At 32.6% G+C, this 54,967-nt stretch carries 49 protein-coding genes; 18 read left to right on the plus strand and 31 right to left on the minus strand.

Annotated features, from left to right (window positions below):
- Positions 1-139 precede the first annotated feature (139 nt).
- Together E0F76_RS15380 and E0F76_RS15385 are read left to right on the plus strand one after the other, a co-directional pair.
- On the plus strand, positions 140-970 hold the full coding sequence (locus E0F76_RS15380; RefSeq protein WP_132008089.1) for a type 1 glutamine amidotransferase: 831 nt from the start codon (positions 140-142) through the stop codon (positions 968-970).
- Positions 971-1,108: 138 nt separating this feature from the next.
- Positions 1,109-2,299, plus strand: a complete 1,191-nt coding sequence (locus E0F76_RS15385) for a hypothetical protein (RefSeq protein ID WP_132008092.1) — start codon at positions 1,109-1,111, stop codon at positions 2,297-2,299.
- Between the two features lie 13 nt (positions 2,300-2,312).
- Here E0F76_RS15385 and E0F76_RS15390 read toward each other — a convergent pair whose 3' ends face one another.
- The 16 genes from E0F76_RS15390 to E0F76_RS15465 all read right to left on the minus strand — a co-directional run bounded on the left by E0F76_RS15390 (position 2,313) and on the right by E0F76_RS15465 (position 20,062).
- Complete coding sequence (locus E0F76_RS15390; RefSeq protein WP_132008095.1) at positions 2,313-3,965, minus strand: M1 family metallopeptidase; 1,653 nt, start codon at positions 3,963-3,965, stop codon at positions 2,313-2,315.
- A gap of 141 nt (positions 3,966-4,106) precedes the next feature.
- Positions 4,107-5,321: an ATP-grasp domain-containing protein gene (locus E0F76_RS15395; RefSeq protein WP_132008098.1), complete on the minus strand. Its 1,215-nt coding sequence runs from the start codon at positions 5,319-5,321 to the stop codon at positions 4,107-4,109.
- A gap of 3 nt (positions 5,322-5,324) precedes the next feature.
- Positions 5,325-6,758, minus strand: a complete 1,434-nt coding sequence (locus E0F76_RS15400; RefSeq protein WP_132008101.1) for a leucyl aminopeptidase family protein — start codon at positions 6,756-6,758, stop codon at positions 5,325-5,327.
- A gap of 82 nt (positions 6,759-6,840) precedes the next feature.
- Positions 6,841-7,974, minus strand: a complete 1,134-nt coding sequence (locus E0F76_RS15405) for an alpha/beta hydrolase (protein ID WP_132008104.1) — start codon at positions 7,972-7,974, stop codon at positions 6,841-6,843.
- A 130-nt stretch (positions 7,975-8,104) separates the two neighbouring features.
- Positions 8,105-8,704 carry a bifunctional phosphoribosyl-AMP cyclohydrolase/phosphoribosyl-ATP diphosphatase HisIE gene (gene hisIE, locus E0F76_RS15410; protein ID WP_132008107.1) on the minus strand — a complete coding sequence of 200 codons (600 nt, stop codon included), beginning with the start codon at positions 8,702-8,704 and terminating at the stop codon, positions 8,105-8,107.
- Positions 8,705-8,802: 98 nt separating this feature from the next.
- Positions 8,803-9,558: an imidazole glycerol phosphate synthase subunit HisF gene (gene hisF / locus E0F76_RS15415; protein WP_132008110.1), complete on the minus strand. Its 756-nt coding sequence runs from the start codon at positions 9,556-9,558 to the stop codon at positions 8,803-8,805.
- A gap of 34 nt (positions 9,559-9,592) precedes the next feature.
- Entirely contained in the window at positions 9,593-9,952 is a 360-nt protein-coding gene (locus E0F76_RS15420; protein WP_132008113.1) for a four helix bundle protein, read from the minus strand.
- 16 nt (positions 9,953-9,968) lie between these two features.
- Positions 9,969-10,700, minus strand: a complete 732-nt coding sequence (hisA, locus tag E0F76_RS15425) for a 1-(5-phosphoribosyl)-5-[(5-phosphoribosylamino)methylideneamino]imidazole-4-carboxamide isomerase (RefSeq protein ID WP_132008116.1) — start codon at positions 10,698-10,700, stop codon at positions 9,969-9,971.
- Between the two features lie 109 nt (positions 10,701-10,809).
- The gene (hisH, locus tag E0F76_RS15430; RefSeq protein ID WP_132008119.1) at positions 10,810-11,391 is read right to left on the minus strand and encodes an imidazole glycerol phosphate synthase subunit HisH; all 582 of its coding nucleotides are present in this window, start codon (positions 11,389-11,391) and stop codon (positions 10,810-10,812) included.
- A 97-nt stretch (positions 11,392-11,488) separates the two neighbouring features.
- The gene (hisB, locus tag E0F76_RS15435) at positions 11,489-12,625 is read right to left on the minus strand and encodes a bifunctional histidinol-phosphatase/imidazoleglycerol-phosphate dehydratase HisB (RefSeq protein WP_132008122.1); all 1,137 of its coding nucleotides are present in this window, start codon (positions 12,623-12,625) and stop codon (positions 11,489-11,491) included.
- Positions 12,626-12,648: 23 nt separating this feature from the next.
- On the minus strand, positions 12,649-13,698 hold the full coding sequence (hisC, locus tag E0F76_RS15440; protein ID WP_132008125.1) for a histidinol-phosphate transaminase: 1,050 nt from the start codon (positions 13,696-13,698) through the stop codon (positions 12,649-12,651).
- Positions 13,688-14,980, minus strand: a complete 1,293-nt coding sequence (hisD, locus tag E0F76_RS15445; protein ID WP_132008128.1) for a histidinol dehydrogenase — start codon at positions 14,978-14,980, stop codon at positions 13,688-13,690. The genes hisC and hisD overlap by 11 nt, the downstream gene beginning before the upstream one ends.
- Before the next feature lie 71 nt (positions 14,981-15,051).
- Positions 15,052-15,909, minus strand: a complete 858-nt coding sequence (hisG, locus tag E0F76_RS15450; RefSeq protein WP_132008131.1) for an ATP phosphoribosyltransferase — start codon at positions 15,907-15,909, stop codon at positions 15,052-15,054.
- A 356-nt stretch (positions 15,910-16,265) separates the two neighbouring features.
- The gene (pckA, locus tag E0F76_RS15455) at positions 16,266-17,906 is read right to left on the minus strand and encodes a phosphoenolpyruvate carboxykinase (ATP) (RefSeq protein WP_132008134.1); all 1,641 of its coding nucleotides are present in this window, start codon (positions 17,904-17,906) and stop codon (positions 16,266-16,268) included.
- A 457-nt stretch (positions 17,907-18,363) separates the two neighbouring features.
- Entirely contained in the window at positions 18,364-18,870 is a 507-nt protein-coding gene (locus E0F76_RS15460; protein ID WP_132008137.1) for a hypothetical protein, read from the minus strand.
- Between the two features lie 73 nt (positions 18,871-18,943).
- Positions 18,944-20,062: a VIT1/CCC1 transporter family protein gene (locus E0F76_RS15465; protein WP_132008140.1), complete on the minus strand. Its 1,119-nt coding sequence runs from the start codon at positions 20,060-20,062 to the stop codon at positions 18,944-18,946.
- 395 nt (positions 20,063-20,457) lie between these two features.
- On the opposite strand from E0F76_RS15465, the gene E0F76_RS15470 reads away from it, so the two are divergent.
- Positions 20,458-22,551, plus strand: coding sequence for an LTA synthase family protein (locus E0F76_RS15470; RefSeq protein ID WP_132008143.1), 2,094 nt, complete (start codon positions 20,458-20,460; stop codon positions 22,549-22,551).
- 99 nt (positions 22,552-22,650) lie between these two features.
- Complete coding sequence (locus E0F76_RS15475; protein ID WP_132008146.1) at positions 22,651-23,406, plus strand: YoaK family protein; 756 nt, start codon at positions 22,651-22,653, stop codon at positions 23,404-23,406.
- Here the strand turns inward: E0F76_RS15475 and E0F76_RS15480 are convergent.
- The 12 genes from E0F76_RS15480 to E0F76_RS15535 form a co-directional block, all read right to left on the minus strand.
- The gene (locus E0F76_RS15480; RefSeq protein ID WP_132008227.1) at positions 23,399-24,367 is read right to left on the minus strand and encodes a YeiH family protein; all 969 of its coding nucleotides are present in this window, start codon (positions 24,365-24,367) and stop codon (positions 23,399-23,401) included. The two genes, E0F76_RS15475 and E0F76_RS15480, sit on opposite strands and share 8 nt — an antisense overlap.
- Positions 24,368-24,406: 39 nt before the next feature.
- Positions 24,407-26,434, minus strand: coding sequence for a hypothetical protein (locus E0F76_RS15485; RefSeq protein WP_132008149.1), 2,028 nt, complete (start codon positions 26,432-26,434; stop codon positions 24,407-24,409).
- Positions 26,435-26,504: 70 nt separating this feature from the next.
- The gene (gene fabG, locus E0F76_RS15490) at positions 26,505-27,251 is read right to left on the minus strand and encodes a 3-oxoacyl-[acyl-carrier-protein] reductase (RefSeq protein ID WP_132008152.1); all 747 of its coding nucleotides are present in this window, start codon (positions 27,249-27,251) and stop codon (positions 26,505-26,507) included.
- A 112-nt stretch (positions 27,252-27,363) separates the two neighbouring features.
- Positions 27,364-27,792, minus strand: coding sequence for a hypothetical protein (locus E0F76_RS15495; RefSeq protein WP_132008155.1), 429 nt, complete (start codon positions 27,790-27,792; stop codon positions 27,364-27,366).
- Between the two features lie 153 nt (positions 27,793-27,945).
- Entirely contained in the window at positions 27,946-28,818 is an 873-nt protein-coding gene (gene sucD, locus E0F76_RS15500) for a succinate--CoA ligase subunit alpha (protein ID WP_132008158.1), read from the minus strand.
- Positions 28,819-28,894: 76 nt separating this feature from the next.
- The gene (locus E0F76_RS15505) at positions 28,895-29,257 is read right to left on the minus strand and encodes a nuclear transport factor 2 family protein (protein WP_132008161.1); all 363 of its coding nucleotides are present in this window, start codon (positions 29,255-29,257) and stop codon (positions 28,895-28,897) included.
- Positions 29,258-29,259: 2 nt separating this feature from the next.
- Complete coding sequence (locus E0F76_RS15510; protein ID WP_132008164.1) at positions 29,260-30,189, minus strand: UDP-3-O-(3-hydroxymyristoyl)glucosamine N-acyltransferase; 930 nt, start codon at positions 30,187-30,189, stop codon at positions 29,260-29,262.
- Between the two features lie 75 nt (positions 30,190-30,264).
- Positions 30,265-30,831, minus strand: a complete 567-nt coding sequence (efp, locus tag E0F76_RS15515) for an elongation factor P (RefSeq protein ID WP_132008167.1) — start codon at positions 30,829-30,831, stop codon at positions 30,265-30,267.
- A 93-nt stretch (positions 30,832-30,924) separates the two neighbouring features.
- A complete protein-coding gene (gene lpxA, locus E0F76_RS15520; RefSeq protein ID WP_132008170.1) occupies positions 30,925-31,710 on the minus strand; it encodes an acyl-ACP--UDP-N-acetylglucosamine O-acyltransferase in 786 nt (261 codons plus the stop codon).
- Between the two features lie 124 nt (positions 31,711-31,834).
- Positions 31,835-33,223, minus strand: a complete 1,389-nt coding sequence (locus tag E0F76_RS15525; protein WP_132008173.1) for a bifunctional UDP-3-O-[3-hydroxymyristoyl] N-acetylglucosamine deacetylase/3-hydroxyacyl-ACP dehydratase — start codon at positions 33,221-33,223, stop codon at positions 31,835-31,837.
- Positions 33,223-34,263, minus strand: coding sequence for a UDP-3-O-(3-hydroxymyristoyl)glucosamine N-acyltransferase (gene lpxD / locus E0F76_RS15530; RefSeq protein ID WP_132008176.1), 1,041 nt, complete (start codon positions 34,261-34,263; stop codon positions 33,223-33,225). The genes E0F76_RS15525 and lpxD overlap by 1 nt, the downstream gene beginning before the upstream one ends.
- 39 nt (positions 34,264-34,302) lie before the next feature.
- Entirely contained in the window at positions 34,303-35,532 is a 1,230-nt protein-coding gene (locus E0F76_RS15535; protein WP_132008179.1) for an HD domain-containing protein, read from the minus strand.
- A gap of 206 nt (positions 35,533-35,738) precedes the next feature.
- On the opposite strand from E0F76_RS15535, the gene E0F76_RS15540 reads away from it, so the two are divergent.
- From E0F76_RS15540 to E0F76_RS15585, 10 genes are all read left to right on the plus strand, one after another.
- Entirely contained in the window at positions 35,739-36,233 is a 495-nt protein-coding gene (locus tag E0F76_RS15540; protein WP_132008182.1) for a GbsR/MarR family transcriptional regulator, read from the plus strand.
- Between the two features lie 28 nt (positions 36,234-36,261).
- Entirely contained in the window at positions 36,262-37,368 is a 1,107-nt protein-coding gene (locus E0F76_RS15545) for an efflux RND transporter periplasmic adaptor subunit (protein ID WP_132008185.1), read from the plus strand.
- Between the two features lie 33 nt (positions 37,369-37,401).
- Positions 37,402-40,569 (plus strand): efflux RND transporter permease subunit, encoded by a 3,168-nt coding sequence (locus E0F76_RS15550; protein ID WP_132008188.1) that lies wholly within the window; start codon positions 37,402-37,404, stop codon positions 40,567-40,569.
- Positions 40,559-41,959 (plus strand): efflux transporter outer membrane subunit, encoded by a 1,401-nt coding sequence (locus E0F76_RS15555; RefSeq protein ID WP_132008191.1) that lies wholly within the window; start codon positions 40,559-40,561, stop codon positions 41,957-41,959. Before E0F76_RS15550 ends, E0F76_RS15555 begins: the two co-directional genes overlap by 11 nt.
- A 219-nt stretch (positions 41,960-42,178) precedes the next feature.
- Positions 42,179-43,126, plus strand: coding sequence for a hypothetical protein (locus E0F76_RS15560; protein ID WP_132008194.1), 948 nt, complete (start codon positions 42,179-42,181; stop codon positions 43,124-43,126).
- A 354-nt stretch (positions 43,127-43,480) separates the two neighbouring features.
- Positions 43,481-45,034, plus strand: a complete 1,554-nt coding sequence (gene porX / locus E0F76_RS15565) for a T9SS response regulator signal transducer PorX (RefSeq protein ID WP_132008197.1) — start codon at positions 43,481-43,483, stop codon at positions 45,032-45,034.
- A gap of 153 nt (positions 45,035-45,187) precedes the next feature.
- Positions 45,188-45,595 carry a tRNA (adenosine(37)-N6)-threonylcarbamoyltransferase complex ATPase subunit type 1 TsaE gene (gene tsaE / locus E0F76_RS15570; protein WP_132008200.1) on the plus strand — a complete coding sequence of 136 codons (408 nt, stop codon included), beginning with the start codon at positions 45,188-45,190 and terminating at the stop codon, positions 45,593-45,595.
- A gap of 78 nt (positions 45,596-45,673) precedes the next feature.
- Positions 45,674-46,867 carry an alanine dehydrogenase gene (locus E0F76_RS15575; protein WP_132008203.1) on the plus strand — a complete coding sequence of 398 codons (1,194 nt, stop codon included), beginning with the start codon at positions 45,674-45,676 and terminating at the stop codon, positions 46,865-46,867.
- 131 nt (positions 46,868-46,998) lie between these two features.
- Positions 46,999-47,376 (plus strand): DUF4258 domain-containing protein, encoded by a 378-nt coding sequence (locus E0F76_RS15580; protein ID WP_132008206.1) that lies wholly within the window; start codon positions 46,999-47,001, stop codon positions 47,374-47,376.
- A gap of 541 nt (positions 47,377-47,917) precedes the next feature.
- Positions 47,918-48,874, plus strand: a complete 957-nt coding sequence (locus tag E0F76_RS15585; protein ID WP_220398934.1) for an SRPBCC family protein — start codon at positions 47,918-47,920, stop codon at positions 48,872-48,874.
- Between the two features lie 56 nt (positions 48,875-48,930).
- Here E0F76_RS15585 and E0F76_RS15590 read toward each other — a convergent pair whose 3' ends face one another.
- Positions 48,931-49,128: a hypothetical protein gene (locus E0F76_RS15590; RefSeq protein WP_132008209.1), complete on the minus strand. Its 198-nt coding sequence runs from the start codon at positions 49,126-49,128 to the stop codon at positions 48,931-48,933.
- Positions 49,129-49,532: 404 nt separating this feature from the next.
- Here E0F76_RS15590 and E0F76_RS15595 point away from each other — a divergent pair, with 404 nt between their 5' ends.
- From E0F76_RS15595 to E0F76_RS15605, 3 genes are all read left to right on the plus strand, one after another.
- The gene (locus E0F76_RS15595; RefSeq protein ID WP_132008212.1) at positions 49,533-50,675 is read left to right on the plus strand and encodes a hypothetical protein; all 1,143 of its coding nucleotides are present in this window, start codon (positions 49,533-49,535) and stop codon (positions 50,673-50,675) included.
- Between the two features lie 8 nt (positions 50,676-50,683).
- Positions 50,684-51,457 (plus strand): T9SS type A sorting domain-containing protein, encoded by a 774-nt coding sequence (locus E0F76_RS15600; protein ID WP_132008215.1) that lies wholly within the window; start codon positions 50,684-50,686, stop codon positions 51,455-51,457.
- A 395-nt stretch (positions 51,458-51,852) separates the two neighbouring features.
- A complete protein-coding gene (locus E0F76_RS15605) occupies positions 51,853-52,311 on the plus strand; it encodes a DUF305 domain-containing protein (protein WP_132008218.1) in 459 nt (152 codons plus the stop codon).
- Between the two features lie 290 nt (positions 52,312-52,601).
- Here the strand turns inward: E0F76_RS15605 and E0F76_RS15610 are convergent, their stop codons facing one another.
- Entirely contained in the window at positions 52,602-53,363 is a 762-nt protein-coding gene (locus tag E0F76_RS15610; RefSeq protein ID WP_132008221.1) for a CHRD domain-containing protein, read from the minus strand.
- Positions 53,364-53,824: 461 nt separating this feature from the next.
- On the opposite strand from E0F76_RS15610, the gene E0F76_RS15615 reads away from it, so the two are divergent.
- Complete coding sequence (locus E0F76_RS15615) at positions 53,825-54,298, plus strand: DUF2059 domain-containing protein (protein WP_132008224.1); 474 nt, start codon at positions 53,825-53,827, stop codon at positions 54,296-54,298.
- A 406-nt stretch (positions 54,299-54,704) separates the two neighbouring features.
- Here the strand turns inward: E0F76_RS15615 and E0F76_RS15620 are convergent.
- Positions 54,705-54,967: transposase (locus E0F76_RS15620; RefSeq protein WP_165932686.1), on the minus strand; the 263-nt coding region annotated here is incomplete at its 5' end.

Raw genomic sequence — 54,967 nt, forward strand, 5'->3', positions numbered from 1 at the left:
GTATCAAATTGACTTTAAAATTTTCATTTAATTTATTATTATCATTCCTATTGACCTTGTTATTGTAATTGATATTTCTATTGTAATTGATATTGCCATTGAAAAAAAGTATCTTTGCAATACCAAATCGATTAGAAAAATGAATACAAATAACATAAAAATTGCAGTTTTAGATATGTACGATGGTACACCCAACCAAGGAATGCGTTGCATCATCGACATAATCAACCGTTTTAATCAATTAGTTACTTTTCAAGTATTTGATGTAAGATCTAAATCGGAATTGCCGGATATTAATGATTTTGATATTTACATTTCTACTGGTGGACCTGGAAATCCATTAGAAGGTAATGGAGATTGGGATTTGAAATATTATGATTTTATCAATGAATTGACTAATTGGAATAATGAAAATGTTATAAAAAAGCACGTTTTATTCATTTGTCACTCCTTTCAAATGGCTTGCAGTCATTTTGGTTTGGCAGAAATAACCAAACGAAACGACACTTCTTTTGGAGTTATGACGATTCATAAAACAAAAGAAGGACTAAACGATCCTATATTAGAAGGACTTGACGATCCTTATTATGCAATAGATTCCAGAGATTATCAAGTAGTACAACCTAAATTGAGTGTTTTTGCTAAAAAAGGAGCCAAAATTATTTCTTTAGAAAAAATTAGAGATCAAGTTCAATATGAAAGAGCTATTATGGCGGTTCGTTTCACTGATTATTTTGTGGGAACCCAATTTCATCCAGAAGCAGATCCAATAAGTTTTATTTCTCATTTAAGAAACTATGAAGCCAAAGAAAAAATCAAAGCAATGAAAGGTAAAAAGAAGTTTAGGATTATGCTTGAAAATCTATTGGACGATGATAAAATTTACAAAACCAATGAAACATTGATTCCTAATTTTCTTCGTATTGCCATCAACGATTTGATGAAAACTAAAAAAATGCTTTCGAATTAATATGAATTAACAATATTAGAATTAAGTAGTAAGAGAGTAAAATACTATTCAAATTCCTGTTTTTCTTACTACTTGATATTTAAAACTTAATTCTTCAATCTTAATTCTTAATACTATCATCTTAATACTTTTTTTGAAATGATTGACAAATACAGACAGCTTTTTAACGCTCAGTTTACAAATAAAAAGTATCAGGAATTAAAGCAAGAAATAGCTGATGATTTTGATTATAACCCTACTTTTCGAATAGGAGAAACTCCTTTTTTTATTTCCAAAAAATTAAAATCACAATTATTAGAAGGTTGTGATGATGTTATAAAATTGATTCAACATAAAGACTTTAAAATACTAACAGATAAATCCTTAGAATTAAATCATAAAGTTCCTAACGAAGACGATCACACCACTTTTTTAGCAATCGATTTTGGAATATGTGAAGAAAACGGCAACGTTATTCCAAAATTAATAGAGGTACAAGGGTTTCCATCTTTGTTCAATTACCAAAATAATTTATACGAAAAATTTAAAAATCAATATCCTTTTTTAGAGGAATTAACTCCTTTCAGTAATGGAATTTCAAATCAGGAATATTTAGATTTTTTAGAAGAAGTGATTTGTAATAATCATCCAAAAGAAAATGTAATTCTGATGGATATTGAACCCGAAAAACAAAATACAAAAATCGATTTTTATTATTGCAGAAGAGATCTTGGTATTCCAATAGTTTGTGTCACAGCAATTATAAAAAAAGGAAAACAACTTTTTTATAAAAACGAAAACGGAGAAGAAATTCTCGTTAAAAGAATCTACAATCGGGTGATTTTTGATGAATTAGATTTAAGAACCGATTTGAAATTGAATTTTCATTTTTTAGATAATCTAGATGTAGAATGGGCTGGACATCCCAATTGGTTTTTTAGAATTAGCAAGTTTATTTTACCATTCTTGAAAGGTCCTTATTTTATTGAAACTACATTGTTAAGTGATTTGGCAACGATACCAGAAGACCTAGAAAATTATGTGTTGAAACCTCTGTTTTCATTCTCAGGTTCTGGCGTAATCTTTCATGTAATAAAGGAAGATGTCGAAGCCGTGGTTGATAAAGAACTATATATTTTACAAAAAAAAGTAAATTATATTCCAATAGTTCAGTCTCCAGACGGAAAAGTTAAATGCGAAGTACGTATGCTTTTCGCATGGAAAAAAGAGGATGCAGCTCCTACTCTACTTTGTAACTTGGCACGATTGAGTCGTGGCGAAATGATTGGTGTAAAATTCAATAAAGACAAAGATTGGGTTGGCGGAACTTTAGGCTTGTTTGAGAGGTAGATACTTATAAAAACTACTCAATACTTTTCAATGTAGTAATATAAAAATTCTTATCCACTTCCACCTTCAAATCTTTAGTAATTAAATACAAATTTGTCCAATCTTCAGTAGGTTTCAACCATTGTTCTTTTCCATTTAAAGTCACTTTCACAGGAATAGCAAATCCAGGAACACAATTGGTCCAGTGATAGGAAAGAATATTGTCTTTAAATTTATATTCGAAAGTTGGAATACGAATATCTCTCAAATATTGGTTAAAGAATGGCTTTAAATCCAGTCCAGTTTGTTGAATTAAATAATCTTCTATTTGTTTTGTGGTTACGGTTTGGTGGTAAAAAGTGCTATTCAAACCTCGTAAAATTCCTCTCCATTTCTCGTCGTCGTTCACTATTTGACGCAAAGTATGTAGCATATTTGCCCCTTTTTCATACAAATCAGATCCTTCGTGATTTACACCATACTTACCAATCATTTGCTTTTTGTTCTGAATGTTTTTTCGCAATCCTCTTACATATTCAGCTCCTGCTTTTTTACCAAAATAATATTCCACAAATAGATTTTCGGAATAACAAGTGAAACTCTCATGAATCCACATATCTGCAATCTCTTTGTAAGTGATATTATTGGCAAACCATTCGTGACCCGATTCATGAACAATGATATAATCGAATTTTGCTCCCCATCCACTCCCGCTTCTGTCCTTCCCCAGATAGCCATTTTGATAGCCATTTCCGTAAGTTACACTACTTTGATGTTCCATTCCTAAATAAGGAGCTTCAACCAGTTTGTAACTGTCTTCATAAAAAGGATAAGGACCAAACCAATGTTCAAACGCTTTAAGCATTTTTGGAACTTCGGCAAAATGTATTTTGGCTTTGGCCAAATTATCTCTCAATACAAAATAATCACAATCCAAATTGCCTTTTTCCCCTTGGTAAACTTCTGAGAAAGTTACATAATCACCAATATTAATATTTACTCCATAATTATTGATAGGATTCGAAACGTACCAAGTAAAAGTTCTGGTGCCATCTTTTTTATCGATTATGCTTTGCAAACGACCATTGGAAACATCCATCAGATTATTGGGAACATTGACACTTATCAACATATCATCAACTTCATCGTACATATGATCCTTATTTGGCCACCAAATACTCGCACCCAAACCTTGACAGGTCGAAGCGATAAATGGATTACCATTAGAGTCTTTGCTCCAAGTAATTCCTCCATCCCAAGGCGGATTTATTGCTATTTTGGGTTTTCCTTCATAATAAACGATGACTTCTTTAATTTCGTCAGGAACTTGTGGATTTACTAAAGTGATGTAAAATACACTTCCGTCTCTTTCAAATTTTAATTCCTTGCCATCTTGAATAACTTTAGAAATTTTCATTGGTTCTTGCAAGTCAATTTGCATTCTATTATACGATTTCAAAACTTTGTATCGAATAGTATTAGAACCTATAATGGTACTGTCAGCAGGATTCACTTTAATATCTAAATGATAATATTTCAAATCCCACCAAGATCTTTCTTTAGTGATACTGCCACGTAGAGTATCTTGTCTATTGAAAACTTCCTCTTTTTGACTCAAAAGTCCTTGGGCATTTGCACTATTGGCTAATAGTAGAATGAAACAAATAAAGGGTATATACTTTTTCATGATTTTTTTACAGTAGCTTGTAAATTCTATTAAATTGTGGATTGTTTGTCATTTTTATGAAGGAAAAATCTCATTAGTCACTCACTTTTGTTGCCCTTGATATGTGATTGCTCCTTCGTAAAAATGACATAATATAGCTTATTAATGCAAGTTTTCTACTTTTTTATGTTGACCTACAACTGCAAAATCCTGTATCAATCGATCTGCATAATTATCTAATAATTCCAAAACCCTCTCGCTTGATTTCGATTTTACAATCAACCCAGCGTGATAATCCAATAGAACTCTGAAACAAACTTCGGAATCTGAAAATGACGATAAATCAGGAAGCTGAAACTTAGACAATGTCAACACAATTCCTGCATAGTCTTTTTTTACTTTGGGTAATTTATATTTGGTTTTTTTAACCAACGAATCTTCAATGGCCGCCCATTCCTTCCAAAAATTAATATCGGAAGCAGCAGCAACCATTTCTGCTAAATGAGCACCACCTACACGGGATGAAGTTTCTAAAAAATAAATTTTGCCATCTTCTTTTCCTTTAATAAATTCGGTGTGTGCAGCTCCGTGTTTCAAACCAAAACTTTTCATTACCTGTTCGTTTACCAGTTTAATGGCAACATCATCTTCAGAATCATAAGGGATATTAGCAGAACGAAAAATACCGCCACTTTGTGAAATTTCCATTGGAGTGGATAAATATTTTGAAGTCAAACTAAATAATACTTTTCCATTCAAAACCAAACTATCACAATGATACACATCTCCAGGTCGAAATTGTTCTAACAAATATTTGAACCGATTATTCCCCATTTCATTAATATGAATCCATAAACTTTCCTTGTCATATACCTTTATAATTCCCATTGAAGAAGCTTCAGATCGTGGTTTTAAAACCCAAGGAGCTGCAATCGTATCTGCAAAAGCATTGATGTCATGGTCATTAAATAGAGAACAAAATGCGGGGATAGTTATGGCGCAACTTTTGGCTCTCATTCGCATTGCGAGTTTATCTCTGAAATAACGACCTGTAGTTTGTCCCATTCCATCAATACGGAGATTTTCCCTGAGATAAGTAGCTTTTTCGACATCAAAATCATCCAAAGCTACAATAGCATCAATTGTATTGGATTTCATCAAGTTTCCAACACCTAATAAAAGATGTTCTAAATTCCAATCTGTATCTTGGCCAGCCATATAAAATATTTCTTCTATAGCATCGGTTGGCCAAGGTTTATCTTTCAGTTTTTCACTCGTTATCAAATAAACTTTATTACCAAGCGTTTTCAAATTAATTATAAAGTCAGCGCCTTTAAAAAAATTCGAAACGCAAATGAAGGTTTTGGAATTATTCATAATTTATAAATTTTCTATGAATTTAGTCAATAAATGAACACCAAAAGCGGTGGCATGTTTGCTTTTCGCAAATTCATCATCGCCAAAAGCAACTCCGGCAATATCAAGATGCGCCCAAGCTTTGTGATCCTCAGTGAAATACTCCAAAAATTTAGCTGCCGAAATGGCTCCTGCAACCGGTTTTCCACTATAATTTTTCACATCAGCAATATCACTATCTATATCTGATTTATAGCAATCCCAAAGAGGCAATTGCCATAAACGTTCCCCAATTGCATCACCAGATTCTTGTAATTTTTTTGAAATAGTATCATTATTGGTAAACAAGGCAGCACATTCATAACCTAAAGTTCCAACTGCACTTCCTGTTAGAGTGGCAATATCAATAAGGTATTCTGGTTTGAAATTTTTAATTAAATACGACAAACCATCAGCTAAAACCAATCTTCCTTCGGCATCTGTATCTATTATTTCAATGGTATTTCCGCTATAACTTTTGATAATATCACTAGGTAAAAACGATTTAGCATCTACAGAATTTTCGGCACAAGGGACTATTGCTGTTACTTTTACGGGCAATTTTAAATCGGCAATTAACTGCATTGCACCAAAAACAGCTGCACCACCACCCATATCACATTTCATTTGAACCATTCCAGCAGTTTTTATATTCAATCCGCCAGTGTCAAATGTTATTCCTTTTCCAACTAAGCCAACATGTTTCATTTTTGTATCAACATTTTCAGGAACATAAGTCATAATCACAAATTGCGGCTCATTTTCGCTACCTTTTCCAACGGACAAAAACGCTCCCAAACCTGCCTTTTCGGAAGCTTTATAATCGAAAACTTCAACATCAAAACCGTATTTAATTCCACTTTCTTTAGCCCAATTAGCTAAATATTTTGGGGTAACAACATTTGGTGGCAAGTCAACCAATTGCAGCGTTTCGATTTGTGCATCGGCAATTTTCAACCCCTTTTCGGCTGCTTTTTCGTTGTTTTTCTTAGAAACAATTTGTAATTCAAAATTTGAATTCAAAAACGGATGTACTTTTTTATCTTTTTTGTAATGTCCTAGGTTATAGGTACCCAATTTCAATCCTGTGAATGTTGCTTCGATTTGTTCTTTCGAGAACATGTCAGGCAGAATAAATGCCACATTAACTCCAAAAAAATCTTTTTGATTGGCGGAAATTCTCCTAAAAACAGTTTTCAAAGATTTATAATCAATCACTTTTCCTAAACCTATAAAAATATGGATGCAATCGTATTTTTCAACAATATAATGCGTGTCTTTTTTGCCAAAAAACACTCTTGAGTTTACAGAAACACCATGAAATTCGATTGGTACAAGGCTTTTTTCGTAGGTTTCAAAAACTGGAATTAAAATAGTACCCTTATAATGTTCTAGTTTTGATATTGTGTTTAATTTCATCTTGTTGATATTATAGATTACTTAAAATTCAAGAATAAACGGGTCTTATTAAATATAAGAATTATTTTTTTTATGGAAATAATTATTCTTTTGTATTAAAAAACAACCATTCAATTGCTTTTGGAAATTCGTCACTCCAATAGGTTTCATTGTGTTTTCCTTCCATATTAATACTGAGATTAATTTTCATTTTATCCTTGATAAACTCACTTTTAATAACATTATTTTTAAAGTTTATAACGTTTTCAATCATTGTTTCACTTTCATCTCCACCGGCATACAAATAAATTTTGGTGTCTTCAGTTTCAGTCACATCAGATTTAATTTCGAGTTTTGGAACAACCCAAAGTGACGGCGAAAAAACCATTAATTTCCCATAAACTTCGGGATAACGTAATCCACTGAATATGCTGACTAATGCTCCCATCGAGCTCCCACCAATTCCAGTATATATTCTTTCTTTTTTGGTTCTAAAATTACTGTCAACAAAAGGCTTCAAGGTTTCTGTTACAAAACGGATGTATTTTTTTCCCTTCCCTTTTCCTAAAACTGTTTTTCCAACATTGTATTCTTTTACTCGGTCTTCTTCGGCATGCTCAATCGCAATAATGATGATTTTTCCAATTTTATATTCGGACATAACCGCCAATTTCTTATCAATTTCCCAATTGCCAAATTCTGATTTTTCATTAAATAAATTTTGAGCATCTTGCAAATACATCACTGGATAGCGTTCGTTTGTAGCATCGTAATCGTGTGGTAATAAAGCCCAAATTTTCCTGGTTTTATTAAGCTGCGGAATTTCAAATTCATCAGAAATCAATACTACTTGAGGTAAATAATTAGGTTTAAATGGCAACCAATTTTTTCTCCATCGGGCTACAAATTCATTTTGAATTCCACTATGATTTTTTGTAGAGCGGTTTTCAGTTCGGTTTCCGTGAGTATCAATTTCAACTTCACTCCAATCTCCTTTTGTGAATTTATATAAAAGTTCTTCCGGATAATTGAAATCGGGAGTGAATTCAAATTGATATAAATTACTAGCAATTTGCTCCATCATAAAGGACTTGTCTTGCGTGCGCCAATTATTAAAATTTCCGGAAATATATACAGGTCGAGCATCATTTTCATCTGTTTTTAATATGATTTTCAATCCGCTTTTTGATAATGTTTTTGGTAATTCTTGCTTTAAAGTTGTATTCTGGATATTCATTGAATGTATTGTAATTTCTAATAAAAAAGTAAATATAGTGGATTGCTATTGGATATAAAAGAAAAAAGAAAAACCCGATAGCAAAATGAATCGCTATTGGGTTTTATGTATGAAAATTATCTAAGTATCTTTATTTCTGACGGCTTTTTAAAACCTGAACCACATCATTCAATTGAAATCCTTTTGCTTGTAGCAATATTAAATAGTGAAAAAGCAAATCAGCACTTTCATCCAAGAACAAATGATCATTATCGTCTTTTGCTTCAATAACAACTTCAATCGCTTCTTCGCCTACTTTTTGAGCAATCTTATTGATTCCTTTTTCGAATAAGGAAGCCACATAACTTTTCTCAGAATCAGCATTTTCTCTACGAATTTTGATGGTTTCTTCTAAATTTGAAATAAATCCATAGTTACTTTCATTTTGCGTTTGCCAGCAAGTATCAGCACCAGTATGACAAGTTGGACCTTCTGGTTTAACTTGTACTAAAAGCGTGTCATTATCACAATCATTTTTAATATCTACCAAGTTCAAAAAGTTGCCACTTTCTTCTCCTTTTGTCCAAAGTCTTTGTTTTGAACGACTATAAAAAGTAACTTTTTTAGTGTCTAAAGTCTTTTGGTAGGATTCAGCATTCATATATCCCAACATTAAAACGTTTTTAGTTTCGCTGTCTTGAATAATTGCTGGAATCAATCCGTGCGCACTTTTTGTAAAATCTATATTCATTATTTTAAGTATTAAGTTGTAAGGATTAGGTCGTATGTAATAAATTGTATGAAAAATAAGTTTCTAAAACTTAATAATTCAAACTTTCTAATTACTCCTTAAAGCCTCACTTCTATATTATTATTTTTAAGTTCTTTTTTCAATGTTTTGATTTCAATTTCTTTGAAATGGAATACGCTTGCCGCTAATGCTGCATCAGCTTTTCCTTCAACAAAGGTATCTATAAAATGTTGCATATTTCCAGCTCCTCCTGAGGCAATTATTGGAATATTTACTAATTCTGATAAAGTTGCCAAAGCTTCATTTGCAAAACCATTTTTGGTTCCATCATGATTCATCGAGGTAAAAAGGATTTCTCCTGCACCACGCTGTTCCACTTCTTTAGCCCAATCAAACAATCTTATTTCAGTAGGAACTTTTCCTCCTACCAAATGCACAATCCAATCTCCATCAATTTGTTTGGCGTCAATGGCAACAACTACACATTGACTACCAAATTTTTGAGCCAAATCATTTATCAATTGCGGGTTTTTAACTGCCGAGGAATTAATAGAAACTTTGTCAGCTCCATTTTGTAAAAGCACTTCAACATCGGATACTTTTGAAATACCACCACCAACGGTAAACGGAATATTTATAGTAGCCGCTACTTTGCGAACCAAATCAACCAAGGTTCTTCGTCCTTCTTCAGTTGCCGAAATATCAAGAAAGACCAACTCATCTGCACCTTCATCCGAATAGATTTTGGCCAGTTCAACAGGATCACCTGCATCACGCAAATCTACGAAATTGATTCCTTTTACTGTTCGACCGTTTTTTATATCAAGGCAAGGAATGATTCTTTTTGTAAGCATTTAAAATTAAGTATTAAGTTGTAATTTTGAATTATTAAGTTTTTTTGATATTTTTTTTAGAAGTAATAATGATACTTTTTATCAATTTTAAAACTTCAACCCCATCATTATTTAAACTTAAAAATTCTTCATTTGAAATATAATTTGTTGCTTGTAATAGCTCTAACCAATATAATGTTTCATCTGCTTCTTTTTGAGAAATACCCATTTTATGAATAAAATCAGCTTTACTTTCTGCATTTTTAGCTTCACGTATGTTTGCGCCAACTGAAGTTCCAGAACGTAAAATTTGTTTACTCATCACATATTCATTTCTTGAAGTTAGTATTTTGTATAAGTTCACTATTCGAATTGCAAAAGAGAAACTTTTTACTTTTATAATGTCTTCACTCATACTTAAAACTTTATCCTTATGATTTACTACTTAAAATGTAGTTTTCTAATTGTTTCAACGAAATTCGTGCTTCGTAAATCGCTTTACCAATTATTGTTCCTTCACAACCCAATTCGGCTAATTTAGGTAATTCGTCAAAGGTAGAAATTCCTCCTGAAGCAATCAATTTTATTCCTTTGGCTTCCGCCAAAATTTTAGCATACAAATCAAAACTTGGACCTTCAAGCATTCCGTCTTTAGCAATATCGGTACAAATTACATACTGAATTCCTTTTGATTGGTACTCTTGTATAAAAGGAACTAAATCTTCATCCGAGTCTTCTAACCATCCCGATACGGCTACTTTTTCGTTATTTGCATCCGCGCCAAGAATTATTTTATCAGCACCAAACTTAACGATCCATTCTTCAAAAATGTCTCTATTTTTTACTGCAATACTCCCACCAGTTATTTGGGTAGCTCCAGATTCAAAAGCGATTCGTAAATCATTATCCGATTTTAAACCTCCACCAAAATCAATTTTCAATTTGGTTTGGGATGCAATTTGTTCTAATATTTTGTGGTTGACAATTTTGCTGGATTTTGCCCCATCTAAATCGACTAAGTGTAAATATTCGATTCCGTGTGCTTCGAATGATTTGGCTACTTCAATCGGATTTTCGTTGTATATAATTTTGGTATTGTAATCCCCTTTCGATAAGCGAACACATTTTCCGTCGATGATGTCTATTGCAGGTATTATTCTCATTCCATTTTAGATTTTAGATTTTAGATTGCAGATTTTAGATTTTAGATTTTATATTGTAATGAAATTGATTTTTGTCATTGCCATTGCAATTGAAATTGCCATTTCCTTTTTATAATTTTAAAAAATTACCCAATATTCTCTCTCCAACATCTCCACTTTTTTCTGGGTGAAATTGTGTTCCATAGAAATTTTCATTTTCCAAGGCCGAAGAATATTCCAGTTCATAATTTGTTGTTGCAATAGTTTCTGCACAAAGTGGAGCGTAAAAACTATGTACCAAATACATGTATTCGTTTTCGGCAATTCCTTTGAATAAATCCGATTTCAAATTATAAATTTGATTCCAGCCCATTTGTGGCACTTTTACTTTTGAAGTAAATTTTACTACATCTACATCAAAAATTCCCAAGCCTTTTGTATTTCCTTCTTCCGAATAGTTACACATCAATTGCATTCCCAAACAGATTCCGAAAACTGGTTGAGCAAGCGTTGGAATCAAAGTATCCAAACCACTTTCTTTTAGCATTTTCATGGCATAACTTGCCTCTCCTACTCCAGGAAAAATTACCTTATCTGCAGCTTTTATCTCGTCTGGATCATTGCTCAAAACCGCATGAAATCCCAATCTTTCGATGGCAAACATAATGCTTTGAATGTTTCCTGCTCCGTAATTTATGATTACTATTTTCATTTATATTAGTCTTAATGTTGTAAAGTCGATAGTCTTAAAGTCCATCACAATTACCTTTAGGTACCCTCGACTTTAAGACTTTCGACATTATGACTTATTAAAGCATTCCCTTTGTTGATGGTAAAATCATTTTCTCTGTATCACGTTTTAATGCAACTTTTATCGCTTTGGCGAAAGCCTTGAAAATGGCTTCAATCTTATGATGCTCGTTATCGCCTTCCGCTTTGATATTGATGTTTGCTTTGGCACCATCCGAAAACGATTTAAAAAAATGGAAAAACATTTCGGTTGGCATTTTACCAACCATTTCTCGTTTGAATTCCGTTTCCCAAATTAACCAGTTTCTACCACCAAAATCAATAGCTACTTGCGCCAAACAATCGTCCATTGGCAAACAGAAACCGTAACGTTCAATTCCTAATTTATTTCCTAATGCTTTCGCAAAAACTTCGCCCAACGCAATCGCAGTGTCTTCGATGGTGTGGTGTTCATCGACTTCCAAATCACCTTTTACCAAAATCTCCAAGTCCATTTGTCCGTGACGTGCGATTTGATCCAACATGTGATCGAAAAAAGCAATTCCAGTTTCGATTTTACTTTTTCCTGTTCCGTCTAGGTTCAAGTTGATGTAAATATCCGTTTCATTGGTTTTTCGGGAAATAGTGGCAGAACGTTCCTCTAATTTCAAGAACTCATATATGCTTTTCCATTCTGTAGTTTGCAAAGCAATAACAGCGTCCAATTCATGTCTTTTAGAAGCTATTTCATCACTTCCTAAATTTTCGTCAGTATTTATAAAAATGGCTTTTGAACCTAGATTTTTGGCCAATTCTACGTCGGTTATTCTATCTCCAATCACAAAAGAATTAACTAAATCATATGCTGGATTTCCAATATATTTTGTCAACATACCTAATGCAGGCTTACGAGTTGGCGCGTTTTCGTGTGGAAATGTTTTGTCAATCAAAACTTCACTAAAAACAACTCCCTCATTTTCAAAAGCTTTCATAACCAAATTATGTATTGGCCAAAAGTTGATTTCTGGATGCGAATCCGTCCCCAAACCGTCTTGATTGGTCACCATAACCAATTCGAAATCCAATTCGGCAGCAATTTTTCCTAAATATTGAAATGCTTTAGGATAGAATTCCAATTTTTCGAAGCTATCTAATTGATAATCGTTTGGTTCTAAAACCATGGTTCCATCACGGTCTATAAAAAGTATTTTTTTCATTGAAAAAGTGTAAAGTTTAAGGTTTAAAGTTGTTTTAATACCTCCATTAATTTCTTATTTTCCTGTTCTGTTCCTATCGTCAAACGCAAGGTGTTTTCGCATAAAGGTTGGGTAGTTCGGTTTCGAATTACAATTCCTTTGGAAATCAATTCGTTGTAACGTTTGTTAGCATCATCTACTTTTATCAAGATAAAATTAGCTTCTGTTGGATAGATTTTTTCGACAAAATTCACTTCAATTAATACTTTAAGTAATTCATCTCTTTGAGCAATTATTGAAACTATTTCGCTTTTAATTTTGTCGGTGTCCTTTAACCTTTCCAATGCTCTTAATTGAGTCAATTCATTCACATTATAAGGTGGTTTTATTTTATTTAAAACCGCAATAATTGTAGCCGAAGCATAACAAGTTCCCAATCGGATTCCTGCCAGACCATATGCTTTAGAAAGTGTTTGTGTAATCACTAAATTAGGATATTCATTCAGTTTAGCCAACCAACTTTCCTTTTCCGAAAAGTCAATATAGGCTTCGTCAATCACAACCAAACCTTTAAAATTATGAAGCAATTTTACCACACTTTCCTCTGAAAACGAATTCCCGGTTGGATTATTTGGGGAACACAAAAAGATGATTTTTGTATTGTCATCCACAGCTTCTACAATTTGATCTACTTGGGGTTGAAAATCGGTCGAAAGTAAAACCTCTCTGTTTTCTACTGCATTGAGATTGGCCAAAACACCATACATTCCATAGGTTGGTGGCAAAGTGATCACATTGTCTACTTTTGGTTCACAAAATGCACGAAAGATTAAATCCAAAACTTCGTCACTTCCGTTACCCAATAAAATTTGATTGGACTTTACATTTTTTTGCTTCGCTAAAACCACTTTTACATTTCCTTGTTGTGGATCTGGGTAGCGATTCACCCCATTTTGAAATGGATTTTCATTGGCATCCAAAAAAATCATATCAGCAGTATCGAAATCCTCAAATTCATCGCGTGCAGATGAATAAGGCTTCATGAGTTTTACGTTTTCACGAACTATATTATTTATATCGAAACTATTTTCCATTTTCAATCGCTTTTAATCGTAATGTAACTGCATTTTTGTGTGCTTGTAAACCTTCGGCTTCAGCCATAATTTCAATCGCTTTGCCAATATTTTGAATTCCTTTTTCAGATATTTTTTGAAAAGTCATCGATTTCATAAAACTATCTAAGTTGACACCGCTATAGTTTTTAGCATAACCATTTGTTGGCAAGGTATGATTTGTTCCAGAGGCATAATCGCCGGCACTTTCAGGGGAGTAATTTCCAATAAAAATGGAACCAGCATTTCCTATATTATTGACAAAATAATCTTCATTTTTACTGCATATGATAAAGTGTTCAGGACCATATTCATCAATTAATTTCAAAGCAGTTTCGTCATTATCGACATAAATCAACTTCGAATTGGCAATGGCTTTTTCTGCAATGGCTTTTCTTGGCAAAACTTCTAATTGCGTTTGGATTTCATTTTCAACTGCCTCAATCATTGCTTTTGAGGTTGAAACCAAAATAACTTGGCTATCCACACCATGTTCTGCTTGCGACAATAAATCCGAAGCTACAAAAGCAGGAACGGCAGTATCATCAGCTAGAATCAACAATTCCGAAGGTCCGGCAGGCATGTCAATTGCTACACCAAATTGGGTAGCGAGCTGCTTTGCCACAGTAACAAACTGATTTCCAGGTCCAAAAATCTTGTACACTTTTGGAATAGATTGAGTTCCAAACGTCATTGCTGCAATAGCTTGAATCCCTCCTACTTTAATGATTTTAGTAACGCCACATAAATGAGCAGCATATAAAATAGCTGGATTAATATTTCCGTTTTTATCCGGAGGCGAACATAAAACTATTTCATTGCAACCAGCAATATTTGCTGGAACTGCTAGCATTAGAACGGTCGAAAATAATGGAGCTGTTCCTCCAGGAATGTACAGCCCAATTTTTTGAATTGGTCTTTTTTCCTGCCAGCAATTTACTCCTTCAATAGTTTCAACAATTACTTTATCCGTTTTTTGAGCGGAATGAAAATTTTCAATATTTGATTTTGCCAATTGAATGGCTGCTTTTAATTCTGGAGAAACTGATTCAACTGCGCATTCAATTTCTACTATTGAAACCTCACTGTTTTCGAACCTAACACCATCAAAAAGCGAAGTGTATTTGGCAACAGCTTCATCCCCTTTCTTTTGAACTTCACTAAAAATTTCTTTTACTGTAAGTTCAATATCTTCAACGGTTTGCGTTGGTCTGTTTAAAATTGCAGACCAAGTTTCAGGTTTTGGATTGAATATTTTGTTCATTTTTTTTATTTTTTAAAACACCTTGTCTCTCAACTGCGCTCAAGATGACACACTCCTTGAGACATTGTAATTTATAAAACCATTTTTTCGATTGGACAAACTAAAATTCCTTCGGCACCAGCTTCTTTTAATTGGTCAATTACGTCCCAAAAAGTGTCTTTGTCAATTACAGAGTGAACACTGCTCCAACCTTCTTCTGCCAAAGGCATAACCGTTAAACTCTTTAAAACTGGAAGAATTTTTCCAATGGCTTCAATTTTGTCATTAGGTACATTCATCAAAATATATTTTGATTTACGAGCTCTTAATACAGATTCAATTCTGAATTGTAGGGTGTCAATTATCTTTTGAGTTGCAGGAGTTACATTTGGAGAAACAGCTAAAACAGCTTCACTTTTGAAAATCACTTCTACTTCTTTCAAATTATTTTTGAATAAAGTACTTCCGCTAGAAACGATATCAACAATTGCATCGGCAAGGCCAATGTTTGGAGCAATTTCTACAGAACCTGAAATTTGGTGAATATCTACTTTCATTCCAAATGAACCAAAATAGTCAATAACCGTATTTGGATAAGAAGTTGCTACTCGCAAACCTTCTAAATCTTTGATAGAATTGTATTGGAATGTTTTTGGAACCGCTACGGAAACCTTACATTTAGAGAAACCTAGTTTTTGAATAACTTTAATATCTTTCCCTTTTTCTACTAGAAGATTATCGCCAACAATTGCGATATCAACTACACCGTCAATTAGATATTGAGGAATATCTGAATTTCTTAAGTATAGAACTTCAAGAGGAAAATTAGTTGCTTCTGCTTTAAGTTGATCGTTACCATTGTTGATAGAAATTCCACAATCTTTAAGGATTTGAATACTTTCTTCGTTTAAACGACCTGATTTCTGAATTGCAATTTTTAATGTACTCATTTTTTTTGTTTTTTTGTTTTTATACTATTTTGCTTGAGTATAAACGGATGTGAAATAAAAAACCCGCTTGATATACTCAAACGGGTTTTAAAATATGATGATTTACACGCATATCATTAACACATCGCTTGAGAGCAATAATGAAAATGATGGTGATGTAATTGATTTGATAACATAAATTTTTAATTTTCTAATCCTTCGATTTCGATTGCAAATATACTGAAAAATTGTATTGAAAACCAATTTTTATTTTAACTAAAAATCATCAAAATGTTAAATAACCAAATGCTTCTATAATTTTCAACAAATAAATTTTTAGAAGCAAATGGTTTAAATTCTATTTTAATATTAAATTTTTAAGCTTCAACTTCTTTTAAATCTAATATTGGTCCAGCACTAACTAATCGTTTTCCTTCTTCAGTATTAGTGTATTGTTCGAAGTTTTTGATATAACGAGAAGATAGATCTTTGGTTTTAGTGGTCCATTCTGCTTTGTCTTTGTACGTATCTCTGGGATCAAGAATTCCTTCACTAACATTTGATAATACTTTTGGTACTTTCAAGTTCAAGAATGGAATACTTTGAGTTTCAACAGTATTAATTTCGCCGCTAATAATCGCATCGATAATAGCTCTAGTGTTTTTCAAAGAAATTCTTTTTCCAGTTCCGTTCCATCCTGTGTTTACAAGATAGGCTTTAGCTCCGTGTTCTTTCATTTTACCAATTAATGTTTTAGAGTACATTGTTGGGTGTAATGTTAAGAAAGCCTCACCAAATGCAGGTGAAAATGATGGTTGTGGTTCTGTAATTCCTCTTTCAGTTCCTGCTAATTTAGAAGTGTATCCACATAGGAAATGGTATTGAGCTTGATCCTCAGTTAAGATAGAAACTGGAGGCAAAACACCAAATGCATCAGCAGAAAGGTATATAATATTGCTAGCGTGTCCAGCTTTTGATGGTAATACAATTTTACTAATATTATAAATTGGATAGGAAACTCTAGAGTTTTCAGTTATTGAATGGTCATAATAATTGATTTCACCATACTCATCCACGATAACATTTTCTAGCAAAGCATCTCTTTTGATGGCTCTCCAAATATCTGGTTCATTGTTTTCACTCAAGTCAATCACTTTTGCATAACAACCTCCTTCAAAATTAAATACGCCATTGTCATCCCAACCGTGTTCGTCGTCACCAATCAAATACCGTTTTGGATCTGCAGATAAAGTGGTTTTTCCTGTTCCAGAAAGTCCAAAAAACACAGCGACATCACCCTTTTCACCTACATTAGCAGAACAGTGCATTGAAGCCATTCCTTTTAATGGCAAATAATAATTCATCATAGCGAACATTCCTTTTTTCATTTCACCACCGTACCAAGTACCACCAATAATTTGAATTTTTTCAGTAAGGTTAAATAACACAAAGTTTTCAGAATTTAAACCTTGCTCTTTCCAGTTAGGATTTGTTGCTTTGGATCCATTCATTACAATAAAATCAGGTTTTCCAAAGTTTTGCAATTCATAAATAGAAGGTCTTATAAACATGTTTGTTACAAAATGCGCTTGCCAAGCTACTTCCATTACAAAACGAACTTTAAGTCTGGTGTCGATGTTGGTACCACAAAAAGCATCTACAACATATAATTTAGGGGATGTTGAAAGTTGTTCTAAAGTAAGGGCTTTTAAATCATCCCAAATTTCTTTTGTTGTTGGATAATTTGGAGAATTAATTCCAGATTCTTTATCCCAGCAAATTGTATCTTTAGTAATATCATCTTTTACAATATACCTATCTTTTGGAGAACGTCCGGTGAAAATTCCGGTTTTAACTGCTACAGCTCCTGTATCAGTCAAAGCTCCTTTTTCAAATCCTTTTCTTTTATGAGAAACTTCAGCTTCATATAATTCTTCATAAGAAGGATTATAAACCACCTCGTGATAACCTGTAATTCCTAAATCGTGTAGCTCTTGAATGATTTTAATATTTTTCATTGCGCTTGTATTTTAGTTGTTTGTAATTATTTATTTCTATGTAAAATTAAGAAATAGCTACTTATTAAACCTGACATTTATCATATTTTCAATAAATCTACGAAAACGATTTCATTAAGCACAGGGGTTTACGACCTTTTACGACAATTTTCATAATAAAAAAAATTAGATTAATTAATTTTGATTTATATTATAATTCAATAACTTGAAATAATGTTTGAAGGGTTTACATATTATTTTCTTCGACTGATGAACTGGAAATAAAATCGTCTTTAATCGTTTTGTTTATCACGATACCTTAATGGTTGTTAGAAATTGATTCAGTATTCGAAATTTGAAAATGTAATAGACAATTCAAAAAAAAAAGGTTTTAGGAACCGATTTTCTTTCCCTTTTGGATGTTTGATTTTTGGTGTTATTATTGGCTCCATTCCAATTATGAAAAATTGTATTATAATTATTCTTTATCTTCAATTTGTTTTTTTCCTGATATAATTTTATCACCTCCAATTGCATTAATATTATCTGGACGAATTTCAGTGTGACGGACTTCCCCTCCTGTAGTTCCAGTTTCTATGGCTAATAATACTGCAAGAACAGCAACTGTGAAAGCAAGAAATGAAACCAAAGTTGATTTTGAATGGTTTTTAGTATTAAAATAAATGCCGCCGATAGCAATCACTCCTAAGAGATACAAAACTAATGCTAATTTTTCGGCCATTTCTTCATGTTCATGAATGATAAATTTAGTAACATCTGGAAATTTTTCTGCTATTTTTTCTGCTCCATCACCTGTTGCCATACTTAATGCTGCAAAAATTGCCGAAAATATAAAAAGTACAAAAGCAGTATTTTTTACGGATTTATTTTTTAGAATCAATCCAACAAATAAAATACCAAGTCCTATAAATGTCCCAATAATTGGAAAATGGTTTACAACCAAGTGTAAATGTGCATCGTTCATAATTTTTTGAATAAAGTTTATAACTCAAAGTTAATCTATTTTTTTTAAAGATACTTTTTGATTTCTATGGGAATTATCCGGCTAACGAAACACCAATCATATGGCCTATACCATACGTGATTGCTGCCGCTGTCAATCCGAATGCCACTTGTCTTAAACCTGAAAACAAAACACTTTTTCCAGTTAATAAGGTAATAGCTGCTCCAATACCAAAAAGTCCAATGATACTACTTACAACACTTAATAGTACAGCATTTTTTCCATCGAAAATCATGAATGGATACAATGGAATAATGGCTCCCATAGCAAATAAAAAAAAAGATGCAAAGGCAGCTTCCCAAGCAGAGCCACCCAATTCTTCCTTATCTATTCCTAATTCTTCGGTGATAATAGCATCTATGGCAGATTCTGGATTCTCGAATGCTTTATCGGCTAGTTTTTGAGCTTCTACTACACTCATTCCTTTTGCTTGATACAGTAAGACCAATTCCTTTTTTTCTTCTTCTGGTGAAGCTTCCAATTCTTCAGTTTCTAACTCAATTTGTCGCTGATTTAATTCTCTAGAACTTTGCACCGAAAGCCATTCTCCCAATGCCATCGATATGGCTCCGGCCAAAAGACCAGCTATTCCAGTCAACAAAATTGTATTATTTGAAACTGCAGCACCAGCAACTCCCATCACTAAACTCATATTTGAAAGCAAGCCATCACTTGATCCCAAAACAGCTGCTCGTAAAGCATTTCCTCCTACAGACTTATGCCGGCTTTCAAATTTAGACAATAATCCTCCCGATACATTTAATGCTTTATTGTTGTTAACCGCCTCAATAATATTAAGATGATTGTGTTCGAAACCATTAGGTTTCTCTCCTTTTTCTAGTTTGTTTTTTACAGCATTTACAGCATATTGTTTCTCTATATTTGACAAACTACTAATGATGGAACTATATCCAAAAACCTTACCTAATTTCAATTGTAATTTTGCTCTAGTTGAAGGCATCGGCATCACATAATTCGTTTCAAATTCATGTACTTTATGAAACATGTGTTGTGCATGCCCTTTTTCTATATCAGCTAAACTTTCTAAAACCCTTGATAAATTATCATCCGACTGGATAATTGCAATGCTAGCATACAAAAACGCAGTATCTACTTCGGTTTGTAATTGCCCTTTTAACTTATTTAAATCCATAACTCTTGTTTTAGAATGCACAAATTATTATTTGTTCAATTTGCAAATTGATTTTCCAAATTTCATTAAAAAAATAATTTTAACTCATTCAAATATAAACCAAATAGCATCTTGTTTCCTTTTAATTATTTAAATATATAATACATTTTTGTTTAAACTAAATAAAAATTAAGCTTTTGGGTTTAATTAGTCTTTGATAATCAATTTTATGATGCCCTTTTCATCTTCTACATTTAAAATAGGTATGCTTTACTATTTTACTCATAATTATGATATTTCAAAAATCGAACAATTTTAATAGATTAAGATTTCTAATAAGTTATTTAAGAAATACACCATTTGTAGGATTTGAATTAAATCATTTTATTTTTTATATTTTTGCAAAAAAATTAAACATGTCTTTTTCTAAAAAACTATCCCCTTTTTATAATCTTGCTTTCTTTTATGTTTTAATTAGTTTTATTGTAAGGATTGTACTTGTTTTCCATCCCATAACCCAAGCTACTTTTAAGTTCGTGGATATTGTTAAAATATTTTCTATTGGAATTATTTCAGATGTTTTTGTATTTACTGTGCTTAGTGGATTTCTTTGGCTTTATTTAATTTTCATATCCAATTCAAAATATTATAAACCTTACGGCTACATCATTTTATTTCTTTTAATTGTATTATTATTATTCATTATTTCAGGAAAAACAATACTTTCAGAATATGGCGGTGCTTTACCTATGATAGGCGCCATTTTTGTTGGAATCAAAACTACTCTTTTTGCTTTATTACTTTTTTTACCAAAATACAGAAGCAAAATTAGAGTATGGCTTTTCTCTTTTGTAATTTTTTTATTCGTGGTTTTAATTTTACAAAATGGCATAAGTGAGTATTTCTTTTGGAATGAATTTGGAGTGAAATATAATTTTATTGCAGTGAATTATTTGGTTTACACCAATGAAGTAATTGGAAATATTATGGAGTCTTATCCCGTAATTCCATTGTTCTCAGCCTTATTTATAATTGCAGGAATTGTAACTTATTTTATTGTACTAAAATCAAAATATTACATTGAAAACATTCCGACTTTCTTCGAAAAAACAAAAATCACAGTAGTTTATTTTATCCTTTTTGGACTTTCTTTATTTGCAATTCCGAATTTGGCAAAAACTGAAAATTCTCAAAATGTATTCTCAAATGAATTGCAATCCAACGGAATGTATAAGTTTTATTTGGCTTTTATGAATAGCAAATTGGACTTTTTTAAATTCTACAAAACACTTCCTATCAATGAGGCTTTTGCTATTTTAGGAAAACAAATACCAACTATATCTGGAGAATCTACTTTGAGAACCATTCAATCTATTGCCGCTGAAAACCATAAAAATGTAGTGTTAATAACTATCGAAAGTTATAGTGCTGATTTTATGAAAATGTATGGAAACGAAAGCAATATCACTCCATTTCTTGATGATTTAGCAACCAAAAGTTTATTGTTTACTAATCTCTATGCTACAGGAAATCGCACTGTACGAGGCCTAGAAGCAGTTACTTTATGCATACCTCCCACTGCTGGCGAAAGTGTAGTAAAAAGACAAGACAATAAAAATAAGTTTTCGACTGCTAGTGTTTTCCAACTAAAAGGATATGACGTGAAATACCTTTACGGTGGAGATTCCTATTTTGATAATATGGAAGATTTCTTTACTGGAAATGGGTATGATATTGTAGACAAAAAATCATTTTCACCCTCCGAAATCACCTTTTCGAACGTATGGGGAGTTTGTGATGAAGATATGGTCCACAAGGCAATAAAAGTGATGAATGCAGAAGCTAAATCAGGTAAACCTTTTTTCAATCATTGGATGACCGTAAGCAATCACAGACCTTATACATATCCAAATAATAAAATTGATATTTCCGGTGATGCTAAATCACGTGAAGGTGGCGTGAAATATACTGATTATGCCATCAAAAAGTTCTTCGAAATGGCTCAAAAACAGTCATGGTTTACGAATACTATTTTTGTAATTGTGGCGGATCATTGCGCTTCAAGTGCTGGAAAAACAGAACTTCCTGTTGATAAATACAGAATTCCTGCTATGATTTATTGCCCAAGTTTAGTGCAACCGCAGCATTACTCTAATATGATGTCTCAAATAGATTTAATGCCAACGCTATTTGGCTTATTGAATTTTAATTACCAAAGTAAATTTTTTGGTCAAGATGTTTTAAAATCCAATTATACTCCAAGAGCGTTAATCGCCACTTATCAAGATTTAGGTCTTATAAAAGATAATGTATTAACCATTATTTCACCTAAAAAAGAAGTGAAACAATTTCAACTGTCATTAAAACCAAATCAGAAAACAGCTGCTGATTTCCAGATTTATTATGATCAAAAACTATTAGAAAAAGAAAGAACTGATTTGGTAAATGAAACCATTTCCTATTATCAAACGGCTTCTGATATATTAAAGAAAAAGAACTATCAGAAATAATATGAAATCCCTTAAAAAGGATTCATAAGTGTTGTTTAAAAAAAAATAGTAAACTAAATTCAAGTCATTTTACAATTTTAATTTTATAAATAAAAATATATGTTTCGGCACAAAGGAAAAAGCAGAACTTTTGCACATAATTTAAGATTGGCAACTTTACTCTCTTTTGTAGCGGGAATTGTCAATATTACGGGCGTTTTGGCTGTAAAAACCTTAACTACTAATGTAACTGGACATTTTGCTTTTTTTGCCGAAGAAATTACGAAACACAATTATTTTGCTGCTTTAAGTTTTTTTATTTTTACACTTTTCTTTTTATTAGGATCTTTTACTTCTAGTTTTTTGGCAGAATTAGTTTCAAAAAGAAATCCTGAAATTTCACATGTTGTTCCTATAACCTTAGAAATCATAGTTTTGATTCTCATCGGAATTTTTGGAGCTCAATCTGGAATAACATCTATTGAAGGGAAATTAACCGCCTTTTTCATGCTTTTTGCAATGGGAATCCAGAATTCATTGGTGACAAATATTTCAAATTCAATCGTTAGAACTACCCATTTAACAGGGCTTTTTACCGATTTAGGAATTGAATTGTCACAGTTGTTTTTTTACAAAAAGCCAGAGGAAAATAAAAAATTAAAAACCAGCATTTTTTTGAGATTTTCCATCATTACCTTCTTTTTTATCGGTTGTTTTTCAGGAGGTTTTATCTACCATTTTCTCGAAATAAAAACACTCATTATTGCAGCCTTCTTTCTTTTGATTGCACAATGGTTTGATTATTTGCGTCTAAAGTTTCACTTATTTAAAAGGAAACAAAAATCAAAATTAAAACTTTTTAATTCTTCTAAATAAAATAGATAATTGCGATAAGCGATGAAATCGCAATAAATGCCCAAAGTAGAATTCCTTGAAATAGTGGTTTAAATCCTACGGAACGCAAGGTATTAAAGTTAAGTCCTGAACCAATTAAAAATAAAGTAAGTGTAAGTCCAATTTTTGCCAAAGTCACAATACTTGGTGAAAAATAGGCTACTTGCGGTATATAAGTATTCAATAGCATCGCTAAAATAAATAAACCAATGAAATAAGGAATTTTAATTTTAGTGGATTTACTTTTAAATACAAATGTTGTTATCAGAGCTACTGGAATAATCCATAGGGCTCTTGCTAGTTTTACGGTTGTGGCAATTTGTAATGCTTCGGCACCATATTTATTTGCTGCTCCAACTACCGAACTTGTATCATGAATCGCAATAGCGCACCATAATCCAAACTCATGTTGTGATAAATTTAGCCAATGTCCAATCGTTGGGAATAAAAAAAGTGCAATCGAATTCAATATAAAAATCACCCCCAAAGCAACTGATGTTTGTTTCTCATCCGACTTAATAATTGGAGCAATTGCAGCAATGGCACTTCCTCCACAAATTGCAGTTCCACAAGCAATAAGATGAGATGTTTTAGTTTCTATAGTCAACCATTTGCCAAGTAAAAACCCAATGATTATAGTACTCACAATAGAAATAATAGTGAATACAAAACTGGTTGAACCAATAGATAAAGCACTTGTTACACTCATCCCAAAACCAAGTCCAACAACAGAAATTTGCAATAAATAGCGAATAGCAATGTGATTAAAAGGTAAAAAAGGATGACCAGACAAATTCGCAACAACCAATCCTAATAATAATGCTGTAGGAGGAGAAATTGGGAATACAGCACAAACTACCAACAACAATACAAAAATAATTTTTTGCAAATTACTGTTTTTTTCAAATAGTGGAAAAGTGGAATCGGACTGTGTGTTTTTTATTTTATTCAACCTGAACTATATTTTAAACTTATTAATTATTTACAGCATTCCATTGTATTTACGAATAAACCATTCAGTAGCCAACGAAATAGCAATTAAAACCAATAACCAAACCCAATCAATTAAAGGTGTTTTGGCTACAATTGATTTTTCAATCGCTTTGTAATTTTCATTTTCTAACAGCGATTTTATCAAGACATCAGCCTGATTTGGATAATATACTTTGCCCTGAGTTTGTGCTGCCAATTGTGTAAGTCGTTCCAAATCAGGATTTACAAACTGCTTTTCGATATCAAATTCTAAAATTTCAAAATGATTGCTGTACACCGTATTTGAATTCAATTCTTTGACTGAAAAATTATAAGTTCCAGCTGAAATTCCGTCAAGATTTACCCTATAAACATTGTTTCCTTTTAACAAATCGAAGTTTTTGGTTTGTTTGGTTTTGGTATTAGTAACAGCGATTGTCAAACGAGCTTTCTCATCGAATTCGTAGTTTTTATTGAAATATTGCGCAGAAATTTCTATGGATTCACCAGTATTGTAGAAATTTTCGTGATTAACAACCAATGATTTCTTGGAATTATTGGAAGCTAAAAACTGAATGATTTTATCAACAAAAAGATCGTACTTTTCATAGGATTGGTTGTCGATATGACTTTGCAAACGCCATTTCCAACTATTTTCACCCAGAAAAAAAGCAGCACGTCTTCCTTGATTTTCGGCGAAAGCCAATAAAGGAGAATTCGTATTTACATTTCTTATTTTTGACGAAAGCAAAGTCGAAACGTTACCATTTACTTTTATTGTTCCAAAGGCATTTTGCAAAGGAGGAAAAGTTGAAAAACCGAAATCTTCCATTGCAAAAAGATTAAATTGCGAATTGAATTCGGCTAAATAATCTTCTTTTTGACCACTCATTCTAAAAACTATATTGTCCTGTTGCTGGTTCAAAAAATTGAAATCAGTATTGGTTCCAGTGATTATAAATGTATTAATTCCAGCCAATTTATTTTTTTCAAAAACCGATTTAAATTCTGCAGTAGGTTGATACAAAATTAAAATAGAATAATCTTGTAACGATTTGATAACATTTGGCTTAACTACAGTTACTTTTCGTTGTACATTAGATTCAATCGCTCGTTTTAAAGCACCTATATCAGGATGATTTATGGCAGTAACTATAGCGATATTTGTCTTTTGGTCAATGACTTCTACAGCAAAATTCTTTGTATTGTTATAGGTGTTTTTTTCTTTTTCTTTCGATGAAATTGTGGCTTTAAAAATTTGTAATCCTACTTTATCGGCAGGAAGTAAAACAGTAAGTATTGCCGATTTTTTAGAAGGAGAAAAAGAAACTGTTTGCTTCGTCAACACCGAATTTCCTTGTGAAATACTAAAATCTGCATTCAAATTTTTACTGCCAGAATACTGCAAAAACACTTCTACAGGAAATTTATTCTTCTGGAAAGCATATTTATTGGCATTCAATTGATTTATTTTCAAATCCAAATAAGTGGTGGTATCACCAACAACAAGTGGATAAACTTTATTGTTTGCATCAAAACTATAAACATAATCATTCCCCGATGTTTGGTTTCCATCAGTTATTAAAACCGTTGGGAAAACTACATTTTTGTATATACTCTTCAAACTTTTGGCAACTACATCAATATTGGTCTGCTTTCCTTTAAAGTCAAATTCTTCCGATTGTTCAATTTCACTATCGAAACGATAGGTTTGAACATCAAATTTATCTTGTATTGCTTTGTTTTGGAATACTTTTTTATAAAGTTTAAATGCGGTTGCATTGGCTTTCAAATTAAAAATAGAACTTGAATTATCGACAACAATTGGCAAAGGTGTTTTTACAATTTCATAAGTATTTCTGGAAATTATTGGATTAATTAACAACAACAAAATCCCCAAAATGGATACAAAACGCAAAAAAGCCAAAACCAAGTTCGATTTCAACTTGGTTTTGGCCTTATAATAATATTGAAAAAAAGACAAACTTCCTGCTATCACTATTGAAAGTAGTATAAGTAGGACGGTGATTGTTGTCATATTTAGTAGTGATCTTTAATCAGTGTGTAGTATTCAGCTGCTTACTGAAAACTGAACACTGAATACTTTTTTAAGTAAGCATTCCTCCGCAAACGTTTAATACTTGTCCTGTTACATAAGCACTCATATCTGAAGCTAAGAAAAGACAGGCATTTGCAACGTCTTCTGTTGTTCCACCTCGTTTCAAAGGAATTCCGTCTCTCCAGCCTTGAACTACTTCATCGCTTAATTTTGCTGTCATTTCAGTCTCAATAAATCCTGGTGCAATGGCATTACAACGAATATTACGTGATCCTAATTCGAGTGCTACTGATTTTGTGAATCCAATAACTCCTGCTTTCGACGCAGCATAATTCGTTTGACCAGCATTTCCTTTAACCCCAACAACCGAACTCATATTGATAATTGAACCTGCTCTTTTCTTCAAAAATGTTTTTTGAATCGCTTTTGTCATATTAAAAACCGATTTCAAATTAACATCAATTACTTTGTCAAAATCAGCTTCTGACATACGCATCAGTAAATTATCTTTGGTAATTCCTGCGTTGTTAATTAAAATATCAACCGTTCCAAATTCAGCCAAAACAGCATCAATAAGTTCTTGTGCTTGATTAAAATCAGCAGCATCCGATTGGTATCCTTTGGCTTTTACTCCCAAAGCATTCAATTCGTTTTCTAATGCTTGAGCTGACTCTACAGATGAACTGTATGTAAAAGCTACACTAGCACCATTTTTAGCAAAAATTTCAGCAATTCCTTTTCCAATTCCGCGACTTGCGCCTGTAATTATAGCCACTTTTCCTTCGAGTAATTTCATACGTTCGATATAAGTTTATTTATTATTGATTTTCAAATATAAGAATAATGTAGTGAGTGCCAAAAAAAATGCCCGACGATTTGTGGGCATTTATATTTTGTAATACAATGTACTAAAAAGCCACATTCCATTTTGGTAATTTTCCATTTTCGTCTAAGAAATTTTGTAAAATTTGACCTTCTAGGAAAGTTGGAATTACTTTATTTTTATCGTTAAAAGTTTCGTACCAATATACTTCTAATCGGGCAATATTTTCCAATTTCATTTGTGCTGGCCAAGAATATTTTCTTCCTGTTTTTGCAAATTGATGTCCATTTACGATTTTTTCGAATAAACCTCCATTTTTGCTTTTCAAAGTCCCGTCATTTTGAATCGTTCCAGTAGAACCTACCATGATCAATTCTTTTTCTTCCCCATCAAGAGCATAAACCAAAAATATTCCACTTCCAGTTTCTGATGCATTACAAACTTCTTCTAAGCTATCCTCAATTGCAAAACTGAACTGATCTTTAACTTTTATTTTTTTTAATTCTTTGTACATATTTTCTTGTTTTGTCACACCCGAGCGTCAGCTAACTAATAACTGAAGTCACTTAGGCGCAAAGTGATTATTTTATAAACTTTAATAATAGAAAAAAGTCTCAACACAATATTGAGACTTTTTTTATACTTATAATTTAAGTAATTTGGATTTTTATCCTAATACTTCTTTTACTTTTTTTCCAATTTCAGCTGGAGAATCTACAACGTGAATTCCACATTCTCTCATGATACGTTTTTTGGCTTCAGCGGTATCATCAGCACCACCAACAATAGCACCTGCATGACCCATAGTTCTTCCTTTTGGAGCGGTTTCACCAGCAATAAATCCAATAACTGGTTTGCGGTTTCCATCTGCTTTAATCCATTGTGCAGCATCAGCTTCCAATTGACCTCCAATTTCACCGATCATAACGATACATTCGGTCTCTGGATCATTCATGAATAATTCAACAGCCTCTTTAGTTGTAGTTCCAATAATTGGATCTCCACCAATTCCAATTGCTGTAGTAATACCTAATCCTTGTTTTACTACTTGGTCTGCTGCTTCATAAGTTAAAGTACCAGATTTTGATACGATTCCAACTGTTCCTTTTTTGAAAACAAAACCTGGCATAATACCTACTTTTGCTTCACCTGGAGTAATTACACCTGGACAGTTTGGGCCTATTAATCTACAATTTCTATTTTTGATATAATTATTTGCTTTAATCATATCGGCTACTGGAATTCCTTCAGTAATTGCAATAATCACTTTGATACCTGCATCTGCAGCTTCCATTATAGCATCAGCAGCAAAAGCTGGTGGCACAAATATAATTGAAGTATCAGCTCCAGCTTGTTCAACGGCTTCTTTTACCGTATTAAAAACAGGGCGGTCTAAATGAGTTGAACCACCTTTTCCAGGAGTAACTCCACCTACTACGTTTGTACCATATTCAATCATTTGAGATGCATGGAAAGTACCTTCACTTCCTGTAAATCCTTGAACAATTATTTTGGAATCTTTATTAACTAAAACACTCATATTCTATTTTTTAAGTTGTCTTTTTTTATTGAAGTTGCAAAAGTAAGGTTTTGCAGATGATTTTCGAAAAATTTATTTAAGAAATATGACTCATTTGAAAACCTTTGAATAATTTTCCGTCTTTCACTTCCCAAATCACGAAAAAATTTGCCAAAAGCATGTCTTCTCGGGGATTTTCAATTGTTTTTACAATGTGGGAATAACGTAGTGAAACCATATTATTTTCATGCACAATATGACTAATTTTAATTTTAGAACGAACATAGGCCTTTGCTAAATCAGAGCTAAGCGAAATTATATCATCAAATTTCATTTGAATGACACCTTTAGTTGTGTTCCAATCAATTGTAACATCGGGATGCAATAATTCACTTACTTTTTTAGTGTCTAAAAAAACATCCGATTTATAAAATGCTAATACAATGTTCTTTGTTGTCATATTTATTTTAATTTTTGAAGAATTTCCGGAATCTTTTTAATATTAGCAAGTTGTTTCAATTTTTCCCTTGATTCTTCGATAGGGGTACCAAAATAGGACTTACCTCCTTCAACTGATTTGGTAACTCCTGTTTGTCCCAATATTACTGCTTTCGCACCTATTGTAATTCCACTAGTAGTTCCTACTTGTCCCCAAATGGTTACTTCATCCTCAATTATTACGCAGCCAGCAATTCCTGTTTGAGAAGCAATCAAACATTTTTTTCCAATTTTTGTGTCGTGACCAACATGTACTTGATTGTCAATTTTTGTTCCTTCTCCAATAGTTGTATCTCCAGTTACACCTTTATCGATAGTACATAACGCACCAATTCCAACATTATCCTCAATAACCACTCTTCCTCCAGAAACTAATTGCTCAAAACCATCAGGTCTTTTTTTATAATAAAAAGCATCTGCTCCAAGTATTGTTCCGGCATGAATAATTACGTTATTTCCTATAATCGTATGATCATAAATAGAAACATTGGAATGAATTAGGCAATTTTTTCCTATTTCAACATGATTTCCAATAAAACAGTTGGGTTGTACTAAGGTATTCTCTCCTATTTTGGCTGTAGCTGAAATGGCTGAATTTGAATATTGGAAAGGCTTGAAATGTTTGGTTAAAATATTAAAATCTCTAAATGGATCATCAGAAATCAACAAGCCTTTTCCTTCAGGACAAGTTACATTTTTATTAATTAAAATGGTTGTTGCAGCTGAATTTAAAGCTTTGTCGTAATATTTTGGATGATCCACAAAAACAATGTCACCAGATTCCACCACGTGAATTTCATTCATTCCTAATACTGAAAAATCAGAATCGCCTACAAATTCACAATTAAGTAGTGTAGCAATTTCTTCTAAAGTGTGCGTTTTGTGAAATTTCATAAATTTGATATCTGTGTTCCGTAATTAGTGTTCCGTATACCATTTGCATTCAAACGGAATACGGAACACTGCAAACTATTCCTTAACTCTTTCCATATAATTACCAGAAGTAGTATCAATTTTTATTTTGTCCCCTTCATTGATAAACAAAGGTACATTCACAGTAGCTCCAGTTTCAACAGTAGCTGATTTAGTTGCATTTGTTGCCGTATTTCCTTTAATTCCAGGCTCTGCATAAGTAACTTCAAGTACCACAGATGCTGGCATATCTACTGAAAGTGGTAAATCAGTTTCTGTATTAATGCTCACCATTACACTTTCACCTTCTTTTAATAAACCGGGTGAATCTAGAATATTTTTATTTAAGGATATTTGTTCGAAAGTCTCTGTATTCATAAAATGAAATTCATCCCCTTCCGGATATAAATATTGGAATTTATGGTTCTCAACTCTCACTTCTTCAATTTTATGCCCAGCAGAAAACGTATTGTCTAATACTTTTCCATTAGTTAAACTCCTAAGTTTTGTTCTGACAAAAGCAGGACCTTTTCCTGGTTTAACATGAAGGAATTCGATAATTTTATAAATATCATTGTTGTATTTGATGCACAATCCGTTTTTAATATCTGATGTTGATGCCATTTTTTTATTTTAGATTTAATAATTTAGATTTTTGATTCTAAATAGGTTTAATTAATGTTTAAATTATGGGAACTAGAATTTATATTTCTAATTTTATGAATTTCCAGAATATCCTTTCATAATGCCTCTTGATGAATTTCTGATAAAATCCAAAATCTCATCTCGTTCTGGAGTGGCTTCCATTTCAGCTTCTATAATGCCAATTGCTTGAGTGGTATTGTAATTTTTTTGATATAAAATTCTATAGATATCTTGAATTTCTTTGATTTTTTCAGGCGTAAATCCACGTCTTCTTAATCCAACCGAATTTATTCCTACGAAAGACAAAGGTTCTTTTGCCGCTTTTGTAAAGGGAGGAACATCTTTTCTTAACAATGAGCCGCCAGAAATCATAGCGTGATCACCGATAGTAATAAATTGATGAACAGCAGCTAATCCGCCCACAATGGCATAATTCCCAACTGTTACGTGACCTCCTAAGAGCACTCCATTCACAATTATTGCATTATGTCCAATATGACAATCATGAGCAATATGAGCTGCAGCCATAATTAAACAATTATCTCCAATTACAGTTTGACCTGAGGCAATAGTACCTCTATTAATAGTTACACATTCTCTAATAGTGCAATTATCACCGATAATAGCTAGAGAATCTTCACCACCAAATTTTAAATCTTGAGGAATAGCTGAAATTACTGCTCCTGGGAAAATATTACAATTTTTCCCTATTCTTGCGCCTTCCATTATGGTAACATTTGAACCTATCCAGGTTCCATCTCCAATAACGACATTGTTATGTATGGTTGTAAAAGGCTCTATTACTACATTTTTTGCAATTTTCGCACCGGGATGAACATAAGCTAACGGTTGATTCATTTTTTAAGTTTAATTGTTTAACTGGTTAATCGTATAAATGTTTAACTGGTTAGTTATTTATTTGTTTTATTAGGTACTATAATTATTTAATCGTCTAACCCGTTAATCGATTAAAACAATTATACTACTGTTTTTTGGCTATTTGAGCCATTAATTCTGCTTCAGCTACTAATTTACCGTTGGCATAAGCATGGGCTTGCATGTGGCAAATTCCTCTTCTAATAGGAGTGATTAGTTCACATTTAAAAGTTAGGGTGTCGCCCGGGAGAACTTTTTGTTTGAATTTAACATTGTCCATTTTCATGAAATAAGTTAAATAATTTTCTGGATCAGGAACGGTACTCAAAACTAAAATTCCGCCAGTTTGAGCCATCGCTTCGACAATTATTACTCCTGGCATAACTGGAGCTCCGGGAAAATGCCCTATAAAAAAACTTTCATTCATAGTGACATTCTTCATCCCTACAATATGATTTTCAGACATTTCAATAATTCTATCTAGAAATAAAAATGGTGGTCTATGTGGTAAAACCGACATGATTTTATGAATATCCATCAATGGCTCTTGATTTAAATCATAAACAGGAACTTGATTTCTTTGTTCAATTTTAATGATTTTTGCCATTTTTTTTGCAAACTGAGTATTTACAAAATGACCCGGTTTGTTTGCAATTATTTTCCCTTGAATTCTAGTTCCAATTAAGGACAAATCACCTACAACGTCTAGCAATTTATGTCTAGCCGCTTCATTTGGATAATGTAAAGTAAGATTATCTAAAATACCATTTGGTTTCACTTTCATTTCGTCTTTCCCAAAAGCAACTTTTAGATTATTCATCGTTTTTTCGGAAATTTCTTTATCCACATAAACAATTGCATTGTTCAAATCACCTCCTTTTATTAATCCATTTTCTAAAAGAGATTCTAATTCATGTAGAAAACTAAACGTTCTTGAATTGGATATTTCGGTTTTAAAATCAGAAATATTTTTCATGGTAGCATTTTGAGTTCCAAGTACTTTGGTGCCAAAATCGACCATTGTGGTTACTTGATAATCATCACTTGGCATAACTAAAATCTCACTACCTGTTTCATCATCTGTATAGGAAATTACTTCTTTTACAACGTAAATATTTCGTTTTGCTTCCTGCTCGTTAATTCCTGCTTTCTCAATAGCTTCAACAAAATATTTTGATGATCCATCCATAATAGGAAGCTCTGAAGCATCCAATTCAATTATAATATTATCTATATCACAACCGACTAATGCCGCCAAAACATGTTCAGGAGTTTGAATTTTAACTCCTAATTTTTCTAAATTGGTTCCTCTTTGAGTATTTACAACATAGTTTGCATCTGCTTCAACAATGGGATGTCCTTCTAAATCAATTCTAATAAAAGTAAAACCATTATTAATTGGCGCAGGTTTAAAAGTCATTTTAACTTCTTTCCCTGTGTGTAATCCAACACCAGTAAGTGAAATTTCTGTTTGGATGGTCTTCTGTTTAACCATTATTTTTGTTTTTTATCGTTTAATATTTCTTTTTTCAATTTTTCTAGTTCAGTAACAATCTTTGGTAAATTTTTAAAATGAACATATGATTTACTAAAATCATTATATCCAAATGTAGGGCTTCCTTGCAATACCTCATTGTCTTTTATATTTCTGCCCACGCCAGATTGAGCTTGAATTCTGACATTATCACCTATTGTCAAATGACCAACAATCCCTACTTGACCACCAATCATTACATTTTTGCCAATTTTTGTAGAACCAGCAATTCCAGTTTGAGCAGCAATTACAGTATTTTCACCGATGTCTACATTATGTCCAATTTGGATTTGATTATCCAATTTCACCCCTTTTCTGATGAAAGTAGATCCTATTGTTGCTCTATCTACAGTAGTGTTTGCACCTATTTCTACATCTTCTTCTATTATTACATTTCCAATTTGAGGAATTTTAGAAAAGTTTCCATTAGAATTTGGTGCGAAGCCAAAACCATCTGCTCCAATGATTGCTCCAGAATGTATGATACAATTAGCACCTATTATAGTTTCTGAATATATTTTTGCACCTGCAAATATGGTAACATTATCTCCTAACACAACATTCTCTCCAAGATAACTATTGGGATAAATTTTCACGTTTTTGCCTAAAACTACATTTTCTCCAATGTAGCTGAAGCTTCCCAAATATAAATTCTCACCATATTTGACACTTTTCGGCAGAACTGAAGGCTGCTCTATGCCTACCATAATTCCTTTTTTGGCTTGATCGTAAAACTCCAATAATTTAGTAAAAGATAAATAAGCATCCTCTACTTTTATTAAGGTTGTCGTTATTTCTCCTTCAGGCTCAAAAGTTTTATTTACAATTGTTATTGACGCTTTAGTAGTATAAATAAAAGGTAAGTATTTTGGATTTGCCAAAAAGGTGATTGACCCTTCTGTACCTTCTTCGATTTTAGAAAGCGTATTAACTTCTGCATTGGGATTGCCAAAAACTTCACCTTCTAAAACTCCCGCTATTTGTTCTGCTGTAAATTTCATCTTGACAAAAATATAAAAAATAGAATTTAAATATTGATTTTATATAAGTTGTTTTGGAAAACAAATATAATACTTGGTCACTAACTTTGATAAAGACTTTAAATTCAATTGGTCAGAGGCTTCCACTACATCTTCAATTGACTTATCTTTTTTCAAAATTCGTATGGGTTCTGCTTCAATACTGTAGGCTTGATTTTTAATTTTGCCTTTGAAAATAAAATAATTAGTTTCTGATATACTAAGATTATTTTCTAATGCAAAGCGCTCTTTTAAATTATGTAAATCCTCTATTGAAACTTTTTCACTACTTATTTTAATTTTCAATAAATCCCTGTTAATTAACATTGTACTTAGTGAAGATAGTATAAAATCATCTTGTTTTTGCCACGATTTCAATGCGCTAATAATATCAAAATCATCTAATTGTGAAAATAAATCCAAATTTTCTATATCAAATGCTTCTAGGTTGATTTTATTATGTAAAAAGTATTTTAATGGATCACTACACGGCAAATCAATTCCTTTCAGAGTTAATTCTTTTGCTCGTTTTAATACTTTCGTCAAAATCAACTCGGCAACTAAACTGGTTTTATGCAAATACACTTGCCAATACATCAAACGTCTAGACATCAGGAATTTTTCGACTGAATAGATGCCTTTTTCTTCAATCACTAATACGTCATCAACTACGTTCATCATTTGAATCAGTCGCTCTGAATTGATATTTCCTTCAGATACACCCGAGTAAAAACTATCGCGTTTCAAGTAATCCATTCGATCCATATCCAATTGACTGGAAATGAGTTGTAGCATGAATTTTCTATGATAATCCCCTTCAAAAACTTGAATTGCTAAACTCAATTGACCATTAAATTCTGTGTTTAATTGGTTCATGAACAAAAGAGAAATTGATTCGTGATGAACATCTTCTACAATACTTTTTTCCATTGCATGAGAAAATGGTCCGTGGCCAATGTCATGCAATAAAATAGCTATGTACAATGCATTTTCTTCCTCCTTAGATATAGAAACTCCTTTAAAACGAAGGGTATCGACTGCTTTTTGCATAATATGCAAACAACCTAAAGCATGATGAAAGCGGGTGTGATTTGCTCCAGGATAGACCAAATAGGACAATCCCATTTGAGTAATTCGACGTAATCTTTGAAAATAAGGATGTTGAATTAAATCGTAAATTAAGGCATTGGGAATGCTAATAAACCCGTAAATGGGATCATTAAATATTTTTAGCTTATTAATTTCACTCACTAGAACTTTTTTTTAGGTCAACAAATATAGGCAAATTTGATTTTAATTTATATAGTGTTTTTTTAATTGCTTCTTCTTAATAGTAAAATATAATAACATTCTCATTTAATTAAATTAATCTAGACTGATTAAATTTAACATAAAATTAAGTTCGATTAGTTCGGTGTCTAGCGAACCAATTCTATCTTTGCACAAATTTAAATATCATGGATATTCAGAAAGAAAAAAATGAACTTATAGAAATGTTTGGTATTCATTTTGAAAAATTATACAACATTCCACCTTTAGCTGCACGAATATTAGGAACTCTTATTATTGATGGTTGCAAAGCTGGACTTACATTTGAGACATTAGTAGAAACAATGAACGCCAGTAAAAGCTCTATTTCCACTAATTTAAATTTACTTTTAAAAATGGATAAGATCACGTATTTCACTTTATGCGGAGATCGAAAAAAATATTTTAAATCAGCAGATTTAAGTAAAAGACTAGAAAATTATTTGAATTTAATTGATTCTGAAATGACAATCATTACTCGAATGATTAATTATAGAGAACAAACGGCCTCCTGTCCTAAAGAAAAATGCAATCTAGAAAATGTGAAAGCGTATAAAATTCATATTAGTGAAGTAGATAAATCTATTCGAAAAACAATTGAAGAATTTAAGAAAAAAGAAATTACCAATAATAAAAATCAATAAATAAATCAAATTTAGTAACTATTCGCAAATGAAAAAGAGATATTTTATAAGTGCCCTTTTGTTATCAATTGGCTTGCTTTCCTGCAAAAAAGAAACAACTCAAACGGCTCCTTTGGCAATGCCGTATAAGGTAATCGAAATCGAAAAATCTAACAGCACTTTGTTAGCCGAATATCCTGCAAGTTTAGAGGGAATTACAGATATAGATATTCGTGCAAAAGTAGATGGATATATTGAAAAAATATATGTTCGAGAAGGTCAGGAAGTTAAAAAAGGACAATTGCTTTTTAAATTGGAGACACAAACAGCCACACAAGAAGCTGGTGCTGCAAAGGCAAAAGTTGCTGCCGCACAAGTTGAAGTAAGTCGTTTGAAACCTTTAGTGGAACGTAATATCATTAGTGATGTACAATTAGAAACTGCAAAAGCAAATTTGGCAAGTGCCAAAAGTACGTACCAAAGTATTCTTGCAAAAATTAATTATGCAACCATTAAAAGTCCCGTGAACGGAATTGTTGGGACGCTACCTTTACGACTGGGAAGTTATGTGAGCAGTCAAACTGAAGAACCTTTAACTCGTATTTCAGATGTGAGTACTATCTATGCTTATTTTTCAGTAAATGAAAAACAGCAATTAGATATCATGATGAATGCAGAAGGAAAAACATTTCAACAAAAAATCAATAATATGCCCGCTGTAAATTTGATTTTAAGTAATGGGATGGAATATGAACAAAAGGGGAAAATTGAAACCTTTAGTGGACAAGCTAATTCACAAACGGGTTCGTTTAATGTAAGAGCAAGCATACCAAATGCTACCAAGTTATTGCGTTCTGGAGGAAGCGGAACGATTCAAATCCCAACTTATCTAAAAGATGTTATTGTAATTCCACAAAATGCAACCTTAGAAATGCAAGACAAACGAATAGCTCTTGTTGTTGATAAACAGAACAAAGTAAAAGCCGTTCCAATTAAAGTACGGGCGGTATCTGGTGGAGAATTTTTTGTAGTTGATAGTGGATTAAATACCAACGATAAAATACTTATTGAAGGAGTTGGAATTGTAACTGAGGGAACTGCTATCATACCAGAATTAGTTAATTATGCTTCCATAATTACTCCAGCAAAAAAATAATTGACAAAATAACTATTGACAAAATAACAACATATGTTTTCAAAATTCATTGACAGACCAGTATTGTCAACGGTGATTTCTATCATCATCGTCATTTTGGGGGTTATAAGCTTAATTGCGCTTCCCGTTTCGCAATATCCAGAAATAGCGCCACCAACGGTAACAGTTTCTGCAAATTATCAAGGGGCAAGTGCCGAAGTAGTAATGAGCTCAGTAGTCATTCCTTTAGAAGAACAAATCAATGGTGTTGAAGACATGACCTATATGACTTCAACTTCCAACAATGATGGTTCAGCATCGATAAGCATCTATTTTAAATTAGGAACCAATCCTGATTTAGCAGCTGTAAATGTTCAAAATCGTGTATCTCGCGCCACTCCTTTATTGCCACAAGAAGTTACAAAAGCTGGAGTTACAACAGCCAAAAGACAAAGTGATAATATTTTGATTTTCTCCTTATATAGTAAGAATCCTAATTATGACATGACTTTTCTACAAAACTATGCTAACATCAATGTCTTACCAAAAATAAAAAGAGTTGCAGGTGTAGGAGATGCAATGATATTTGGTCAAAAAGATTATTCGATGCGCATTTGGCTCAAACCAGATGTAATGGGTGCTTATGGACTGGTACCATCAGATATCAGTGCATTATTAGCCGAACAAAATATTGAAGCAGCACCGGGACAATTGGGTGAAAATAGCGACCAATCGTTTCAATATACCTTAAAGTATAAAGGACGTTTGCAAAACATTAAAGAGTTTGAAGAAATTGTTGTTCGCTCTACGGAAAATGGTGAAGTCCTTAAGTTAGGCGATGTAGCTAGAATTGAATTGGGCGCTGTCAATTATGCTAGTAATACGCTTACCAATGGCAATCAATCGGTGGCGATTGCAATAGCACAAACTGCAGGTTCCAATGCGCAGGATGTTATTGAAGGTTGTTTAAAAATATTAGACAAATCAGCTGTAAATTTTCCTAAAGGAGTAAAATACACTACTTTAATTAATGCCAATGATTTCTTAGATGAATCCATCACAAAAGTAATTCACACCTTACTCGAAGCCTTTTTATTAGTATTTATTGTTGTTTTTATCTTTTTACAAGATTGGAGATCCACACTTATTCCGGCTATTTCTGTACCGGTTGCCATTTTGGGAACCTTCTTTTTCCTAAGCATATTTGGCTTTACTATTAACTTGTTAACACTGTTTGCATTGGTACTTGCTGTAGGTATCGTCGTCGATGACGCCATAGTTGTGGTCGAAGCCGTGCATGCCAAAATGGAAGCAGGAGAACACGATCCAAAAAAAGCAGCTCATAGTGCCATGAATGATATCAGTAGTGCGATTATTTCCATTACTCTAGTTATGGCTGCGGTTTTTATCCCCGTATCCTTTATTAGTGGTTCAGCTGGTGTTTTCTACAAACAGTTTGGATTAACATTGGCTGTTGCAATTCTATTGTCTGCTGTTAATGCTCTTACCCTATCACCGGCTTTATGTGCTATTTTCTTAAAACCACATGGAAAAGAAAAGAAAAAAGGATTTTTAGAACGTTTTTATACGGCATTTAATGTTGGATTTGAAACTACAACGAATAAATATAAAAGGTCAGTTGAATTTTTCATTAAACGCAAATGGTTGGCTTTTTTAGGAATCGCACTTTTTGCAGGAATTTTTGTCTTATTATTGAATATTACTCCTAAGGCATTTGTTCCAGGAGAAGATACAGGAGCTATTCTTTCGGATGTTTCCCTGGCACCAGGAACTTCTTTGAAAAGAACAGAGGAAGTATTATTACAAATTGAAAATAAAATAAAAGATATTCCTGAAATAAAAGAAGTACTACGTGTTTCGGGTCGAAGTTTAATTAGTGGAACAGGTAGTAACTACGGAATGGTTATCGTTAAATTAAAACCATGGGCAGAACGTAAAGAAGCCAATCAGGAAGTTAGCGCTATTGTACAAGAATTATTCAAACGTGCGGCTACCGTAAAAGATGCTAAAGTGTTGTTTTTTGCTCGTCCAACGCTTGTTGGATTTGGATTTACCAATGGTTTCGAATTTCAGTTACAAGATCAAAAAGGGGGGACTATTCAAGAATTAGGTGACGTAAATACCAAGTTTCTGGCCGCTTTAAACAGCCGTCCGGAAATCAAATATGCAGCTACCTCTTTTTCACCTAATTATCCTCAATACCGAATTGATTTAAATGTTCCAGCTATAAAAAAATCAGGTTTAACTGTTACAGATGTTTTAGGAACGTTGCAAGGGTATTATGGAGGCGTTTATGCTTCCAATTTTAACAAGTTTGGAAAACAATATAGAGTTGTATATCAATCTGACGCATCGTTTAGAAGTGATCCAGAATCCTTAAACAAAGTATTAGTTAGAAATAACAATGGAAAGATGGCACCAATTTCACAATTTGTGACATTAGAAAAAGTCTTTGGACCACAAGCTATTGAACGATTTAACTTGTTTACTTCGGTTAAAGTTACTGGAGCACCAAATGAAGGATTTAGTTCTGGTGATGCCATCAAAGCAGTTGAAGAAGTAGCCAGTCAAAGTTTACCTATTGGATATGGTTATGAGTTCTCAGGTATGACTCGTGAAGAAATTAGTTCAGGCGGACAAACGTTGTATATTTTCTTATTGTGTTTGGTCTTTGTGTATTTCTTACTAGCCGCTCAATATGAAAGTTATATGTTGCCATTTGCAGTATTAATTACACTACCTATTGGTTTAGCAGGCGCCTACATATTTGCCTATTTATTTAATGTGAGTAATAATATTTATTTACAAATTACGCTGATTATGCTTATTGGGTTGCTCGCCAAGAATGCCATTTTGATTGTAGAGTTTTCTATAGCCGCAAGACGAAAAGGCGTCAGCATCACACAAGCAGCCATTCAGGGAGCTGTTGCCCGATTGCGTCCTATTTTGATGACCTCATTTGCATTTATCTTTGGTTTAATGCCACTAATGTTTGCCAAAGGTGCAGGAGCTGTAGGTAACAAAGCTATTGGAGCTGGTGCCATTGGAGGTATGCTAATAGGTACTGTTTTAGGGGTATTTGTAATACCTGTAATGTTTATCATATTCCAAACATTACAAGAAAAAATTTCAATACAGCCACTTCCAATTGAAGAGGATAAATCAGATGTTGCACTTTTAGATCAAAAAAATGAAAAATAAAATATATAGACTCGCTTTATTAGGAGTGACAGCAACGGTAATGCAATCGTGTTTTGTTGCTAAAGAATATCAGCGTCCCAAATTACAAACGGAGAATTTATATCGAACTGAAGTAGTGTCTACCGACTCTACTTCATTGGCCGATGTTGCTTGGGATAAAATTTTTACAGATCCTCTTTTGCAGGGATACATATCCAAAGGATTGAAAAACAATTTGGATATCCGCATTGCCATGCAAAATATTGCGGCTGCACAGGCTACAATGAAGCAAGGAGAAATGGGCTACTTCCCTACTCTTTCTGCTAGTACCGATTGGACGCAGCAAAAAATATCCAAAAACAGTCAATCAGGTTCGTTTTTAAATGACTTAAACACACATCAATACCAATTGTATGGAAATCTTTCTTGGGAAGCTGACATTTGGGGGAAAATTAGAAGTAATAAACGAGCAACCAATGCAGCATATTTGCAAACAACAGCCGTAAATCAAGCCATAAAAACGCAATTAATTGCCAATATAGCAACTACTTACTACCAATTACTTGCTGTTGATGCTCAAATTAAAATTGCCGAAGAAACCTTAATCAACCGCAATAAAAGTGTTGAAACTATTTTGGCTTTGAAAAAAGCGGGTAATGTAACTGAAGTTGGCGTTAAACAAACCGAAGCACAAAAATATGCTACTGAAATAATTATCGCTGATTTGAAGAACAATATCATTATTTTAGAAAATACGATGAGTGTACTTTTAGGAGAAGCATCGGGAAAAATTGAGCGTTCTAATTTTGAATCTCAAAATCTGCAACCCATAATAACACTTGGTGTTCCAACTAATTTATTAAGAAACAGACCTGATGTTATTGCTGCCGAATACAATTTGATTTCTAATTTTGAATTGACAAATGTAGCTAAAAGCGGTTTTTATCCTAGCTTAAAAATTACAGCTGCTGGTGGACTTCAAAGTATTGATTTGAAAAATTGGTTTAGTGCCAATTCGATTTTTGCCAATATCGTGACGGGTTTGACACAACCAATTTTAAATCAAAGGCAAGTGAGAACCAAGTTTGAAATAGCCAAAGCCAATCAGGAAAAAGCGTATTTACAATTTGAGCAATCGTTGCTTATCGCGGGCAAAGAAGTTTCGGATGCATTAGCACAATACAATAATGAAACCTATAAAATTACAGTTCGTGAAAAACAAGCTGATGCATTAACAAAAGCGGCTACTTTTTCAGATGAATTATTGACTTATGGTTTAGCCAATTATTTAGAAGTTTTGACTTCTAAAAATGATGCTTTAAATACTAGATTAAATTTAGCTGATAATAAATTCCAACAATACAAAGCAATTATCCAATTGTACAGAGCACTTGGTGGTGGATGGAAATAATCTAGTTTGGATTCAAAAAAAAACAGCCTATTTTGTTCATTTATAAAAGCCACGAAGTACTGTACTTTGTGGCTTTTTTTCATCTATTCATATACTCAAACCTATTTGACATACAAGAAATTAATATAGTGATGTTGAATGCCTTATTCTGTTTATAAATTGTAATAACTATATTTATGGATAGAAAACTATTTACTATTTTTGCTTAAATTATTTAAAATGAATAATAAAAAAAGCATCACCTACCTCTTAATAATCATATTCTTTCTTGTAATTTGTTCCGCTACAAGTATTGGATATATTATTGGAAATTCTAATGCTAATAAGCAAAATACTCCTATTGCAACAAATCCCGAAGATAATCCTAAAATTAATTCAGAAATTAATGATTTAAAATCGGTTTATAATTCTAAAATTGCTGAAAAAAAAGCAAATTATAAAGAATTGGAAATGGAGAGAAATAAAGTTCAAGAACTTTTAATTGAGCTTGATGATGCAAAAGGGGATGCAAATTCACTATTAAAATACAAAGAACAATATAAAAATTTAGAAGGAAAAATGCGTCTTTTAGTTGACGAAATTGTAACGCTAAAAGGAAATAAAATCAAAGCTGTGTCTAATGTAATTGCATCTAAAAAAGCAAGACACATTTATAAAGTTCCTCAAAAAGTAATAGCTCAAATTTCGAAAACTGAAATTATTGTACCAATAAAAACCGAAGATATTCCAGAAAAAAAAGCAGAAAAAACAGCTACTGAATTGAAGCTAATCAATAAAGTAGTTCCCGAATTGAAGGTTGCCAATTTAGAAACAATAGGATATAGAATAAAATCTGCTGACGTTAGTGAAAATACTTCTTTGGCAAAAAAAACAAATTTTATCAGAGTTTCATTTTCCGTTACAGGTAATCCAAACTCATTAACTGAAGAAAAAAAATATTATATTCAGGTTATCAATAGTAAAAACAATGTTTTAGGATCAAAAATCACTGAATACATTGATGGCAAAACACTAACTTATAGCACAATGAAAGTAGTTCAGTTTGACGGCAAAACCAGTCATGTTGAATCTGATATCACTGCAGATAAATTTGAACAAGGAATCTATTTTATAAGTGTTTTTGATAGAAGTGAATTGGTTGCTAAAACCAAAATTAATTTAGATTAATAATTGGTTTCTCTCTATTTCAGTCGAATTACTAAAAGATGATCATTTCGTTTTGAATAACATAACGTATAGATTATACATCCAAAAATGTAGCGAAACGATTAAATAAAACCAATAAAGAAGGTGTTTCAATTCTTTTATAAATGATGGTTTTTTATAAAAGTATTATAAATCTAAAATGCATCAAACAGACCGAAGGCGCTACTATTTTTTGCACAGTCGGTCCACACAAAATAGAATTTGAATGCAATTCCTTAAATTAGTTATAATTTTTAATGCAATTCACAACTTCCGTTTATAAATAAAGTAAATTGGCATAATGATTTATTACTTTTGAATACTATTTATAAAATTATGGACAAGATAAAAATACTTTGGGTCGATGACGAAATTGACTATTTGAAACCTCACATTTTATTTCTGGAAAAGAAAAATTATAGTGTTACGACTTGCAATAATGGTCGTGATGCGATTGATCTTTTTGATGAAAATAATTTTGACATTGTATTTCTAGACGAAAACATGCCTGGAATGAGTGGCTTGGAGACGCTTTCAGAAATGAAGGAAAAAAAATCTTCGATTCCGATGATTATGATTACCAAGAGCGAGGAAGAATATATTATGGAGGAAGCGATTGGTTCTAAAATTGCCGATTATTTGATAAAGCCAGTAAATCCAAACCAAATTTTGCTGAGTTTAAAAAAGAATTTGGATCATTCTCGATTGATTTCTGAAAAAACAACCTTGGATTATCAAAAGGAATTTCGGAAAATCTCTATGGAAATGGCCATGGTTAATACCTATGAAGATTGGATTGAATTGTATAAAAAATTGATTTTTTGGGAACTTGAACTTGAAAATATCAATGATCAAGGAATGATTGAAATCCTAGAATCGCAAAAAGCGGAGGCCAATTCGCAATTTGGAAAATTTATTGAGCGCAATTATGAAGATTGGTTTGCTCCAAAAGCAGATAAACCGGTATTATCTCACAATTTATTTAGAGAATTGGTGGTTCCCGAAATTGTAAAAAAAGACAAACCAATTTTGTTTGTTGTCATTGACAATTTACGCTATGACCAATGGAAAATTTTTGAAAGTGTCGTGGGAAATCATTACAAAACAGAAAAAGAAGTTCCTTATTATTCTATTTTACCTACTGCTACTCAATATGCTCGAAATGCTATTTTCTCTGGATTGACACCACTTGAAATGGAAAAACAATTTCCACAATATTGGAAAAATGATCCTGAAGAAGGCGGGAAAAATTTATATGAAGCTGAGTTTTTGGCAGCACATTTAAAAAAATTAGGACTTAACATAACCCAGGATTATTTCAAAATAACCAATTTAGCCGCAGGAAAAAAACTAGTAGAAAACTTCAAATCATTAAAAAACAATGATTTGATCACAGTAGTTTACAATTTTGTCGATATGCTATCGCATGCAAAAACAGAAATGGATGTAGTAAAAGAATTGGCTTCAGATGATAAAGCCTATCGTTCGTTGACTTTGAGTTGGTTTAAGAATTCGCCGCTTTTAGAAATTATACAACAGGCACAAAACTTAGGATTTAAATTGATATTGACTACCGATCACGGTACGATAAACGTAAAAAATCCTTCGAAAGTAATTGGAGATAAAAACACGAGTCTTAATTTAAGATACAAAACTGGGCGTAGTTTATCTTATGAACAAAAAGATGTGTATGCTGTTAAAGAACCCAAAAAAATAGGTTTACCAACGATAAACATGAGTAGTTCTTATATTTTTGCGAAAAACGATATGTTTTTGGCTTATGTAAATAATTACAATCATTATGTGAGTTATTATAAAAACACCTATCAACATGGCGGAATTTCATTAGAAGAAATGATTATTCCTTTTCTAATTTTAAACCCGAAATAAAAGTGGTCAGTATTAAGTGGTCAGTGATCAGATTTAAAAAAGTGGTCAGATTACAATAAAACATGATACTGGACACTAATTACTGAATACTGATCACTGAACATTGCTCACTGAATACTGATCAGTAAAAACTAAACACTGAACACTACAACCATGAACATCACTTTTTCACTAGAAGAAATAAATGAAGTTGCCCAAAAAATTTTAGAACAAAATCCGAATAAAGTAATGCTTTTTCACGGAGAAATGGGTGTGGGAAAAACCACTTTGATAAAAGCTTTGGCAAAACAATTGGGGATAACTGAAACTACATCTAGTCCAACTTTTTCTTTAGTTAACGAATACCAAACTACTGACAATCAACCTGTATATCATTTTGATTTTTATAGATTAAATAAAGAAATGGAAGCTATGGACATGGGAGCCGACGAATATTTGTTTTCAGGGAATTGGTGTTTCATTGAGTGGGCAGATAAAATTCCGAATCTAATTCCTGATTTGCATTCGGTTATTTCATTAGAATTGCTAGCGGATGGGAAACGTTCTTTAAGTTTAAGTTAAATAGTTTCCTGAATTATCCATCCATTCCGAATTAATTCTTTTTTTTTCTGTAAATTGTACCCCTAATTTCATCACCTAATGTCGATATCTCCATTTACAAAACAACAATTATTGCCTCAAGAAGAAAAGCTTGAAATTGCGAGAAAAAAAAGCAAACTTTTTATTGGAATACCAAAAGAAACCAGCTTTCAAGAACGTCGCATTTGCTTGACTCCTGATGCAGTAAACTCTTTGACCTATCAAGGACATCGCGTAATGATTGAATCTGGAGCAGGTGAAAATTCGAGTTATTCTGATAAAGAATATTCAAATGCCGGAGCAGAAATAACAAAAGACACCAAAAAAGTCTTTAGCTGTCCCATGATTTTAAAAGTAGAACCTCCTACTCTTTCTGAAATTGAAATGATCAATCCCGAAACGATTTTAATTTCGGCAATTCAAATCAAAACTAAAAAGAAAGCCTATTTTGAAGCTTTAACCAAGAAAAAAGTAACAGCTTTAGCCTTCGAATACATTAAAGATGAAGATGGATCCTATCCAGCTGTAAAATCGTTAAGCGAAATTGCAGGAACAGCCTCTATATTAATTGCAGCGGAGTTGATGATTACAAATCAATTTGGAAAAGGACTCCTCTTTGGCAATATTACAGGCGTTCCTCCTACTGATGTGGTAATAATTGGAGCAGGAACTGTGGGCGAATTTGCTGCAAAAACTGCCATTGGCTTAGGCGCAAGCGTCAAGATTTTTGATAATTCGATTACAAAACTCCGCCGTTTGCAAAACAATATCAATCACCGTGTTTTTACATCTACCATTCAACCCAAAGCTTTACTTAAAGCCTTAAGACGTTGTGATGTGGTCATTGGCGCTATGCGAGGCAAAGAACGCTGTCCTGTTGTTGTCACCGAAACTATGGTAGAACACATGAAAAAAGGAGCGGTCATTGTCGATGTAAGTATTGATACTGGAGGATGTTTTGAAACATCGGAAGTAACGACTCACGAAAAACCAACATTTATAAAATCCAACGTAATCCATTATTGTGTTCCCAATATTCCGTCGCGCTATTCAAAAACAGCAACACTTTCAATAAGTAATATCATTTCTCCATTTTTATTACAAATTGCAGAAGATGGTGGAATCGAAAAAGCGATTCGTAGAAATAACGGTTTAAAAAACGGCGTGTACTTGTACCACGGAATTCTTACAAAAATTGCTATCGGTGATTGGTTTGATTTACCTTGCAATGACATTAATTTAATAGTGTTTTAAGGAAACTTTCTTTTATCTTTGCAAAAAATTTAATTTATGGTTTTGCCACTAAAAAAGGATGTTGTAAACAAACATCAAAAAATATAAAGGCGTTACCATTGATGACAACAACCAAATAATTTTTTACAAATATGAAATTCGCTCACCGTTTCGCTTATTATTTATTAGGGTTAATTATGGGATCTTTCTTTGTGGCAGCAGTGTTTGCAGGCAAAGATACCAGCTGTAATTATTTTCCAAATGCCCGGGTTTTAAATGATTTAAGGAATAAGCCTTTTGGTTATTCTGACAAAGCTTCGAAAGTATTGGCCGAAAAATGGATAGACACCACTGATATCAAAAACTGTTTGAAATTAGGAGACATTGATTTTGACAACAGTAACATCAAAATCGGAAGCGGAAAAATATACGTTATCGAAGGTCAAACAGTCAAAAATCAAAAGGTCATTCTAAAAGTCATTAATTACCCAGAAAAAGCGGTTTTAGATGAAATCATCAAACAAAAATAGCTGATAACAATACCGCAAAAAAATCCATTAGCAATAATGGATTTTTTTTGTGGCTAAACACAAGAGAATTTTACTAAGTGCAATTGCTGCTTTTTGAAATCCCCAGATAATTAGCAGCCATTATCTATTTTTTCTAGGAGCTGTTCCCGTCATCTGTTACAACCTATTTGGTTTCAAACCCTTTTTCTAGGTGCTGGCAGTAGCTTCCTTTGGTCGCTCTGCCCCCACCAGAAAAAGCGGTTCTCCACCTGCATCGGTTTTCACTGCTACCGGGGCTATGGATTTTGCGATAAATTAGGCCGTTTACGTTTTCCCGTACAATCCCTCAAACAAAAGCAATTATCTTTGAAAAACAAGAAAGTACAAAATATTTAATCCGATTTTTCGGAATTAATATTTACATTTGAGAAAAGAAGTAAAGCGAAACAAACCTTCGCTAAACTACCAAAAATTGGGTGGATACACGATGGTTTGTTTCGCCAATATGGATGTTGGCACACAGTTTTGTGCGAAAGAAAAACGAAAGAACAATTTATAATAAATGAAAATATTTGACAAATTAATAGAATTGAATGAAACCATCCGAAAATGGGTTTCTGTAATAATTACAGTTTGTATTGCTGGAATTTTATCGCTGTGGGGAATTTATGGAATTGGAGAATATGGAATTGCACTTTTTATGCTAACTCCGTTTTTAATTGGATTTTGTTCAACATTCCTTTATGGTTACAAAAATAGAATAAAGAAAAGTGATGCGATTTGGATTGGTTTTACAACTCTTGCAATTTGCACTTTGGCTTTAATTGTTTTTGCAATGGAAGGCTTGATTTGTATCGTAATGGCTGCACCAATCGGAATTTTATTCACTTGGATTGGTAGTTTAATTGGATATAGTTTTTTGAAAAGTTCAAAAAACACTACTTCATCTGCTTTATTAATTCTTATCGCAATAATTCCTTTAACTTCTTTTGTAGAAAATAAAATCGAACCCGAATTGACTTCGGTATCAACTTCAATTATTATAAACGCAAAACCTATGGAAGTGTGGAAAAACGTAATTGAATTTCCAGAATTAGACAAACCAACTGAATTTATATTTAAAACAGGAATTGCATATCCGATTAACGCAAAAATTGTTGGAAACGGAATAGGTTCTGTAAGACATTGTAATTTTACAACTGGAAGTTTCGTAGAACCTGTAACAGTGTGGAACAATGGTAAATTATTGAAATTTAATGTTCTTGAACAACCTGCACCAATGAAAGAATTGAGTTTTTGGAATATTGACGCACCACATCTACACGACTATTTTGTTTCAAAAAAAGGACAATTTAAATTAACTGAACTAAAAAACGGAAATACGTTACTTGAAGGAACAACTTGGTATTATCACAATATAAAACCCGCTTTTTATTGGCAAATATGGAGTAATTTGATAATACACACTATTCACGATAGAGTATTGATACACATAAAGAAGAATTCCGAAAAAACGTAACGGAAAATAGACCGATCTGCCAACAGCCATTTTTAGCTAGCTGGAATTTAGTGGAATTATTTTTTTACATCAAGTTTTCGTTCAGCCGAAAATTGAGCGGTTACGAATTCCCAACTCGTTTGTCCAAGTTCTTTGATGCTCATTGCAATCAAAACATCACAGTAGTGCTTCACTTCCTTAAATGCTATAATTTTGCCAATTTCGTCTCTTTTTCCTAAGTCCTTTTTAGGAATATTTTTACGTATGTAACACAATTACAACTGTTTAAAAAAATAATTAGGATTTTAGTTTTTAATTTAAAAGTGTTTTTGTAATTTTAATATGCTGGACATAAACGAAAATTATATCCTTCTTTTCCCCACTTCATAATTCAGCCAAACGTTGGAGAACAAGTCTCCGACTTCCTCTCCAACATGCGAAGCTTAGTGTGAGGAAGTGCTTTCAGACCTTCTCTCAACTTAATCTTTACCAAGCGCAAAGCCAACTCAAAGCTTCGCTTGTGACCGCCAATCAGTTTAGGACACTTTTAATTGTGGTGCTTTAAACGAACTGTAAGAAAATGTATAAAAAATCATAAACTCTCTAACAGAATCATTACAGTCAATGCTTTAGCAGGACATACAATTCAATAATTACCAACAATTAAATTTCAAAAAAAATGAAAAATTCAAAATTACTTTTGACAACAACTGCTGTTGCAGTTTTAATGATGTGTTATTCGCCAAGTCAAGCAAAAATATGGCGAGTGAACAAAGGTTCCAATTATAACGGAACTACTTTGTTTGGAAACAACTTTGGCGGAACAGCCGCTTATCCTGTCTTTAAAGAACTTGACCAAGTAGTAGGTTCCAGCGGTTGGGGTTCATTTACAGTTGGAGACACCATTCATATGGAAGGCTCGACTGCAGGTATTTATGATATTGCTACAGTAGTGAAAAGGTGCGTTATTATCGGACCAGGCTATTTTTTAGGCGACAACTCCAAAACAAGCAATGACCTATACGAAGCCAAAATTGTAAGAATAAATTTTAATACCGGCTCGGCAGGCTCTGTTGTTATGGGAATGAATGTAGTTGATAATGGCAATACTGCGCATGGGTATATTCAGATTGCAGCCGATAATATTATGGTAAGAAGATGTCGTATAGAGCGGTCAGTATATTTTTTTATAACAGGCGGTTCGGGGCTGCAGCTTGCAACAATTAATCAAAATTTTTTTCCTTCTGGCTTTACACCAAACAATGCGTTATATATAACTAACACTGGATTTGTGCCACCAGTTGATTTGATTTTTAATAATAATATTTGTCAGAAAACATTGATTTGGCATCGGGGAAATGGTACCATCGCAAACATTACGCAATGCAAAAACAATGTGTTTGACGGGCCAGGTAATTCATTGAATCTTGAGTTTACCACAGCCGATTTTAGCAATAATATCTTAATCCCAACTAATTCAACAGTCAACATTACTGCAGCTCCTGGTCAAATTTCCTATAACATCGGCACACAGAATACTCAATTTGGTACTAACAACTACAACCTCGTTGTGCCTGCAATTACAACATTATTTACAGTTGGAACTTCAACTGATGGTCACTATCAAATTCAATCAGGAACACAAGCTTATCAAAACGGCAGCGATGGAACAGATAGAGGAGTGTTTGGTGGAGTTCCGGCCAGTCGATACACATTATCAGGATTAGCACCAGTTCCTGTTGTTTATGAAGCTACTTCAACTGGTGTAGTTTCTACAACCACAGGTTTGCCCATTACTGTTAAAGCAAGAACTATTAAATAATTAGCACCATGAAAAAAATAATATTTGTGCTCGCATTTATTGCATCTTCCATATTTGCCTATTCTCAAAATGTAATAAGGGGAGAATATTTTATTGATGCTGAAACTGGATTTGGAAATGGAATTCCTTTTGCAATAGCAGTTCCAGATACTGATATCACGCAGACCTTAAACATACCTTATAGTAATTTCTCTACTCCAGGTTATCACTATGTTTTTATCCGAATATTGGATGCAAATGGAAATTGGAGTATTACTAAAAGAAAATTGGTAGAAGCTGATGAAAAGATTAGCGCACTAAACTTAATTAATATTGAATACTTCTTTGGCGTAGACAACGGATTTGGCATTAACAATGCAATGCAACTTGTTCCTTCAAGTGACAGCACTTGGACTTTCAATATTCCTTTCAATCAGATTCCTTCAACATGGACTACCAACGATAAACTTTTTTTGAGAGTTCAAGACAGCACAGGAGGCAAATGGTCAATTACTACTAGAGTTGATACATCAAACCTTTCTACTGTTGGAATAGATGAATTAACAAAATTATCGGGCGTTACTGTTTACCCCAACCCATTTTTTGACGAATTAAATTTGATTCTTAAAAATGTGGATGTTGCCAATGTTAAGTTATACACCATTGAAGGTAAATTGCTTTTTGATAAAACTATAAATCAAACAGCAAGCATTGATACCAAATTTCTTTCATCAGGTTTATATGTTTTGCGTGTAATTTCAAAAGATAAAAAAATATTCAGTATTAAAATTGTGAAAAAGTAGCGATAACAATGAAAATTCGGTCAGAAGCTACTAGAGTAGACGGCTCCGTTAGCAACATACGGAGTTTAGCACTAACCCCAAACTGGTGCTCGTCTGTACGAGTACCAACTTAAATTAAAAAATTATTCGTAGGGTTTGTAACACTGCTTGCCCCACTAGAGCTCATTTGTCCAAGATCTCTGGTGCTCGGTTGCATCGAGTACCAGAGGAATTATTATTGCGCCGCATGGCAAACACTTTATATCGTTCCCTACTTGAGCTCGTTTCTCCAAATTCTCTGCTGCTCGATTACAATGAAGAATAGAGGAGTTTTTAGATAAACTTACGTTACCAGCTTGCATGAGCGTAGCTCGTTAAAAATTCGTATCTTACAAATTAATTTAAAATTTTGAGTTATGGAAAATAAAGACAATTCTCAGTATATAAAGTTTGCAATGATGTTGGCAATATCTTTCGTTATTATGTACGCTGTAATGTTTATGAATGTTGATGAGTTAAGCCATATATATTTAAGTTATACCAGAACATATATGACACTTTTAATGATTGCAGCAATGGCTTTGGTTATGTTGTTACTAATGCGGAAAATGTATACAAACAAGAAGCTAAATTCGATAATTATTATTTCCTCAATTTCACTTTTTGTTTTTGCTTTAACAGCGTTGCGAAGCCAAGCTTTTATTAGCGACACTCAGTATATGAAAGCAATGATTCCACATCATTCTTCTGCAATAATGACAAGCAAAAATGCAAATATTAAAGACCCTGAATTGCGTAGGCTTACTGATAGCATCATAAAATCTCAAGAAGAAGAAATAACTCAAATGAAACTTATTTTAAATAGAATGAAATAACCCGAGGGATAGCGTATAGACGAAGTAATTCAACGCTATCCGTAAAAAAAATATGCATATCAAACGCTTTGAGGTTACGAGCAAAAGTACAAAAATTACAAAAAAATCAGCCTAAGGAGCTGATTTTTAATTTTGTATTCTACTTCAACTCAACTAGAGTTCAATAGATTTTTTGATATCGTATGTTCGACCATTAGAAAATAAATACAAATAAGGCTGTCTCATTTGTTTTTTGAGACAGCCTTATTACATTAGTCATTTATAAATGAAATTTAAAATGCCTATTTAGTTTAGGATTTAATAATTTTAAAGGTTGTACTTTGCTTATCTGCAGTATTTATCTTTATCAGGTAAATTCCCGATTTTAAATAAGAATAATCGAATTGAGAGGTATTAAAATTAACGGTTTTAGAATCAATTAATTTACCTGCCAGATCCAATATTTCAACTTTTAAACTTTTATTGGTTTTATTATTAATAGTTAAAACATCTTTTAAAGGATTAGGATATACATCCAATTTAGAGTGTAACTCAAAACTATTAGAATTCAATGTACATGTAAAACCTCTTATTTCACCACCTCCATAAATTGAGGAATGGATATTAAAATACGCTTTATTTGCATCTAATGCTGCTACTAAAGCAATAAAAGCACTAGCCGCAGTTCCTCCATTTGCTGTAATATACGAACTGTTATAACTTGTATTTAAAGACATGTCTAGAGTATAATCATAAGTTCCTGACGTAACTCCTGAAGGAAACCCTGGAAATGTTGGAGTTGTAGTTGCAACACCAGCAGCTCCGGTATTTGCAGTTGCAGTTGCAGCATGAATATGAGAAGCAGTTACATTTCCGGTTAGTCCAGAAAAATCACATTGCACTCTCATAGTCATAAGACCTACATCTACTGTTACTGTTGCAGTTCCAGTTCCTAGAGATGTATTTGGGGCATTTTCATTTGCACCATTCAAATTAAATCCATAAACTTTAACTTGACAATTAACAGAATATGAAATTAATAAAACACTTAATAATAACATAATTTTTTTCATAACAATTCATTTTTAATTAAGATTAATAATTAGTGAAATTGAAACATAAATTTAAATATCTATTTGAACATAAATGTAAACATAATAAATAAGAAACTTGATTTTTTTTGATTTATTTTTTAGTTAACAACTTATACGTCAATTTGTTAATCATAAAAAAAAACAAATTTAAAACATTTCAAATCTATGAGTATATAAAAAAAACAATAAATTGCATCATAGCTGTATCACAAATCCATAATTTAGAGCTCAGAATCACAAGGACTTTAGGATGTCTTTTCAAAAACCGAAAATGATCTATGATCCAAGTTATCGTGCGAAGTACCCTAGCTTTCTGCCCTATACAATAGAGCAAGAGCCACTCTTTCATAAACACAAATAAAATAAGTTATTTTAAGTAAGTGTCAGTGAAAAAATTACATTTATAAATGAATAGTAATAGGTAACACAACCAAATAATTATGAAAAAATTGATTTTAGTTATAATGATTTGTATCCCATCGTTAATGGGATATTCACAGACAAAAAAGCAAGAATCGATTAAAGAATTGTTTCATGTAATGCAGCAGGATTCCATTATGGATAAAACTTTTAGCGCAATGATTCCCATGATGATGAACCAAATGAAAAGTCAAGATCCAATGATAAATAATCGATCAGAAGAATTGATGAAAGCGACGATGCAAAAAGCCAAGGCAATTTTAAAAAAATTGATTGACGAAGATATGGTTGCGGTCTATGACAAGTATTTTTCTCAAAAGGAAATTAATGATTATATTTCTTTTTATAAATCGAAGTCGGGTCAAAAATACATTAAGGTGACACCGGATATTTCAAAAGATTTTATGTCGATAATGATGGAAAAATATATGCCTGAAATTCAAAAAATGATTCAAGATAAGTCTGAGGAAATTAAAAACTCCGAGAAAAAATAAATATCCGTTTGTTCTGAAAGGCAAAATATCTTTCGTCAATGCATTGGCAGCTTCATATTTTGTGAACATCAACGATAAAAATGCAAAATGAGTCAAAATGCTATAGTAATAAATCGTTAAGGATTTTTGCATTTCAACAAGTAATTACATCATCCAAACCTTGCTTACTATAAAATATGAGTGGGGTTTTGTGTTTTCTTAAAAGTACATAAAGATATTTGTAGCCCTGATGGAAGCGGCATCGCCCGATTTAGAAAACAAGGCTTTTTTCGGCCGTAGTTTTTCTTATCGGGAATATAGTGGACAGCAGGAGGATTTGTGCTTGAAATCGCCATAGTTCTGCTACTAGAGAAAAAAAATATAAAGTCAAAATGGATCAATCCCAAAACCTGTGGAGCGACAAAAATTAAGCATAAATATTTGTTAGTCTAAAAAGGAAAAACTCAATATTTCTAACCCCTCTGAATTGAGATCTAAATGCTTTTATTTTGGCATTGAAAGACTCAGCCGAAGCATTTGTACTTCTGTTATCAAAATAATTCAATATGGTTTGGTAATGATTGATTATTGTTCGGGATATTGTATTGAAAGACTTGAACCCTGATTGATTTACTTTTTCGTGCCATTTGGCAAGTCTAGCAAAACCAATAATTTTATCGGTAGTTTTTT

This window comes from Flavobacterium cellulosilyticum (assembly GCF_004349355.1).
Taxonomy (GTDB): domain Bacteria; phylum Bacteroidota; class Bacteroidia; order Flavobacteriales; family Flavobacteriaceae; genus Flavobacterium; species Flavobacterium cellulosilyticum.

Bases quoted from the DNA above. Each gene is read 5' to 3' on its own strand.
- E0F76_RS15380 (WP_132008089.1), top strand. From the start codon at position 140: ATGAATACAAATAACATAAAAATTGCAGTTTTAGATATGTACGATGGT.
- E0F76_RS15385 (WP_132008092.1), top strand. From the start codon at position 1,109: ATGATTGACAAATACAGACAGCTTTTTAACGCTCAGTTTACAAATAAA.
- E0F76_RS15390 (WP_132008095.1), bottom strand. From the start codon at position 3,965: ATGAAAAAGTATATACCCTTTATTTGTTTCATTCTACTATTAGCCAAT.
- E0F76_RS15395 (WP_132008098.1), bottom strand. From the start codon at position 5,321: ATGAATAATTCCAAAACCTTCATTTGCGTTTCGAATTTTTTTAAAGGC.
- E0F76_RS15400 (WP_132008101.1), bottom strand. From the start codon at position 6,758: ATGAAATTAAACACAATATCAAAACTAGAACATTATAAGGGTACTATT.
- E0F76_RS15405 (WP_132008104.1), bottom strand. From the start codon at position 7,974: ATGAATATCCAGAATACAACTTTAAAGCAAGAATTACCAAAAACATTA.
- hisIE (WP_132008107.1), bottom strand. From the start codon at position 8,704: ATGAATATAGATTTTACAAAAAGTGCGCACGGATTGATTCCAGCAATT.
- hisF (WP_132008110.1), bottom strand. From the start codon at position 9,558: ATGCTTACAAAAAGAATCATTCCTTGCCTTGATATAAAAAACGGTCGA.
- E0F76_RS15420 (WP_132008113.1), bottom strand. From the start codon at position 9,952: ATGAGTGAAGACATTATAAAAGTAAAAAGTTTCTCTTTTGCAATTCGA.
- hisA (WP_132008116.1), bottom strand. From the start codon at position 10,700: ATGAGAATAATACCTGCAATAGACATCATCGACGGAAAATGTGTTCGC.
- hisH (WP_132008119.1), bottom strand. From the start codon at position 11,391: ATGAAAATAGTAATCATAAATTACGGAGCAGGAAACATTCAAAGCATT.
- hisB (WP_132008122.1), bottom strand. From the start codon at position 12,625: ATGAAAAAAATACTTTTTATAGACCGTGATGGAACCATGGTTTTAGAA.
- hisC (WP_132008125.1), bottom strand. From the start codon at position 13,698: ATGGAAAATAGTTTCGATATAAATAATATAGTTCGTGAAAACGTAAAA.
- hisD (WP_132008128.1), bottom strand. From the start codon at position 14,980: ATGAACAAAATATTCAATCCAAAACCTGAAACTTGGTCTGCAATTTTA.
- hisG (WP_132008131.1), bottom strand. From the start codon at position 15,909: ATGAGTACATTAAAAATTGCAATTCAGAAATCAGGTCGTTTAAACGAA.
- pckA (WP_132008134.1), bottom strand. From the start codon at position 17,906: ATGAAAAATATTAAAATCATTCAAGAGCTACACGATTTAGGAATTACA.
- E0F76_RS15460 (WP_132008137.1), bottom strand. From the start codon at position 18,870: ATGAACGATGCACATTTACACTTGGTTGTAAACCATTTTCCAATTATT.
- E0F76_RS15465 (WP_132008140.1), bottom strand. From the start codon at position 20,062: ATGGATTTAAATAAGTTAAAAGGGCAATTACAAACCGAAGTAGATACT.
- E0F76_RS15470 (WP_132008143.1), top strand. From the start codon at position 20,458: ATGTCTTTTTCTAAAAAACTATCCCCTTTTTATAATCTTGCTTTCTTT.
- E0F76_RS15475 (WP_132008146.1), top strand. From the start codon at position 22,651: ATGTTTCGGCACAAAGGAAAAAGCAGAACTTTTGCACATAATTTAAGA.
- E0F76_RS15485 (WP_132008149.1), bottom strand. From the start codon at position 26,434: ATGACAACAATCACCGTCCTACTTATACTACTTTCAATAGTGATAGCA.
- fabG (WP_132008152.1), bottom strand. From the start codon at position 27,251: ATGAAATTACTCGAAGGAAAAGTGGCTATAATTACAGGCGCAAGTCGC.
- E0F76_RS15495 (WP_132008155.1), bottom strand. From the start codon at position 27,792: ATGTACAAAGAATTAAAAAAAATAAAAGTTAAAGATCAGTTCAGTTTT.
- sucD (WP_132008158.1), bottom strand. From the start codon at position 28,818: ATGAGTGTTTTAGTTAATAAAGATTCCAAAATAATTGTTCAAGGATTT.
- E0F76_RS15505 (WP_132008161.1), bottom strand. From the start codon at position 29,257: ATGACAACAAAGAACATTGTATTAGCATTTTATAAATCGGATGTTTTT.
- E0F76_RS15510 (WP_132008164.1), bottom strand. From the start codon at position 30,189: ATGAAATTTCACAAAACGCACACTTTAGAAGAAATTGCTACACTACTT.
- efp (WP_132008167.1), bottom strand. From the start codon at position 30,831: ATGGCATCAACATCAGATATTAAAAACGGATTGTGCATCAAATACAAC.
- lpxA (WP_132008170.1), bottom strand. From the start codon at position 31,710: ATGAATCAACCGTTAGCTTATGTTCATCCCGGTGCGAAAATTGCAAAA.
- E0F76_RS15525 (WP_132008173.1), bottom strand. From the start codon at position 33,223: ATGGTTAAACAGAAGACCATCCAAACAGAAATTTCACTTACTGGTGTT.
- lpxD (WP_132008176.1), bottom strand. From the start codon at position 34,263: ATGAAATTTACAGCAGAACAAATAGCGGGAGTTTTAGAAGGTGAAGTT.
- E0F76_RS15540 (WP_132008182.1), top strand. From the start codon at position 35,739: ATGGATATTCAGAAAGAAAAAAATGAACTTATAGAAATGTTTGGTATT.
- E0F76_RS15545 (WP_132008185.1), top strand. From the start codon at position 36,262: ATGAAAAAGAGATATTTTATAAGTGCCCTTTTGTTATCAATTGGCTTG.
- E0F76_RS15550 (WP_132008188.1), top strand. From the start codon at position 37,402: ATGTTTTCAAAATTCATTGACAGACCAGTATTGTCAACGGTGATTTCT.
- E0F76_RS15555 (WP_132008191.1), top strand. From the start codon at position 40,559: ATGAAAAATAAAATATATAGACTCGCTTTATTAGGAGTGACAGCAACG.
- E0F76_RS15560 (WP_132008194.1), top strand. From the start codon at position 42,179: ATGAATAATAAAAAAAGCATCACCTACCTCTTAATAATCATATTCTTT.
- porX (WP_132008197.1), top strand. From the start codon at position 43,481: ATGGACAAGATAAAAATACTTTGGGTCGATGACGAAATTGACTATTTG.
- tsaE (WP_132008200.1), top strand. From the start codon at position 45,188: ATGAACATCACTTTTTCACTAGAAGAAATAAATGAAGTTGCCCAAAAA.
- E0F76_RS15575 (WP_132008203.1), top strand. From the start codon at position 45,674: ATGTCGATATCTCCATTTACAAAACAACAATTATTGCCTCAAGAAGAA.
- E0F76_RS15580 (WP_132008206.1), top strand. From the start codon at position 46,999: ATGAAATTCGCTCACCGTTTCGCTTATTATTTATTAGGGTTAATTATG.
- E0F76_RS15585 (WP_220398934.1), top strand. From the start codon at position 47,918: ATGAAAATATTTGACAAATTAATAGAATTGAATGAAACCATCCGAAAA.
- E0F76_RS15595 (WP_132008212.1), top strand. From the start codon at position 49,533: ATGAAAAATTCAAAATTACTTTTGACAACAACTGCTGTTGCAGTTTTA.
- E0F76_RS15600 (WP_132008215.1), top strand. From the start codon at position 50,684: ATGAAAAAAATAATATTTGTGCTCGCATTTATTGCATCTTCCATATTT.
- E0F76_RS15605 (WP_132008218.1), top strand. From the start codon at position 51,853: ATGGAAAATAAAGACAATTCTCAGTATATAAAGTTTGCAATGATGTTG.
- E0F76_RS15610 (WP_132008221.1), bottom strand. From the start codon at position 53,363: ATGAAAAAAATTATGTTATTATTAAGTGTTTTATTAATTTCATATTCT.
- E0F76_RS15615 (WP_132008224.1), top strand. From the start codon at position 53,825: ATGAAAAAATTGATTTTAGTTATAATGATTTGTATCCCATCGTTAATG.